Here is a 57157-nt window from a genome sequence, read left to right as displayed (position 1 = left end):
ACGTCGGCCTCCCCGTCGAACTCGCCGGTCACGCGGACTCCGACACCTACGACACCGAACTGCGCGCCTCCCACAAGGAGGGCATCGAGAAGGTGGGCCAGGAGGTCGGCACCCCGGTCATCGCCGTCCCCGGCGCCGACGGCGAGCAGATCGCCTTCTTCGGCCCGGTCGTCACCCCGGCCCCCAAGGGCGAGGAGGCCGCGAAGCTCTGGGACGGCACCCTGATGGTCGCTTCGATCCCCGGCTTCTACGAGATCAAGCGCACCCGCACCCAGGGCCCGATCTTCGACTGACCGCCGGTCCGGCGGCGGGCGCACCCTCCCCGCCGCCGGGCTGTGACGCCACCGTGACGCGATATGTGACCTGGCGCACAGCCCGGCCCGGGCGTCCTTTGATCTTCTGGGCGGATGCGCCCCGCCCCCGCCCTCGTCCTGTGTGCCGCCCTCGCGAGCACCGCGCTGCTCACCGGATGCGGGAAGGAGACCGCCGGGGCCTCCGCCTCGCCCGGGGCGACCTGTGCCTCCCTCGCCCCGCTCCCCGACCCCGCCGGGCGGACCTGGGACGACGTCCGGGTGGTCAGCGGCAAGTGCGGCCCCTCCGGCGCCCCGTCCACCGGGTTCGAGGTCACCAACTCGGACACCGAACCGCTCACCTTCACCGTCACGTTCACCCTGGTCAACGGGTTCGGCGAGGCCATGGACACCATCACCCGCACCGTCGAGGGGGTGAAGCCCGGCCAGACCGTGCGGCGGCCCCTGGACACCGAGGACGGACCGGGGTCGGCCCGTACGTACCGCGCCCGGATCGCCAAGGTGCGGGCCGTCCCCGCCGACGGTTCGTCCGGCGCCTGCCCGCCCTCCGGGGTCCGGGTCACCAACGACCGGGGCGATGCCGCGATGGGGCTGCGGGTCGTGGGCATCCACCTCGCCAACTGCGGCACCACCGACTACCGGCTGAACGGCTACCCCGCGCTGCGGCTCCTCGACGAGGGCCGCGACCCGGTGAGCGGGGTCGAGATCCTGCACGGCACCACCGCGATCTCCACCGGCATCGGCGGCGACGCGGAGCCCCGCCCGGTCACGCTGCGCCCGGGCGAGAGCGCGTACGCCAACCTCGCCTGGCGCAACACCACCACGGACGGCGACCCGGTCAACGCCCCCTACGTCGAGGTCACCGCGAAGCCCGGTGCCGAGCCCGTGACGGTCACCCCGGAACTGGACCTCGGCACCACCGGCCGGCTCGGCGTCAGCCCGTGGACGAAGACCCCGGCGGACGCGGGCGCCCCTCAGGAGTAGAAGTCGCGCGGCCAGCCGTGCCGGGCCAGGACCGCCAACTGCTCCGTGGTGAGCGCCTGTCCGTCGCTGAGCGCGGTGTTGCGCTCCACGTTGCGGACGCTGCGCATCCCCGGGATCACCGTGGAGACCGCCGGGTGGCTCAGGACGAACCGCAGCGCGTACTCCGCGATGGCGTCCGGCTCGATGCCCAGGTCCGCCACGATCGCCGCGACGCGCCGCTCGACCTGGGCCGGGCGGTCGTCGCGGAAGTAGCGGTTGCGGAAGTCGCCTTCGGGGAACGTCGAGTCCGCGGTGATCCGGCCGGTGAGGCCGCCCTCGTCGAGCGCGACCCGGACGATCACGCCGACACCGTGCTCCGCGCAGGCCGGCAGCAGTTCCGCGGCCGGCGACTGGTCGAACACGTTGTAGATGACCTGGACGGTGTCCACCACCCCGCTGCGCACGAGCGCGACCGCGCTCTGCGGGGAGTGGTCGTTGACGGACACCCCGAACAGGCGGATCTTGCCCTCCTGCTTCAGCGCCGCGACCGTCTCCAGCCAGTCCCCGCGCCCCAGCCACTCGTCGTTCCAGACATGGAACTGGAGCACGTCGAAGTGGTCCAGGCCGGACGCGGCGAGGCTGGTCTCCAGACTGGCGCGGATGTGGTCGCCGGGGAACGCGTCCGCCGGGTCGGTGCCGTCCGCCGCAGGCCACACCTGGTTCTTCGGCGGCACCTTGGTCGCGACCAGCACCTCGTCACCGGTCCGTTCGCGGACCACCTGTCCGACGATGCGCTCGCTCTCGCCGTAGCCGCGCGCGGTGTCGATGAGGTTCACCCCGAGGTCGACGGCCCGGTGCAGGGCGCGCACGGACTCGTCCCGCGTCGCCCCCACCCAGCTGGACTCCCCGATGCCCCAGGCCCCGTAGCCGATCTCGGACACCGAAAGTCCGCTGCGTCCCAGCTCGCGGTAGCGCACAGTCATCCTCCACGTCATCGTCCCGTTCCGGGCAAATCAGCACGACGATAGGGGAGTCGCACGGCGCCGGCAGCTGGTTTTACGGGTGCTCAGCCGCTCGCCGGGCCGTGGACGGAGACCGGGTCGCCGACCCGCACCACGCCCTCGCGGACCACCGCGTTCTTCGCGCCGAAGCTGAGCTTGTTGCCGAACTCCGGCTCCCTGCGGTACGTGGCCAGGGTGCGCACCGGCTCCGGTCCGGCCCGGCGCCCGGTCCGCTGGTCGACGAGCGGGACGTTGCACCGGATCGCCTTCACCGAGTGGGCGAGTTCGGCGGTGCCCACGGTCATCCGCGCCACCCGGTCCTCGAAGTGCGGCTCGTCGTCGCCGGTCAGCACGATGTTGGCCCGGAAGCGGTCCATGGGCACGGGCGCGGCGTCGCCCCGGGCCGCGATGCGGGCGTTGAGACCGGCCAGCGAGGCGGTCGAGGTGACCAGGACCGCGTGCGCGTCGCCGAAGTTGACCTTGCCGGGGGTCTCGCCCCAGCCGTCGCGGTCGAAGCCGGGACGCACCCGTACCAGCCGGGACGCGGCCCCCAGCGCCTCGGAGAACCACTCCGCGGCCTCGTCCCCCTGGTCGACGGCCTCCCCGAGCTCCCGGCCGAACATGCTGACCTCGCGGCGCGGCCCGTCCGGGGCGACGTCGAACCGCAGCGTTCCGGTGCCCTCGGCGGACAGGGCGAGGGCCGTTCCGGAGTCCAGGACCCGGACGCCGACCGCCGCCAGCGCGGGGTGGGTGCGCTGGCTGCGGAAGGCGCCGTCGGCCGCGTCGACCACCATGAACGTCCGGTCGTGTTCGAGGCCCGTGGCGGTGACCCGCGCGGAGTCGGCCCGGGTGCCGGAGCAGCCCTTGACCGGGTAGTACACCAGCTCGTGGACGGTGATCGTCATGACGTGCTCCTCATGCCGGACATCATGGCAGCCGGAGCGGGCCGACAGAGAGGCCCCCGCCTGTCACGTCCAGACGGGGGCCTCCCCTTCATCCGCCTGCCAGGTGAAGGGTGAGAAGACGATCACGAGGCAGGACGTCCGGTGTGCACCGCTGTGCGGCGCCGGCTCAGGGGGCGAGCAGCAGCACGTCCGCGCGCTCCTTGGCGGCGGCGTAGCGCTTGGCCACGTCCTGCCAGTTGACGACGGCCCACATCGCCTCGATGAAGTCGACCTTCTGGTTCTTGTACTGGAGGTAGAAGGCGTGCTCCCAGGCGTCGAAGACCAGGACCGGGGTGGAGCCCTGGCCCACGTTGCCCTGGTGGTCGTAGACCTGCTCCACGATCAGCTTGCCGCTGACCGGCTCGTACGCGAGCACGCCCCAGCCGGAGCCCTGCGTGGTGGCCGCGGCCTTCGTCAGCTGGGACTTGAAGCCGGCGAAGGAGCCGAAGGACTCGGTGATCGCGTCCGCGAGGTCGCCGACACCGTCCGCGGCCAGCGGCTCCCCGCCGCCGTCACCGGTCATGTTGTGCCAGTAGATCGAGTGCAGGATGTGGCCGGACAGGTGGAAGGCGAGGTTCTTCTGGAGGCCGTTGATCGCTCCCCACGCCTCCTTGTCCCGCGCCTCCGCCAGCTGCTCCAGGGTGTCGTTGGCGCCCTTCACGTACGCGGCGTGGTGCTTGTCGTGGTGGAGCTCGATGATCTGCGGGTTGATGACCGGTTCGAGCGCGGCGTAGTCGTACGGGAGTTCCGGGAGCGTGTACGTGGCCATTGGTTTCGAACCCTCCAACTGCTGACAAGTTGTTATTGCAACCTCTATGCAAGAGCAGGCTAACAGCAGAAACGCGAAACACCGGGTCAGTCCTTCGGCTTAGGACCCGGTGTCTCGTGGGGGCTTTGCAGGGGTTCGGCTCAGGCTCCGGCGACGCGCCGCCGCTGGCGTACGGCCCCGATCGCGGCCAGGGCCACCGTCAGCGCCCCCGACGCCAGGAGCTGGTCGCGGGTGGAGGGCTGGCGGAGCATCAGGACGAAGATGCCGGCCATGGCGAGCAGCGCCACCACCGTCAGTCCCGGGAACAGCCACATCCGCACCACCAGCTTCTGCGGCGCCTCGCGCTCCAGGCGGGCGCGCAGGACCAGCTGGGAGACGGCGATGAAGATCCAGACGACCAGGATCACCGCACCGGTCATGTTCAGCAGCCAGGGGAAGACGTCGTCCGGACGCCAGTAGCTCAGCAGCACGCACAGGAAGCCGAAGGCGGACGAGACCAGGACCGCCGCGCGCGGCACCCCGCCGGAGACCCGGCCCAGCCGCTTCGGGCCCTGACCGCGCGCCACCAGCGAGCAGGCCATGCGCGAGGCACCGTAGATGTTGGCGTTCATCGCGGAGAGCAGGGCGACCAGGATGACGACGTTCATGATCTGCGCGGCCTGCCCGACGCCGAGGTGGTCCAGCGCCGCGTAGAACGGCCCCACCTCGACCACCTTCGGGTCGTCCCAGGGCACCAGCGTGACGACGACCGCCATCGAGCCCACGTAGAACAGCGCGATCCGCCACATCGCCGTCCGCACGGCCTGCGCGACGCCCCGCACCGGGTCCTCGGACTCCGCGGCCGCGATGGTGACCGTCTCCAGGCCGCCGTACGCGAACACGGACGCGAGCAGTCCGACGACCAGGCCGTCCGGGCCGTTCGGCAGGAAGCCGCCCTCGCCGCTGAGGTTGGCGGTACCCGGCGCGTCCGTGCCCGGCAGCACGCCCAGCACCGCCAGCACGCCCAGCACCAGGAACAGCGTGATCGCGGTGACCTTGAGCGCGGCGAACCAGAACTCGAACTCGCCGAACTTGGTCACCGAGGCCAGGTTCGTGCCCAGGAACACCACCATGAACAGCGCCACCCAGGCCCACTCCGGGGTCCCCGGCAGCCAGCCCGTCACGATCTTGGCCGCGCCGATCCCCTCCAGGCCGACGGCCGTGCACAGCAGCACCCAGAACGCCCAGCCCGCCGTGAACCCGGCCCACGGCCCGATCGCCCGCTCCGCGTGCACCGAGAACGAGCCGGACGCCGGATCGGCCGCCGACATCTCGCCGAGCATCCGCATCACGAGCATCACCAGCAGCCCCGACACCGCGTACGCGATGACGATCGACGGGCCGGCGGCGGCGATGCCGGCGCCGGAGCCGACGAAGAGCCCGGCGCCGATGACACCGCCCAGGGCGATCATCGAGAGATGGCGCTGTTTCAGCCCGTGCGACAGGGGCGAGTCGGGGCCGGGGTCCGGCGCGGTGGCCGGGGAGCCGGTGGGGGAGGGCGCGGAGGTCCGGGACATGGACGGGCTCTGTTCGGTCGGTGAGACGGGGACGTCCTCCCAGTCTGGGCACGTGACCCGCTCACCGGTAACCACCGTCCGCTGTACGGTCACCGGGTCCACACCGGGCGCGCACGCGACGGCGCACGGTGGGCCGCCGTCACGTACCGCGCTTTTAGAGGGAGTTCACAGTCCCGCCTCCGCGGGCCTGCCCGGCCCTCCCCGGGTGCATCCCCGCTCACCTCCGTGACCAGCATCACGCTCCGCGATGATTGCGCCACCCTCCTTGTGTGAATCCCACCAACGCCCCGATCGCCGCTTTGTGGGCCGCTGATGGTGATCGGGCACGGTCCCGTCCGATAGCGTCACGGTCAGTCCGTCTCCACCCTCACCCCCGCGGAGTCCCCGATGAGCACTGCTGCCGCCCCCGCCCGCACCGGAGCGGTCCTCGCCGACCTGCTGCCCGCCGCCCGGCACCGCTACGCCGTGGACACCGCCCTGGTGCTCGGCGGCGCCGCGCTCACCGGCATAGCCGCCCAGATCGCCGTTCCGGTCCCGGGCTCCCCGGTCCCGGTCACCGGCCAGACCTTCGCGGCCCTCCTCGTCGGCACCGCGCTCGGCGCCCGCCGCGGCTTCCTCTCCCTCGCCGTGTACGCCCTCGTCGGCATGGCGGGCATGCCGTGGTTCTCGGCCGGCAGCTCCGGCGCGGGCGGCGCCTCCTTCGGCTACGTGCTCGGCATGCTCCTGGCCGCCACCGTCGTCGGCGGCCTGGCCCGGCGCGGCGGCGACCGCTCGGTGCCGCGCACGGCCGGGACGATGGTCCTCGGCTCGGCGATCATCTACGCGGTCGGCGTGCCGTACCTGGCGCTGTCCACCGGCATGTCGGCGAGCGCCGCGATCGCCGCGGGCCTGACGCCGTTCCTGCTCGGCGACGCCCTGAAGGCCGCGCTGGCCATGGGCGCGCTGCCCGCCTCCTGGAAGCTCCTCGGCCGCCGGGGCTGACCCCGCGCGTCCACCCGTGGAGGCCCGCCGACCGCACCGCGGAACGGCGGGCCTCCGCGCGTCTGCCCGGCACCGGGCACACCGCACCCCGTCGTCGGCGCCCGGCCGCCGCACGTGCCACACTCCTCCCATGCGCGTGTACCTCGGATCCGACCATGCCGGTTACGAACTCAAGAACCACCTCGTCGAGTGGCTCAAGGCCCAGGGCCACGAGGCCGTCGACTGCGGCCCCCACATCTACGACGCCCAGGACGACTACCCGCCGTTCTGCCTCCGCGCCGCCGAGAAGACGGCCGCCGACCCGGGCAGCCTCGGCATCGTGATCGGCGGCTCCGGCAACGGCGAGCAGATCGCCGCCAACAAGGTGAAGGGCGTCCGCGCCGCACTGGCCTGGAGCGAGCAGACCGCCGCGCTCGGCCGCGAGCACAACGACGCCAACGTGATCGCCGTCGGCGGCCGGATGCACACGGTCGAGGAGTCCACGAAGTTCGTGGAGATCTTCCTCTCCACCCCGTACTCCGGCGAGGAGCGGCACACCCGCCGCATCGACATGCTCACGGCGTACGAGAACACCGGCGAGCTCCCCCCGATCCCCGCCCACCACCCGCAGCAGGGCTGACCAGCGGGGCCTGTGTCGAGTTCCCCGCCTGCCTCACGACGCCTGGCACGGCACCTCGCCGCACGGCCGCTTCACCCGAGTACGTCCAGTACGAGGGCGAAACGGCCGCACGGCGATGCACCGCACCAGACGCCGCAAGGCCGCCCTCCGGGCGACGGCGGGGAACTCGACACAGACCCCTGTGCCGCCGGTCCGTCCGGCGGCACAGCCATGTCCGGCCCCGCACCACCCAGGAGACCCGCCACCGTGCCCGAGGGACACACGATCCACCGCCTCGCCGCGGACCACCGCGAGCGCTTCGCCGGCCGGCCGGTGCGGACGAGCAGCCCGCAGGGCAAGTTCTCCGACAGCGCCGCCCTGCTCGACGGCCACGTCCTGGAGACGGCCGACGCCCACGGCAAGCACCTCTTCCTCTCCTTCGGCGACACCGGCTGGGTCCACATCCACCTCGGCCTCTTCGGCAAGCTGAACTTCGGTACGGTGCCGGCCCCGCCGCCCACCGACACGGTCCGGCTGCGCCTGCTCAACGAGGCGCACCACGCGGACCTGCGCGGCCCCACCGCCTGCGCGCTGATCACGGACGCCGAGAAGCGCGCGATACACGACCGCCTCGGCCCCGACCCGCTGCGTGACGGCGAGGACGGCGAACGCGCCTGGCAGCGGATCTCCCGCAGCCGGATCACCGTCGCCGCCCTGCTGATGGACCAGAAGGTCATCGCGGGCGTCGGCAACGTCTACCGGGCGGAGGTGCTGTTCCGGCACGGCATCGACCCGTACCGGGCGGGCAAGGACCTCACCCGGAACGAGTGGGACGCGATCTGGGCGGACCTGCGCGCGCTGATGCGCGAGGGCGTACGGAACAACCGCATCGACACCGTCCGCCCCGAGCACCTGCCCGAGGCGATGGGCCGCCCGCCCCGCGTGGACGACCACGGCGGCGAGGTCTACGTCTACCGGCGCGCCCGCCAGGGCTGCCACATCTGCGGCACCGAGATCCGCACCGCCGACCTGGCCGCCCGCAACCTCTTCTGGTGCCCCGGCTGCCAGTCCGCGTGACCCGCACGCAGTACCCGCGAGTACGGCACCGGTCGGGCCGATTTCGAACACATTGTCACGGGGTCCCCCTGCACCGGAGGCCGCCGGGTGGATAAGGTCCCCGCAATGGCCCGACGCGCAGGAGCAGAGACGTACCCGGCCCGATGGCGGAAATCGGCGCACCGGGTCTACACCACGCTGCGCCGGTCCGGGGTCGACTACTTCCGCGGTGACGGCTCCGACTGGATCGCCCTGGCCGGTCTGTTCCTGGTCATCCCGGTCATCACCTGCCTCACGCTGATGGACCCGGTCTGGTGCGCGCCCACCATGCTCGTCCTGCCGATCGTCGCGGCCGGCCTGCTGCTGCGCCCCGCCAGCCTCCTCGGCCTGTACGCGGGGGTCGCCGTCGCCCTCATCGTGGAGTCGGTCTGGCTCGGCCCCTACGAGGACGGCCCGGCCAGGGTCACCCCCGGCACCGTGCTCACCGTCGCCGCCTGCGGGTTCTTCGGGCTGGTCCTCGCCCAGTTCCGGGCCCGGGTCGGGGTGCCCTGGCGGCGCGGCGGCACCATGCTCTTCGACCTGCGCGAACGCATCCGCGTCCAGAGTTCGCTGCCCCGCCTCCCGCAGGGCTGGCACCGCGAGATGGCGCTGCGCCCGGCCGGCGGGCAGTCCTTCTCCGGCGACTTCGTCGTCGCGGCCCGCACCCACGGCGGTCGCACCCTGGAAGCCGTCCTGACCGACGTCTCCGGCAAGGGCATGGACGCCGGCTCCCGCGCCCTGCTGCTGTCCGGCGCCTTCGGCGGGCTCCTCGGCTCGCTGCCCCCGCACGGCTTCCTGCCCGCCGCCAACGGCTACCTGCTGCGCCAGGACTGGGACGAGGGCTTCGCCACCTCGATCCACCTGGTCCTCGACCTGGAGACCGGCGACTACGAACTCCTGTCGGCGGGCCACCCGCCGGCCCTCCAGCTCCACGCCGGCAGCGGCCAGTGGGAGGAGAAGGCGGCGGAGGGCCCGCTGCTCGGGGTGTACGACGGCGCCGAGTTCGACCCGGTCAAGGGCCATCTCGCCCCCGGTGACGTGCTGATGCTGTTCACCGACGGACTGGTGGAGGCGTCCGACCGGGACATCGCGGAGGGCATCGACCGGCTCACCGGCGAGGCCGACCGCTACGTCAGCACCGGCTTCGAGGGCGCGGCCTGGCACCTGATCGAGGCGTGCGCCAAGGACGTCAACGACGACCGGGCGCTGCTGCTCCTGTCACGGAAGTCCTGAACTCACGGAAGTCCTGAACTCACGGAAGTCCTGAACTCGCGGAGTCCGGAACTCACGGAAGTCCCGAACCGGCGCCGACCGGTGCAGGGAGCGCCGGTTCCGGTTTGCCCGGCAGGATGCGGGCCAGCCAGTGCGAGCGCCCGGCGGCCAGCGGGGCCAGCACGGCGAGGACGAGCACATAGCCCGCGATGAACGGGGAGAGCCGCTCGTCGAGACCGGCGCCCGCCGCCATCGTGGCGAGGATCAGGGCGAACTCGCCGCGCGCCACCAGGGTGGTCGAGATGTTCGCGGTGGCCTGCGGGCCGAAGCGGTACACCCGGGCGGCGGCGATCCCGGCGCACACGTTCATCGCGAGGGTGACCGCGACGGCGGCCAGCACCGGCCAGAGCACCGTGGGCAGGTCGCCCGGGTCGATGGAGAGCCCGAACGCGAAGAAGAAGATCGCGCCGAACGCGTCGCGCAGCGGGTGCACCAGCTTGAGGATGCGCTCGCCCGACGACGTGCTGCCGAGCATCAGCCCGACCATGAAGGCGCCGATCGCGTCCGCGACGCCGAACCACTCCGAGATCCCGGCCACCAGGACGGCGGCGCCGAGGAATGAGATGACCAGGAGCTCGTCGTCCCTGGTCCCGATCAGCTTGCCGACGACCCGGGTGCCGAACCGGGCGGCCAGGGCGAGCAGCAGCAGGAAGCCGAACGCCTTGCCGCCGTCGGTCACCGCCGCGGCGAGGCTGTCGGCGCCGGACAGGATGGGCTGGAGGGCCGCGAGGTAGAGGGCGAGGAAGACGTCCTCCACGACGATGATGCCGAGGATGGGCCGGGTCTCCGGATTGCCGATCCGCCCGAGGTCCACCAGCACCTTGGTGACGATGGCCGACGAGGAGATCCCGAGCACCCCGGCGAGGACCAGCGCCTCGGAGGTGCCCCAGCCGAGCGCGAAGCCGAAGCCGAGCCCGGCGCCGACGTTCAGGGCGAGATAGGTGCCCCCGGCGACCGCCATCTTGCGGCCGCCCGCTTTGAGGTCGTCCAGGTGGAATTCCAGGCCCAGGTAGAAGAGGAGCAGCACCAGGCCGAGCGCGGAGAGCATCTCCAGGTCGTGCGGGTCGGCGACGAGGACGATGCCGGGGGTGTGCGGGCCGAGCAGGATTCCGGCCAGGATGAACAGGGGGATCGTGGGCAGTCCGATGCGGCGGCCGGCGCGGGCGAGGACCGCGGCGGCGAGGAAGGCGCCGCCCATGGCGATGAGCGTGTCTGCGTGTCCGATGAGCCTGGCCTTTCGAAGAGTCAAGAGATCGTCAAGGAATGGTCAGAAGTTAGTTTACCGAACGGTTGACGTTGCAACTGTCGGACCGGCCTGCGGAGGTGCGCCTAGAGTCCTCGCCATGACTGCGTCACACGCTCAGCTGACCCTCGCCGAGGTCGAGGCCCTGGCCCGCGAGGCCCACGCCGCCCAGCGGGACAAGGCCGGCCGCCCCTACACGGAACACCTCGCTGCCGTCGCCGAGGGCGTACGGAGCCGAGGCGGCAGCGAGGAGCAGATCGCCGCGGCCTGGCTGCACGACGCGGTGGAGGACGACGCGCTGTCGGCCGAGTGGCTGGCCGGGGCCGCGCTGCCGCAGGCGGTCAAGGACATGGTGCTCGCCGTCACCAAGCGGGCGGGCGAGGAGCCGGAGGCGTACACCCGGCGCATCCTGGCCACCCCCGGCGCCCTGCTGGTCAAGGAGGCGGACCTCGCCCACAACGCCGATCCGGACCGTCTGGCGGTGCTGGAGCCGGCCACCCGTACCCGGCTGACCGCGAAGTATGCGCGGGTCCGGGAGCTGCTGGGGCTCACCGCACCCAACGGGCCCTCGGACCGTCGGGATTGAGCCAACACCGCCCCGTGACACGACGAAGCCCGGCCACCTGGGCCGGGCTTCGTGGCGTGCGGAGGCGTCAGATCCTGGCGGCGTCCCGGCGGAACGCCCAGTCCATGTCCGGCTCGGTCACGCAGCGCAGGACGCGCCGCACCGGCGGCGTGCACAGCAGCGTGACGGCGGTGGAGGCGACCACGGTCACGATCACCAGGCCCGCCGGACCGACCAGCCACGCGTGGTCGTCGAAGATCCCCGCGTAGTCGGCGCCCTTCACCAGGAAGCCGTGCAGCAGGTAACCGCAGATCGTGCCGGCGCCGAGCACCGTGAACCACATGTGGCGGCGCGGGACCAGCGCGAGGAACCCGGCCGTCAGCAGCGTCGCGCAGCCGAACATCGCCAGGGTCATCACCGCGCCCGACCACCACGGCGCCCCCATGTCCTGGGCGCTGGAGTCCCGCAGGAACCAGCCCAGCTGCATCCGGGGCGCCGCCCAGTAGGCGAAGACCAGCGCACCGGCGAAGAGCGGGAGCGCCAACAGCCGGGCCTCGCGGCGGCGGACCAGCGCGAAGTGCTCGGGCTTCAGCTGGAGGCCGAGCACGAAGAAGGGCAGGAACTGCAGGACGCGCGGCAGGTCGAGGTCGTCGCCGATGCTGGGCGCGAGCGAGGCGAGCACGGCGATCACCAGTGAAACGGCCAGCGGATGGCGGAGGTTGCGCCAGATGGGTGTGGTGAGCCGCCAGATGAACAGGGCGGCCAGGAACCAGGTCAGGTACCAGGGCTCCAGCAGGCTGACGGCCGCGTCCGGCTGGTCGTTCGCGTACCGGCGGAACAGCGAGTACGCCGTCTCGAACACCACGTAGGGCACCGCGACACCGGTGACGAGCCGCTTCACCTTCGCCGGGCTCAGGTCGAACGACCGCGAGAAGTAACCCGAGATGAGGATGAAGGCGGGCATGTGGAACGTGTAGACCACCATGTACAGCGCCCGGGCGGTCCGGCTCCCGTCCATGACCGGGACCCAGGAGTGCGCCACCGCGACGAGCACGATGGCGAGGTACTTGGCGTTGTCGAAGAAGGCGTCACGCTGCTTGGCCCCGCTCCGGGCAGGCCGGTCCGCTGCCGGCGCGGGGGCCTCCCGGGTCGCCGCCGGCGCAGGGTGTCTGGGCTCCGCCTCCTCGGTCGCCGGGGGGAGCGTGGCCCTCTGCATTGCGTTCGGAGCGTGGAACATCTCAGGCACCCTAGACGTCTCGATTGCCATCCGTAAAACCGCCGTTGAATAGCGCGTCTTCCCTGCATATCAAATGGCAAACCAGCAAGATGTGACCGTTATGGCCCGTTTAATCCCCGCCAAATGGGGCAATCTGTGCGGCAGTTGACCGAAGCGAATTACCTCGCGTTCGGCGTCGAATTCCCCTGTGAATGAAGTGTGTGGATACCGAAACGATCACCGCCGCATATTCCCGGAGATCATCCGGACGCGCGCCGGCGGCACTCCGGCCCGGCGCACAGGGGGGCGCGAGGGGCGCAAGATGGCGCGATATCGACAGGTCGATACGTCACCCGGCAACACCCCGGCGGGAGTTGGTGGCACGATGGAGGCGACGGAGGGTGCACGGCCGCACATCTCCGGGCCGGCAAGGCGGACCGACCGAGGGTGTGAGCAGTCGTGGCCATTTCGTTGTCTGTGGTGCTTCTGTTGGGAATCGTCCTGGTCGTCATGATCCGGAGCGGTTCCATCAAGACCGGCCCCGCGATAGTCGCGGCGCTCTTCGGCTTCTTCCTGGCGCCGACGGGCATGGGGCCGTCGATCAACCGGTTCATGAACTCGATCATCGACTCGGTGGGCCAGATCAACTTCTGAGCCGCCCGGCCGCCGCAACGCGAAGGGCCCGGTCCAGCGGACCGGGCCCTTCGGCGATTGGAGCGGGCGACGGGAATCGAACCCGCGTAGCTAGTTTGGAAGACTAGGGCTCTACCATTGAGCTACGCCCGCATGCACGGCACCGCAGGTCACACGGACCGCGGCACGACAAGCATCGTAGCGGGTCGCGGGCGCTGCCCGCACACCCCTCGACGGCCCCAGCCGAAACTCGACGCCCCCCGCCGAAAGCGGCCGGCGCGGTGCCTTACTGCATGTACCCTACGTGTCGCACCGACGGGGTGTGGCGCAGCTTGGTAGCGCGTCCGCTTTGGGAGCGGAAGGTCGTCGGTTCGAATCCGGCCACCCCGACCACTGGCAAGATCGCGCGGACAAGATCGCGTTGCGGGAGTTCTCCCCCTTGCCGTTACTATGCAAAATGCGTGCCCGTGTGTCTGATGTACCGGGCTCGGTCCGCGAAGCCGCCCCCCGTGCGGCGGAGCAGAACCCCAAGAAGTCAGCCACCAAGGAGACCGAACCGTGAAGAGCGCCGTGGAGACCCTGAACCCGACCCGGGTTCGGCTCAGCATCGAGGTGCCCTTCGAGGAGCTCAAGGACAGCCTCGACGCGGCGTACAAGAAGATCAACCAGCAGGTCACGGTGAAGGGGTTCCGCAAGGGCAAGATCCCCAGCCGGGTCATCGACCAGCGGTTCGGCCGTGGTGCTGTGCTGGAGGAGGCCGTCAACGACGCGCTCCCGAAGTTCTACACCGAGGCCGTCAACGAGGGTGAGCTGAACGTCCTCGGCCAGCCCGAGGTCGACATCACGGAGCTGAAGGACGGCGAGCTGCTGGCCTTCACCGCCGAGGTCGACGTGCGCCCCGAGATCGAGATCCCGGACTACTCCGGCATCGAGGTCACCGTCGACGCCATCGAGGTCACCGACGAGGACATCGAGAAGGCCGTCGAGCAGCTGCGCGGCCGCTTCGCCTCGACCAACCCGGTCGAGCGCGCCGCCGCCGAGGGCGACGTCGTCACGATCGACCTGGAGGCCAAGGTCGACGGCGAGGTCCTGGAGGACGGCGTGGCCGAGGGTGTCTCGTACACCATCGGTTCCGGCGAGCTCCTCGAAGGCATCGACGAGGCCGTGACCGGCCTGGAGGCCGGTGGCGAGGCCACCTTCACCTCGCAGCTGAAGGGCGGCTCCGCCGAGGGCAAGGACGCCGAGGTCACCGTCAAGGTCACCGCCGTCGCCGCCCGTGAGCTCCCCGAGCTGGACGACGACTTCGCCCAGATGGCCAGCGAGTTCGACACGCTGGAGGAGCTGAAGGCCGACAGCCGCAAGCGCCTGGAGGAGACCAAGCAGTACGACCAGGCCACCCAGGCCCAGGAGCGCGTCCTGGAGGAGCTGCTGAAGCTCGCCGAGGTCCCGATCCCGGAGAAGCTGCTCGCGGACGAGGTCCAGACCCGCAAGCACAACCTGGAGCACCACCAGCTCGGCCAGATGGGTCTCACCCTCGACAAGTACCTGGAGATCCAGGGCAAGACCGCCGAGGAGTTCGAGGCCGAGACCTCCGAGCAGGCCGTCAAGGGCATCAAGACCCAGTTCATCCTGGACGAGCTCGTCAACAAGGAGAAGCTGAACGTCAACCAGGAGGAGCTCACCGAGCACCTCATGCGGCGCGCCGCCTCCTCCGGCATGAGCCCGGACCAGTTCGCCCAGGCCGTCGTCGAGGGCGGCCAGGTGCCGATGCTCGTCGGCGAGGTCGCCCGCGGCAAGGCGCTCGCCGTCGTGGTCGAGGCCGCCAAGGTGGTCGACACCAACGGCGAGGTCGTCGAGCTGGAGGACGACGAGGACGCGGCGGAGGAGACCACCGAGTCCGCGGCCGCCGAGGCCGCCGCCGACTCCGAGGAGAAGACCGAGGCCTGAGCCTCGCGCTGACCCCGTACGACGGGCTCCGGACGCCACCGCGTCCGGAGCCCGTCGTCGTACCGGCGGACGTGACGCCACAACCCTTGTGCCAGCTGCGGACCTTGCGCTCCCAGCGAACAGTCGCGGAAGCGGGATGGCGTTGTTCCACCTGCGCGTTAGGGTCCATGAAGAGGAAGGGTCGGGTAGTCCCGGCCCACCCGGTACGAAGACGCTGAGACGGCCGGAGCCGTCAGAGACGAGCAGGTGGATACGTGACGAATCTGATGCCCTACGCCGCCGGAGAGCCGTCCCTCGGTGGTGGCCTCGGTGACCAGGTCTACAGCCGGCTGCTCGGCGAGCGCATCATCTTCCTCGGCCAGCAGGTGGACGATGACATCGCCAACAAGATCACCGCGCAGCTGCTCCTCCTCGCGGCCGAGCCCGAGAAGGACATCTACCTCTACATCAACAGCCCCGGCGGTTCGGTGACGGCCGGCATGGCGGTCTACGACACCATGCAGTACATCCCGAACGACGTCGTGACCATCGGCATGGGCATGGCGGCCTCGATGGGCCAGTTCCTGCTCACCGGCGGCACCGCCGGCAAGCGCTTCGCGCTCCCGAACACCGACATCCTCATGCACCAGGGATCGGCCGGCATCGGCGGTACGGCCTCGGACATCAAGATCCAGGCGCAGTACCTGCTGCGCACCAAGCAGCGCATGGCGGAGATCACCGCCCGCCACTCCGGCCAGACCGTGGAGACGATCATCCGCGACGGCGACCGCGACCGCTGGTACACCGCGGAGGAGGCCAAGGAGTACGGCCTCATTGACGAGATCATCTCGATCGCGTCGGGCGTTCCGGGCGGCGGCGGCACCGGCGCCTGATCCGGACCCCCGGACAGCGCCGTACCGCACCGCGCATCTCTCGTACGCCGAGACACCCAGCCACAGAACGCCACCAGGATGGTGAACACCCACATGAACAACTTCCCCGGCGCCTCCGCGAGCGGCCTCTACACGGGCCCGCAGGTGGACAACCGCTACATCGTCCCGCGCTTCGTGGAGCGCACCTCGCAGGGCGTGCGCGAGTACGACCCGTACGCGAAGCTCTTCGAGGAGCGCGTGATCTTCCTCGGCGTGCAGATCGACGACGCGTCCGCGAACGACGTCATGGCGCAGCTGCTGTGCCTGGAGTCGATGGACCCGGACCGGGACATCTCCATCTACATCAACAGCCCCGGCGGCTCGTTCACCGCGCTCACCGCGATCTACGACACGATGCAGTTCGTGAAGCCGGACATCCAGACGGTCTGCATGGGCCAGGCGGCCTCCGCCGCCGCGGTCCTGCTCGCCGCCGGCACCCCGGGCAAGCGCATGGCGCTGCCCAACGCCCGCGTGCTGATCCACCAGCCGTCCTCGCAGACCGGCCGCGAGCAGCTCTCCGACCTGGAGATCGCGGCCAACGAGATCCTGCGCATGCGGACCCAGCTGGAGGAGCTGCTGGCCAAGCACTCCACCACGCCGATCGAGAAGATCCGCGACGACATCGAGCGCGACAAGATCCTCACCGCCGAGGACTCCCTGGCCTACGGCCTTGTCGACCAGATCGTGTCGACCCGCAAGAGCGCGGCCGGCGCGCTCGCCTGACACGCCCTGTCCCCTTGGCACGGTTGAGGCATCCGGCTCCGGCCGTGTGAACCGTGCCAAGGGGGGCCCGCATGGGGGGCCGGGCAAGGTACCGTCGGATAGAGGCACAGGAGCCGCTGAACCAGGCGTCTCCCAGGCGAAGGGGAAGCACCTCGTGGCACGCATCGGTGATGGCGGCGACCTGCTCAAGTGCTCGTTCTGCGGAAAGAGCCAGAAGCAGGTGAAGAAGCTCATCGCGGGTCCCGGTGTGTACATCTGCGACGAGTGCATCGATCTCTGCAACGAGATCATCGAGGAGGAGCTCGCCGAGACGAGCGAGGTCCGCTGGGAAGAGCTTCCCAAGCCCCGCGAGATCTACGAGTTCCTTGAGGGGTACGTCGTCGGGCAGGAGCCCGCGAAGAAGGCCCTCTCGGTCGCTGTGTACAACCACTACAAGCGGGTCCAGGCCGGCGAGAACGGCGGCGGGGCGGGCCGCGACGACGCGATCGAGCTCGCCAAGTCCAACATCCTGCTGCTGGGCCCCACGGGTTCCGGCAAGACGCTGCTCGCGCAGACGCTGGCCCGCATGCTCAACGTCCCGTTCGCCATCGCGGACGCGACGGCGCTGACGGAGGCCGGCTATGTCGGCGAGGACGTCGAGAACATCCTGCTGAAGCTGATCCAGGCCGCCGACTACGACGTCAAGAAGGCCGAGACCGGGATCATCTACATCGACGAGATCGACAAGGTCGCCCGCAAGAGCGAGAACCCGTCGATCACCCGTGACGTCTCCGGCGAGGGCGTCCAGCAGGCCCTGCTGAAGATCCTGGAGGGCACCACCGCCTCCGTGCCGCCGCAGGGCGGCCGCAAGCACCCGCACCAGGAGTTCATCCAGATCGACACGACGAACGTGCTGTTCATCGTGGGCGGCGCCTTCTCCGGCCTGGAGAAGATCATCGAGTCCCGGGCCGGCGCCAAGGGCATCGGCTTCGGCGCCACGATCCGCTCCAAGCGGGAGATCCAGGCCAGCGACCAGTTCCAGGAGGTCATGCCGGAGGACCTGGTGAAGTTCGGGATGATCCCCGAGTTCATCGGCCGCCTCCCCGTCCTGACCTCGGTCCACAACCTGGACCGCGAAGCCCTGCTCCAGATTCTCATCGAGCCGCGCAACGCCCTGGTCAAGCAGTACCAGCGCCTGTTCGAACTCGACGGCGTGGAGCTGGACTTCGAGCGCGAGGCGCTGGAGGCCATCGCCGACCAGGCGATCCTGCGCCAGACCGGCGCCCGCGGCCTGCGCGCGATCATGGAGGAGGTCCTCCAGTCGGTGATGTACGAGGTCCCGTCCCGCAAGGACGTCGCCCGCGTGGTCATCACCGCCGACGTGGTCCGCAACAACGTCAACCCGACCCTGGTCCCGCGCGAGCCGCGCACGATCGGCAAGGGCGACGAGGGCCGCCACGAGAAGTCCGCGTAACGCGGTTGCAGAAAGCAGCGAGGGCCGCGGATCCGATGGATCCGGGCCCTCGCCCATGTGGTGGGACTGGAAATCGGCCATGGACAGGGTGACTACCCGACATCAATCTCCGATTGATGGTCCACTGCTGATGGCGTGGTTAGGCTGATGGACGTCTTGATCCACTAGGGAGGGAATGGTCATGAAACGCAGTCTTGCTGCGCTGTTCGTGGGTGCAACGGTTGTGGTTGCGCCCGTCGTCACTGCAACTACCGCTCAGGCCAGTCAGTCAAGCTGCGCGAACTACGTGGGCAGCAAGGGGTATCAAGTCGGGCCCCTGGTAAAGGCTGCTTGTGGCTACCCGGCGACCGACTTCGGTGTCGGCAAGGTGGCGAACCCCTTCTGCATAACCAAACTGACTGCGATCAAGGTCAAGCCTGGGGTGGCCGAAGCGGCGTGCAGCCGCGCCTGACTTGTTGGCGGCTACCTGCCGTCGGTCTCAATCAAAGGTGATGACACCAGTGCAAGGGGCGCCCGGCAGGGCGCCCCTTCGCTGTCGCGGGTCAGATCTTGGTGCGGGAGTTGTTGTAGAGCTTGGCCGCGAGCGCCGCCACCTCGTCCTGGGACATGGACTTGTTGGTCATGGCCGCGCCGACGTCGAAGCCGACGACCGCGCCGACGGTGCTGTAGTCGGCCCAGATGCAGACGGGCATGATCATTTCCTTGGGGCCCTTCGCCACGGTCCCGTCGGCATCGTCGTTGACCATCTTGAAGTCCTGGCACTTCATCAGCGCACCCTTGAAACCGGCCGGCGTCACGCTCTTCGGCTCACCGACGAGAGAGGGCTTGTTCTTCCCGCTCTCGTCCTCGGCCATGCCCTTCTTCGCCTGAGCGAACATGGCGTCGAGGGCCTTGGCGGGGTCGGTCACATCGCCCCAGTTGCCGTAGACCATGAGCATCTTGGCTGTGAGCGGGTTCTTTTCGAGATCACCGCTCGCGTACTGGGCTTCGGCCTTGTGGGGATCCTTGATACCCGCGGCTTCGGCCTCGGCCTTGTCCTTGCTCGTCATCTCGTCCGTGGACGACTTCGTGGTGTCCTTCTTGTAGTCGTCCACAGAGTCGGCGAGCGTCAGCTTGTAGCCCTTGGTGGAGTCCGCGACATCGCTGTTGCCGCCGCCCGAGGTCAGGAAATAGACCCCGCCGCCGATGACCGCCAAGGCCACGACGACCGCGCCCACGATCAGGCCCGTCTTCTTCTTCTGCGGGGCCGGCGGCGGGAAGCCCGGCTGCTGCCCGTAGGCCGGCTGGCCGCCGTACGGCGGAGTGGGCGGCTGCTGTCCGTACGGGCCCGGCTGCTGCGCCTGCGGGTAGCCGTAACCCGGCTGGGGCGGCTGCTGCTGGGGCGGGACGCCCTGGGGGGCCTGCTGCGGGTAGCCGTAGCCGGGCTGGCCCTGCGGCGGCTGGCCGCCGTACGGGCCCGGCTGCTGGCCGTACGGTCCGGGCTGGCCCTGCGGCGGCTGGCCACCGTACGGCCCCGGCTGGTTGTAGCTCATCTGCGGTGTCCCCTGTTCGTGATACTTACGCGTTGCGAACATCCTGACGGAAGGCTCGCGCGCGCGGACCACCGGGAGGCACACCGTTACGGAACAAACCGGTTTCGGGGCACTCCTGTGACGGCTCGGAGGGCCTGTGTTGAGTTCCCCGTCGTCCGCCCGGAGGGCGGGCGTCGGGGCGCAGACGGGGAACTCAACACAGGCCCTAAACTGTCCGCGTGACCGAGAACCCAGCGCAGCAGCCAGCCAGCAACCCCGAACTGCCGACCCAGTACACGCCGGCCGAGGTAGAGGGGAAGCTGTACGAGCGCTGGGTAGAACGCGGGTACTTCGAGGCGGACGCGAAGAGCGACAAGCCGCCGTTCACGATCGTCATCCCGCCGCCGAACGTCACGGGCTCCCTGCACCTGGGCCACGCCTTCGAGCACACGCTGATCGACGCCCTCGTCCGCCGCAAGCGCATGCAGGGCTTCGAGGCGCTGTACCAGCCGGGCATGGACCACGCCGGCATCGCCACCCAGAACGTCGTCGAGCGCGAACTCGGCAAGGAGGGCAAGTCCCGCCACGACCTGGGCCGTGAGGCGTTCGTGGAGCGTGTCTGGCAGTGGAAGAACGAGTCCGGCGGCCAGATCTCCGGCCAGATGCGCCGCCTCGGCGAGGGCGTCGACTGGACCCGCGAGCGGTTCACGATGGACGAGGGCCTGTCCAAGGCCGTCCAGACCATCTTCAAGCGGATGTACGACGACGAGCTCATCTACCGCCGTGAGCGCATCGTCAACTGGTGCCCCCGGTGCCTCACCGCGATCTCGGACATCGAGGTCGAGTACCAGGAGGACGACGGCGAGCTCGTCTCCATGACGTACGGGGAGGGCGACGAGACCATCGTCGTCGCCACCACCCGCGCCGAGACGATGCTCGGTGACACCGCCGTCGCCGTCCACCCCGACGACGAGCGGTACAAGCACCTGGTCGGCAAGCAGATCAAGCTGCCGCTGACCGACCGCACCATCCCCGTCGTCGCCGACCACCACGTCGACCCGTCGTTCGGCACCGGTGCCGTCAAGGTCACCCCCGCCCACGACCCGAACGACTTCGAGATCGGGCAGCGCCACGACCTGCCGTTCCTCACCGTCCTGGACGAGCGCGCGGTCATCACCGTCCCCGGGCCCTTCGAGGGCCTGGACCGGCTGGAGGCCCGCTCCGCGATCGTCGCCGCCCTGCGCGCCGAGGGCCGGATCGTCGCCGAGAAGCGGCCGTACGTCCACTCCGTCGGCCACTGCTCGCGCTGCAAGACCACCGTCGAGCCCCGGCTTTCCATGCAGTGGTGGGTCAAGGTCGCCCCGCTCGCCAAGGCGGCCGGTGACGCCGTCCGCGACGGCAAGGTCCAGATCCACCCCCAGGAGATGGAGAAGCGCTACTTCGACTGGGTCGACAACCTCCACGACTGGTGCATCTCGCGCCAGCTCTGGTGGGGCCACCGCATCCCCGTCTGGCACGGCCCCGACGGCGAGATGGTCTGCGTCGGCCCCGACGAGGAACCGCCCACCGGCGAGGGCTGGACCCAGGACAGCGACGTCCTGGACACCTGGTTCTCCTCCGGCCTGTGGCCGTTCTCCACGCTCGGCTGGCCCGAACAGACCGAGAGTCTCGCGAAGTTCTACCCGAACTCCGTCCTGGTCACCGGTTACGACATCCTCTTCTTCTGGGTCGCCCGGATGATGATGTTCGGCCTGTACATCAACAAGGACGTCCCGCCGTTCGAGCAGATCGTCCTGCACGGCATGGTCCGCGACGAGCACGGCAAGAAGATGTCGAAGTCCTTCGGCAACGTCGTGAACCCGCTGGACTGGATGGACAAGTACGGCTCCGACGCGCTGCGCTTCACGCTCGCGCGCGGCGCCAACCCGGGCACCGACGTCCCGATCGGCGAGGACTGGGTCCAGGGTTCCGCGAAGTTCTCCAACAAGATCTGGAACGCGACCCGGTTCGCCCTGATGAACGGGGCGACGATCGAGGGCGAGCTGCCGTCCGCCGACGAGATGTCGGTGACCGACCGCTGGATTCTCTCCCGTCTGAACAAGACGGTCGCCGAAGTCGACGCGTACTACGACGACTACCAGTTCTCCAAGCTGAGCGAGGCGCTGCGGCACTTCGCCTGGGACGAGGTCTTCGACTGGTACGTCGAGCTGTCCAAGACCACGTTCTTCGGCGGTGGCCGCCCGGCGGAGGTCTCCGGCCGGGTCCTGGGCGAGGTCCTCGACGTGATGCTGCGCCTGCTGCACCCCGTCGTCCCCTTCGTCACCGAGACCCTGTGGACCGCGCTCACCGGCCGCGAGTCCGTCGTCGTCGCGGACTGGCCGAAGGACTCGGGTTTCCGCGACGACGCCGCCGAGCGGGAGATCGAGCTCGTCCAGCAGGTCGTCACCGAGGTCCGCCGCTTCCGCTCGGACCAGGGCCTCCAGCCCGGCCAGAAGGTCCCGGCCGAGCTGATCCTGACCGGCACCCCGCTCGCCCCGCACGAGACGGCCATGCGGCAGCTGCTGAGGCTGCAGCCGGCCGGGGACGGCTTCCAGGCCACCGCCTCGCTGCCCGTCGCCGGGGCGACCGTCGCCCTGGACCTGTCGGGCACGATCGACGTGGACGCCGAGCGCAAGCGGCTGACGAAGGACCTGGAGGCCGCGAAGAAGGAGGTCGCCCAGGCCGACGCCAAGCTCAGCAACGAGGCGTTCCTCAGCAAGGCCCCTGATCACGTCGTCGAGAAGATTCGCGGGCGCCTGGGCAAGGCTCAGGCGGACATCGAACGGATCCAGGGACAGCTGGACGGCTTGCCGCAAGGCTGAGCTTCGCCCTCCCCGCTCGCGCGGGGGTGAGCCGGACCTTGAGGCTGCCCGCAGGGACAAGGCACGGGCGTTCCCGCGCGAGCGGGAGAGACGGGCCCCGAACCACGAGGTTCGGGGCCGACCCGTATCCGCCCCCGGGCGGCTGCGCGCGATGTCCGATGCCATCCGTAGACTGGGGCCCGTGAGTGAGCCCCGCCCCGACCGGCCCGACGCGTCCGACCCCGACGACACCTTCGCGGAGATCGTGGACGAAGCGACCCAGCGCGACCCCGACCTGGCGGTGATCGAGGCCGGGAGCCGGACGTTGCGCGCCGCCTCCGGGCCGCCCCGTGCCGAGGAGCTGCCCGCCCGGCCCGCCGACCCCGAGGTCGACAAGGCGCTGCGCGCGGTGGAGCAGGAGCTCGCCGGCCGCTGGGGCGAGACCAAGCTGGAGCCGTCCGTCACGCGCATCGCCGCCCTGATGGACGTGCTCGGCGAGCCGCAGCGCGCGTACCCCTCGATCCACATCACCGGCACCAACGGCAAGACGAGCACCGCCCGCATGATCGAGGCCCTGCTCGGCGCCTTCGACCTGCGCACCGGCCGCTACACCTCGCCGCACGTCCAGTCGATCACCGAGCGGATCAGCCTGGACGGCGCCCCGGTGGCCCCGGAGCGGTTCATCTCCACGTACGAGGACATCAAGCCGTACGTCGAGATGGTCGACGCCCAGCAGCCCTACCGGCTGTCCTTCTTCGAGGTGCTGACCGGCATGGCGTACGCGGCCTTCGCCGACGCGCCGGTGGACGTCGCCGTCGTCGAGGTCGGCATGGGCGGCACCTGGGACGCGACCAACGTCATCGACGCCTCGGTCGCCGTCGTCACCCCCATCTCGCTCGACCACACCGACCGCCTGGGCTCCACGCCCGGCGAGATCGCGACCGAGAAGTCCGGGATCATCAAGCAGGGCGCCACGGTCATCCTGGCCCAGCAGCCCGTCGACGCCGCCCAGGTCATGCTGAAGAAGGCCGTCGGGGTCGACGCCACCGTGGCCCGCGAGGGCATGGAGTTCGGCGTGGTCTCCCGCGAGATCGCGGTCGGCGGCCAGCTGCTGACCCTGCGCGGCCTCGGCGGGGAGTACACAGACGTCTTCCTCCCGCTGTACGGCGCCCACCAGGCGCACAACGCGGTGGTGGCGCTCTGCGCGGTCGAGGCGTTCTTCGGCGTCGGCGCCGAGCAGCCCGGCGCGCTGGACGCCGGCATTGTGCGCGCGGCGTTCGCCTCGGTGGTCTCGCCCGGCCGCCTCGAAGTCGTCCGCTCCAGCCCGACCGTCGTCCTGGACGCCGCGCACAACCCGGCGGGCGCCCGCGCCACCGCCGAGGGCCTGTCCGAGGCGTTCGGCTTCTCCCGGCTGATCGGGGTGGTCGGTGCCAGCGGCGACAAGGACGTGCGGGGTCTCCTGGATGCCTTCGAGCCGATCTTCGCCGAGGTCGTCGTCACCCAGAACTCCACCGAGCGCGCCATGGACGCCGACGCCCTCGCGGCCGTCGCCGTCGAGGTCTTCGGCCACGACCGGGTGCAGGTCGAACCCCGGCTCGACGACGCGCTGGAGGCGGCGATCACGCTCGCCGAGGAAGAGGACGAGTACGCGGGCGCCGGCGTCCTGGTGACCGGTTCCGTGATCACGGTCGGCGAGGCCCGGCTGCTCCTGGGAAGGCGCTGACCATGCGCATGCTCTGTGCGTCCACGCTGATCGGCGAGTTCTTCGTGATCGGGTTCGCCGGACTCGTCGCGATGAAGTCCGACGACCTGTCGAACGCCACGGTCTGGACGGTGTGCGGCATCGGGATGCTCCTCTCCGTGCTGCTCTGCGGCATGCTCACCCGGCCGGGGGGCGTCCAGCTCGGCTGGGCCCTCCAGGTCGCGCTGGTCGCGAGCGGCTTCGTGATCCCGGTGATGTTCATCCTGGGCGTCGCCTTCGGCGCGCTGTGGTGGGCCTCGGTGCACTACGGCCGCCGGATCGACGAGGTGAAGGCCCGCTGGGCGGCCCAGGCCGAGGCGGAGACCCCCGCCGCCGGCTGACCGCCCCCACCACGGCAAACCCGGCGGCGGGCCCGTCGCCGGGCCCCTGTAATGTCGCCTCACCGCACCCGTATGCCTGCAAGGAGCCGCACATGACCCAGCGCACCCTCGTTCTTCTCAAGCCCGACGCCGTCCGTCGCGGTCTGGTCGGCGAGATCGTCGGCCGCATCGAGCGCAAGGCCGGCTGGAAGATCACGGCGCTGGAACTGCGTACCCTGGACCGCGCCACGCTGGAACAGCACTACGCCGAGCACGTGGGCCGCCCGTTCTACGAGCCGCTGGTCGAGTTCATGCAGTCGGGTCCGATCGTCGCCCTGGTGGCCGAGGGCGAGCGGGTCATCGAGGGCGTCCGCGCCCTGGCCGGCCCCACCGACCCGATCGCCGCCGCGCCCGGCTCGATCCGCGGTGACTTCGGCACGATCACCCGGGAGAACCTCATCCACGCCTCGGACTCCGAGGAGTCCGCGGAGCGGGAAATGAAGCTTTTCTTCCCCGGACTTTCCTGAACCCGGATCAGCCGAACAGCGCTCGCGACCTGGGGCGACCGAATTAATTCGGTCGCCCTTCGGCATAGGGTGTCCGATCGCGGGAACGCATCCCCCCGACGTAACGTCACCATGAGTGGAACGGCCACCCGTTCTGCCCAGCAGGGCGGCGTACCCTCGCGCTGTGCCGGCACATCCGGCACTACGATGGAACCTTCCACGCCCGCAGCGCCCATCCTGCCTACCAAATCAAGCCATCACGGCTTTCACTTGGGAGGCCCGACGCATCCTCATGGGGAACAAGGGGAACTCAATGTCGTTCATCGGCCGTGACATGGCTATCGACCTCGGGACTGCCAACACGCTGGTGTACGTCAGGGGGCGCGGCATCGTTCTGAACGAGCCGTCCGTCGTGGCCATCAACACCAACACCGGCGGAATTCTGGCGGTCGGCGCCGAGGCCAAGAAGATGATCGGCCGTACGCCCGGCAACATCGTCGCCGTACGGCCCCTGAAGGACGGCGTGATCGCCGACTTCGAGATCACGGAGCGGATGCTCCGCTACTTCATCCTGAAGATCCACAAGCGCCGCTACCTGGCCCGCCCCCGGGTCGTGGTCTGCGTGCCCTCCGGCATCACCGGGGTCGAGCGACGCGCCGTGATCGAGGCGTCGACGCAGGCCGGCGCCCGCCAGGTGCACATCATCGAGGAACCCATGGCGGCGGCCATCGGCTCGGGCCTCCCGGTCCACGAGGCCACCGGCAACATGGTGGTCGACATCGGCGGCGGCACCACCGAGGTCGCGGTGATCTCGCTCGGCGGGATCGTCACCGCCCAGTCCATCCGGGTCGCCGGTGACGAGCTGGACAACGCGATCATCCAGCACATCAAGAAGGAGTACTCACTCCTCCTCGGGGAACGCACCGCCGAACAGATCAAGATCACCATCGGCTCGGCGTACGACCTGGAGAAGGACGAGCACACCGAGATCCGCGGCCGCGACCTGGTCTCGGGCCTCCCCAAGACCGTCGTCATCTCGGCCGGTGAGGTCCGCAAGGCCATCGAGGAGCCGGTCAACGCGATCGTCGACGCGGTCAAGACGACGCTCGACAAGTGCCCGCCGGAGCTGTCCGGCGACGTCATGGACCGCGGCATCGTCCTCACCGGCGGCGGCGCGCTGCTGCGCGGCCTGGACGAGCGGCTGCGCAACGAGACGGGCATGCCGATCCACATCGCCGAGGACCCGCTGGACTCGGTGGCGCTCGGCTCCGGTAAGTGCGTCGAGGAGTTCGAGGCGCTCCAGCAGGTCCTGGACGCCCAGCCCCGACGGTAGTCATCCCACGACCCCCGCGCGGACGCTGCCGCTCCGCGCGGGGGACCGCCGACATACAGGCACGATCATTCCTACGAGGAAGGCACGGCCGCCGCACTGTGAGGGACACACGAGAGAGCCGGCTGCTCCTGGTGCTGCTGATCGCCATCGCGTTCGCGTTGATCACGGTGGACATCCGCGGCGGTGAGGCGTCACCGGTGGACGGCGCCCGGCAGGCCGCCGCCACGGTCTTCGGGCCCGTGGAGAACGGCGTGGCGTCGGCGGTCGACCCGGTGGGCAACGCCATAGGGGCGGTCCGCGCCTCCGGCAGCCGCCACGACAAGATCGCCGCGCTGGAGAAGCAGAACGCCGAGCTGAAGGCGAAGCTCGGCAGCGACGACCGCAACCGCAGCCGGGTCCGCCAGCTGGACGAGATGCTGAAGAAGTCGGCGACCGGCCAGTACGGCATCAAGGCCGCCGAGGTCATCGCCATAGGAGCGGCCCAGGGCTTCTCCTGGACGGTCACCATCGACGCGGGCTCCAAGGACGGCCTCAAGCGCGACATGACCGTCCTCAACGGGGACGGGCTGGTCGGCCGTGTCACCACCGTCGGCCCGGACACCGCGACGGTGCTCCTCGCCAACGACCCGGACTTCACCGTCGGCACCCGGATGGAGTCCACCGACGAGCTGGGCTTCGCCACCGGCCAGGGCTCGCGCCCGCTGGCCGTGCAGTTCCTGAACGGCAAGGCCCGGGTCAAGAAGGGCGACCGGCTCGTCACGTTCGGGTCCAGCAAGGACAAGCCGTTCGTGCCCGGCGTCCCGGTCGGCGAGGTCGTCCGCGTCGACCCCTCGGGCGGCGATCTCACCCGGACCGTCTACGTACGCCCGTACGTCTCCTTCACCAAGCTGGACATCGTCGGCATCGTCGTCCAGGCCCCGCGCGAGGACCCCCGCGACATGGTCCTGCCGAAGAAGCCGAAGGCGCCCGCCAAGCCGAAGCCCACCCCGACCGTCACCGTCACCATCTCGCCCAACGGCGACATCGTCGACACCGAGGGGAACGTGGTCGGCAACATCCACGAGAGCCCCAGCCCGGACCCCAGCGGGAACGCCACTCCGAACGCCGACAACGCGGCCAACGAACAGAGGTAGAGCTGATCCCCATGCACGTCAACCGGACCCTGCTCTCCATCGTTCTGGTCGTCTTCGCCCTCGTCGTCCAGGTCTCCGTGCTGGCCCGGCTCCAGCTCCCCGGCGCCGTGCCCGACCTGCTGCTCATGGTCGTCCTCGGCCTGGCCTTCGTGTACGGGCACGTCGCGGGCGCCCTCATCGGCTTCGGCGCCGGCCTCCTCGCGGACCTGGCGCCCCCGGCCGACCACGCCGCCGGGCGCTACGCCCTGGTCCTCTGCGTCATCGGCTACCTCGCGGGCCTGGCCCGGCCGGAGAACGGACAGCTGAAGTCCGCGTTCCTGCCGATGGCCGTGGTCGTCGCCGCGGCGATCGGATCGACCCTGCTGTACGCGGGTGTCGGCGCGCTGGTCGGCGACACGGCGGCCCGTCATGTGGGCCTCGGCAGCCTGCTGTTCACCGCCGCGGTGTACGACCTCCTCCTGGCGCCGTTCACCGTGCCGCTGATCATGGCGCTCGCCAGACGCACCGTGAACGACCCCGTCGCCGAGTCCTCCTCGGGGGGCGGCGACGTGGCGGCCGGCTGGCTGGCGGCGGGGACCGGGCTGCGGATCGGCAGCCAGCGCGGCGGACTGCGCGTGAAGGCGGCCCGCAACCGGGCGGCACGCGCCGGACGGATCAAGGGAGTCAAGCGACTGTGAGGCAGCATTCCGCCGGGCCCCGCCCCCGGACCACCACCGGGGGCGCCCCGTGAGCAACATCCCCGAGACGGGCCGCACCCAGCGCGTCCAGATCCGGTTGATCGTCATCCAGGTCCTCGTCTTCTCGCTGCTCCTCACCCTCGGCGGCCGCCTCTGGTACCTCCAGATCCGCAACGGCCAGGAGTACTCGGACGAGGCGAAGAACAACCACGTCCAGCAGGTCGTCCAGCCCGCCGCCCGCGGCTCCATCCTCGACGCGCGCGGTGTGCCGCTCGCCGACAACGAGACCCGCCTCGTGGTCTCCGCCAGCCGCACCGAGCTGATGAAGATGGACGACGACGGCAAGGCCGTGCTGACCCGGCTCGCCGGCGTACTCGACATGAAGCCGAAGGACGTCTTCGACAAGGTCCGGCTCTGCGACGCCAAGACCCCGCAGCCCTGCTGGAACGGCTCGCCCTACCAGCCGATCCCGGTCACCGACGAGGCCACCACCCAGCAGGCCCTGACGATCCGCGAACGCGCCGAGGACTTCCCCGGCATCACCGCGGAGCCCACCGCGGTCCGCCGCTACCCGGCGCCCGGCAAGGCCAACACCGCCCAGGTCCTCGGCTACCTCTCGCCCGTCACCGACGAGGAGATCACCAAGGCCCAGGACAGCGACTCGCCCTACCTGCGCTCCGACATGGTCGGCCGCTCCGGCCTGGAGCGCACCTACGACAAGGAGCTGCGCGGCAAGGCGGGCGTCACCCGCTACGAGGTCGACAACCTGGGCCGGGTCATCGGCCAGGCCAAGAACGACAAGGCGGAGGCCGGCGCCAGCGTCGTCACCTCGATCGACGCCCGCGTCCAGGCCGTCGCCGAGTACGAACTCAACGACGCGATGAAGAAGGCGCGCCAGGAGTTCGACCACAACACCGGCGAGAACTACAAGGCGGACTCCGGCGCCGTCGTCGTCATGGAGGCCAAGACCGGCCGCGTCGTCGCCATGGCGTCCCTGCCCAACTACGACCCGAACGCCTGGGTCGGCGGCATCTCCGCCAAGGACTACGCCGCGCTGACCGGCAAGAAGTCCAACTTCCCGCTGCTGAACCGGGCCATCCAGGGCCAGGCCGCCCCCGGCTCGATCTTCAAGGTCGTCTCCTCGACCGCCGCGGTCAACGCCGGCTACCCCTTCGACGGCCACTACCCCTGCCCCAGCTCGTACTCCATCGGCGGGCAGACCTTCACCAACTACGAGTCCCAGGGCTACGGCGACATCACCATCGGCCGCGCCCTGGAGGTCTCCTGCGACACCGTGTACTACGGCCTCGCGCACAAGGAGTGGGCGAAGGACGGCGGCAACAACCCCAAGAAGCACCCCAAGGACTGGTTCTACAAGACCGCCCACCAGTTCGGCCTCGGCAAGACGACCGGCATCGACCTCCCCAACGAGGTCAGCGGCCGCGTCCCGGACCGCGAGTGGAAGAAGAACTTCGCCAAGGCCAACCACGACGCCTGGTGCAAGCAGGGCAAGAAGGACGGCACGTACGTCGAGAAGATCGCCTACGAGAACTGCCTCGAAGGCGACAAGATGCGCGCCGGTGACTCCGTCAACTACTCCATCGGCCAGGGCGACACCCTCGTCACCCCGATCCAGATGGCCACCATCTACGCGGCCATCTCCAACGGCGGCACGCTCTACGACCCCACCGTCGGCAAGGCCATCGTCAGCGGCGACGGCAAGACCGTCCAGATGATCGAGCCCGAGTCGCACGGCAAGCTGCCCTTCTCCAAGAAGACGCGCGACCAGATAGACGAAGCCCTCGCGGGTGTCGCGACCCGCGGTTCGGCCGCCTGGCGATTCGGCGGCTGGCCGCAGGACAAGATCCCGATGCACGCCAAGACGGGTACCGCCGAGGTCTACGGCAAGCAGACGACCTCCTGGTTCGCCACGTACACCAAGGACTACTCGATCGTCATGACGATCTCCCAGGGCGGTACGGGTTCCGGCGCGTCCGGGCCCGCCGTCCGCAACATCTACAACGCCCTGTACGGGCTCGACGCCACCGGCAAGCAGGACCTCAAGAAGGCCCTCCTGCCGACGCCGCAGAAGGGGCTGCCGAAGATCCAGGCGGACGGCACCATCGACGCCCCGACGGTCAAGCCGTACCACCCCGCCTCGGAGAAGCCCGCCGGCGAGCAGACGCTCGCCGCGGTGCTGGGGAGGCGCGACTGATGGCCGGATTCTCCGTCCCGCGCTACGGCCCCGAGCGGTCCGGCTGGGGCCGTCTCATGGCCCGCGACTCCGTGGTGCGCCGGCTCGACTGGCCGCTCCTCGGCTCGGCGGTCGCGCTCTCCTTCATCGGCTCGCTGCTGGTCTGGTCGGCGACCCGGGGACGCGACTCGCTGACCCATGGCGACCCGTACTACTTCCTCTTCCGGCACGCGCTCAACACCGGCATCGGCATGGCGCTGATGATCGGCACGATCTGGCTCGGCCACCGCACCCTGCGCGGCGCCGTGCCGATCCTCTACGGGCTGTCCGTCGTCCTCGTCCTGGCGGTCCTCACCCCGCTGGGCGCCACCGTCAACGGCGCCCACGCCTGGATTCTGCTGCCCGGCGGCTTCTCCATCCAGCCCTCCGAGTTCACCAAGATCACCATCATCCTGGGCATGGCGATGCTGCTCGCCGCCCGCGTCGACGCCGGCGACCAGGTGCACCCCGACCACCGGACCGTCGCCAAGGCCCTCGGCCTGGCGGCGCTCCCCATGGTGATCGTCATGGGGATGCCGGACCTCGGCTCCGTGATGGTCATGGTCGTCATCGTGCTCGGTGTGCTGCTGGCCTCCGGCGCGTCCAACCGCTGGGTCTTCGGGCTCCTCGGCGCGGGCGTGGCCGGGGCGGTCGCCATCTGGCAGCTGGGACTGCTGGACGACTACCAGATCGCCCGCTTCGCCGCGTTCGCCAACCCGGCGCTCGACCCGGCCGGCGTCGGCTACAACACCAACCAGGCCCGCATCGCGATCGGCTCCGGCGGCCTGCACGGCACCGGCCTCTTCCAGGGCACCCAGACCACCGGGCAGTTCGTCCCCGAGCAGCAGACCGACTTCGTCTTCACGGTCGCCGGCGAGGAGCTGGGCTTCCTCGGCGCCGGGCTCATCCTCGTCCTGCTCGGCGTCGTCCTGTGGCGCGCCTGCCGCATCGCCCGCGAGACCACCGAGCTGTACGGCACGGTCGTCGCCGCCGGGATCATCGCCTGGTTCGCCTTCCAGTCCTTCGAGAACATCGGCATGACGCTCGGGATCATGCCGGTCGCCGGACTCCCGCTGCCGTTCGTCTCCTACGGCGGCTCCTCGATGTTCGCCGTCTGGGTGGCCATCGGCCTGCTCCAGTCGATCCGGGTGCAGCGGCCGATAACAGCCTGAGCGGTTTCCCGGCAGCGCGTTAGATTCGTCGTATGGCGGACTCCAAGCGCGAGATCGAGCGGAAGTACGAAGCCACCGACGCCACCCGGCTGCCCGACCTGGGCCGGGTGGCCGGCGTCGGGTCCGTCGCGCACGAGGGCGCCATGGAGCTGGACGCCGTCTACTACGACACCGAGGACCTGCGCCTCGCCGCCGGCAACGTCACCCTGCGCCGCCGCACCGGAGGCTCCGACGCCGGCTGGCACCTGAAACTCCCCGTCGCCGAGGGCGTCCGCGACGAGATCCGGGCCCCGCTCTCCGACCACGTGCCGGCCCGCCTCACCGCCCTGATCCGCTCCCGGACCCTGGGCGCCCCCGTCGTCCCCGTGGTCCGGCTGGTCTCCGTCCGCGACGTCCACGTCCTCACCGGCGACGACGGCACCCCGCTGGCCGAGCTCAGTGTGGACGAGGTCCTCGCGGAGCGGCTGAACGGCGGGGACCGCACCGCGGCCTGGACCGAGATCGAGGCCGAGCTCGCCGACGGCGGCGACCCCGCCTTCCTCGACACCGTCGGCCGCGCGCTGGCGGAGGCCGGCATCCGGCCCTCCGCCGCCCACTCCAAGCTCGCCCGCGCACTGGCGGAGACGGGACGGGCCCCGGAGCAGGGCGGCCCGGCCGAACCGCGCACCGCCGGCGACCACGTCCTCGCCTACGTACGCCGCCAGGCCGAGGCGATCGTGGCGCTCGACCCGGCCGTGCGGCGGGGGCTGCCCGACTCCGTGCACCGGATGCGCGTCGCCACCCGACGGCTGCGCAGCGCCCTGCGCACCCACCGCCGCGTCCTGGACCGCGAGGCCACCCGCCCCCTGGGCACCGAGCTGAAGTGGCTCGCGGGGGAGCTGGGGATCGACCGGGACCGAGAGGTGCTGGACGCCCGGCTGCGCGCCCGGCTCGGCGAGCTGCCCGCCACGCTGGTCGTCGGACCGGCCCGGGCGCGGCTGCGCCTCCGGTCGGCGGCGGAGCACGAGGACGCGCGCCGGCGCACGACCGCCGCCCTGGACTCCGCGCGCCACCTGGACCTGCTGCGCGCCTTGGACGCGCTGCTCGCCGTTCCTCCGCTGCTGCCCGGGGCCGCCGCGGCGCCGGCCGACGAGCTGTCCCGCGCGGTCCGCAAGGACCACAAGCGCCTCGCCGGACGGGTGGCGCACGCCCTGGAGCTGCCGCCGGGGCCGGACCGGGACGCCGCGCTGCACAGCGCCCGCAAGGCCGCGAAACGCGCGCGGTACGCGGCGGAGGCCGCCCGCCCCGCACTCGGCAGGCCCGCGAAGAAGGCGGCCAAGCGGCTCAAGGCCGTACAGAGCCTCCTCGGCGACCACCAGGACGGCGTCGTCGCCCGCGAGACCCTGCGCGCCCTTGCCGTACAGGCGCACGCGGCGGGGGAGCCGTCGTTCACCTGGGGACTGGTGTACGGGCGGGAGGAGGCGGCCGCCGCCGCGACCGAGCGCGAGCTGCCCGGGGTCTGGCGGCGGGCGCACCGGGCCCGCCTCCGGCGGGCGCCGGGAGGCTGAGCAGCGAGGTACGCTGGATGGTCACCCCTGCCGGCTCTCGAAAGTTCGCGATGTCTGTCGATTCGGTCTTCCCACAGCTCGAAGCTCTGCTCCCGCATGTGCAGAAGCCCATCCAGTACGTCGGCGGTGAGCTGAACTCCACCGTCAAGCCGTGGGACGAGTGCGACGTCCGCTGGGCGCTGATGTACCCGGACGCGTACGAGGTCGGGCTGCCCAACCAGGGCGTCATGATCCTGTACGAGGTACTCAACGAGCGCCAGGGCGTCCTCGCCGAGCGCACCTACAGCGTCTGGCCGGACCTCGAAGCGCTGATGCGCGAGCACGAGGTGCCGCAGTTCACCGTGGACAGCCACCGCCCGGTCAAGGCGTTCGACGTCTTCGGGCTCAGCTTCTCCACCGAGCTGGGCTACACCAACATGCTGACCGCCCTGGACCTGGCCGGCATCCCGCTGGCCGCCGCGGACCGGGGCGTCGACGACCCGATCGTGCTCGCGGGCGGCCACGCCGCGTTCAACCCGGAGCCGATCGCGGAGTTCATCGACTGCGCGGTCATCGGCGACGGCGAGCAGGCGGTCCTGGAGATCACCGAGATCATCCGCGCCTGGAAGGCCGAGGGCCGGCCCGGGGGCCGCGAGGAGGTCCTGTTCCGCCTCGCACGGACCGGCGGCGTGTACGTCCCCGGCTTCTACGACGTGGAGTACCTGCCGGACGGCCGCATCGGCCGCGTCGTGCCGAACAGGTCGGGCGTGCCGTGGCGGGTGTCCAAGCACACCGTGATGGACCTGGACGAGTGGCCGTACCCGAAGCAGCCCCTGGTCCCGCTCGCCGAGACCGTCCACGAGCGGATGTCCGTGGAGATCTTCCGCGGCTGCACCCGCGGCTGCCGTTTCTGCCAGGCCGGCATGATCACGCGCCCCGTGCGGGAGCGAAGCATCACCGGCATCGGCGAGATGGTGGAGAAGGGTCTCAAGGCGACCGGCTTCGAGGAGGTCGGCCTGCTCTCGCTGTCCTCCGCCGACCACACCGAGATCGGTGAGATCGCCAAGGGCCTCGCCGACCGCTACACCGACGACAAGATCGGCCTCTCGCTGCCCTCCACCCGCGTCGACGCGTTCAACGTGGACCTGGCCAACGAGCTGACCCGCAACGGGCGCCGCTCCGGTCTCACCTTCGCCCCCGAGGGCGGCTCCGAGCGCATGCGCAAGGTCATCAACAAGATGGTCTCGGAGGAGGACCTGATCCGCACGGTCGCCACCGCGTACGGCAACGGCTGGCGCCAGGTGAAGCTGTACTTCATGTGCGGGCTGCCCACCGAGACCGACGAGGACGTCCTCCAGATCGGCGACATGGCGGTCAACGTGATCGCCAAGGGCCGCGAGGTCTCCGGCCAGAACGACATCCGCTGCACGGTCTCCATCGGCGGCTTCGTGCCCAAGCCGCACACCCCGTTCCAGTGGGCGCCCCAGCTCAGCGCCGAGGAGACCGACGCCCGGCTCGCCAAGCTGCGGGACAAGATCCGCGGCGACAAGAAGTACGGCCGCTCGATCGGCTTCCGCTACCACGACGGCAAGCCCGGCATCGTGGAGGGCCTGCTCTCGCGCGGCGACCGCAGGGTCGGCTCCGTCATCCGCGCGGTGTACGAGGCCGGCGGCCGGTTCGACGGCTGGCGCGAGTACTTCAGCTACGACCTGTGGATGAAGAGCGCCGGGGCGACGCTGCCGGAGTTCGGAGTGGACGTCGACTGGTACACCACCCGCGAGCGGACCTACGAGGAGGTCCTGCCCTGGGACCACCTGGACTCGGGCCTCGACAAGGACTGGCTCTGGGAGGACTGGCAGGACTCGCTGGACGAGACCGAGGTCGAGGACTGCCGCTGGACCCCGTGCTTCGACTGCGGGGTGTGCCCGCAGTTCGACACATGGCCACAACTGAGCGAGAGCGGTAAGAAGATGCTTCCGCTCACGGTGGTAAAGCCCTCGTGACCAGCGCAGATGCTGTCCGGCGGATGGCTGAGTCGCTCGCGGGCATGACCGATGCGGAGCGGGCCGAGATCCTTCGAGGGCTCGGGGCGAGAGAGCGTGAGCAGGCTTCGCGCACGCTGCGGCGAACGCCGCTCCCCGCCCCTCGGCAAGACGGCGGGCGCATCGTCTCGGCCGTGGAGTGGGTGTAGGTAGGTAGAGGGCGTCCGGCCCGACACAGAGCCGGACGCCTTTTGCGTGCCTTCCCTGGGACGCAACCGCCCCTGGCCCGGCTGGGGTGAACACGCCCCCTTGACCAGCACAGTCCGGCAGGGTGAGGGTCGTGCAACCAGGCGCAACGCGCTCGACAGGGAGGGACCTTATGGCCTTACGGTTCGTTGGTAAAGATCCTGAGTCCGGAGATCACGGATCACCTGCTGTGTGGGTGGACCAGGAGTCGAAGGATCTTGTGATCCAGGGGTGGACAGCAGATGAGCAGACCACGGGCGAGAGCTCGCGGGACGTTCTGATCCCCGGGCATGAGTCGGTGATCAGGGTTCCGAAGCGGATGGTCCCGCTTCTCAGGGAGGCGCTTCGTGTCGCAGAGTCTGACTGACTTCTCTGACCTCATCCGGTCAGTGCAGGAGTCAGCCGTGCATCTTGAGATGCGCGACGGGTACGGCGTGGACAACGAGATCGAAGGCTTCGCGGCGTGGCAGGAGGGGCACCGGCTGGACCCGGATGACCGGAGTTCCTGGTGGCGTCCGTGGCTGGACCTGGTGCAGGAGGTCACGGCTAAGGGTGTCGTCATCCGACGTGCCCGCATCGTGTCGGAGCCGGTCAGCGATTACATCGCGTTCGAGCACTCCGGCACCTTCACCAACGTGGCGGCCGGAGAGCAGATCCGTTGGCTGCCCCGCCGCAGTGCTTCGGATCTGGCCCTGCCGGGCAACGACTTCTGGTTGTTCGACGGCAGGCTTGTTCAGTTCAACGTCTTCGACGGCGTCGGCAGGTGGGTCCACACCGACCAGACGGAGGACGCGGCCGTAGCCAAGCTGTGCGCGTCGGCGTTCGAGGCGGTGTGGGAGCGGGGTATCCCGCACGAGAAGTACACCGTCTGATTCCTGGCCGGTCAGCTCATGCCTACCTCTCCGCTTTCCAGTGCCCAAGCCGCGCGTCAGGCGGTTGCCTCCCGCCTGCAAGGGCTGATGAAAGACGCGGGGTTGTCTGGTCATGAGCTGGCCGTTCGGTGCGGCTGGCACCGGGCGAAGTCTTCCCGCATCGCGCGGGGGATCACGCCTCCCTCGGATGCGGACATCCGGGCGTGGTGCTCGGCCTGCGGAGCGGACGGCCAGGCGGCTGACCTCATCGCCGCGTCGCGGAACGCCGAGTCCATGTACGTCGAGTGGCGGCAGATCCACAAGGACGGCATGCGCCGTGTCCATGAGCAGACTGTCCCGCTCTACCAGCGCACCCGCTCGTTCCGCGTCTACGCCTCGAACGTCATGCCGGGCATGCTCCAGACCGCCGGGTACGCGACAGGGCTTCTGAGAGCCATCACGGCCTTTCAGGGCACACCGGATGACGTGGCTGACGCGGTGGCTGCCAGGCTCGACAGGTCGCGGGTGATCCGTGAGGGTGACCACCGCTTCGCGCTGCTCCTCGAAGAAACAGTTCTCCACTACCGGGTCTGCGATGACGAAGCCATGCGGGACCAGCTTGAGCATCTGCTCACTGTCATGCGTCGGCCGAACGTGGCGCTCGGCATCATCCCGAAGCAGGCACGCCGAACGGTGTGGCCGCTCGAAGCCTTCTACTCCTTCGACGATCAGCAAGTGGCTGTGGAGACGCTGACGGCTGAGATCAACCTGACCACTCCCGGCGAGATCCACACTTACCTACGCGCTTTCGTTGAGCTGTCACGGGTGGCCGTGCGGGGCGAGCCGGCGAAGGGCCTGATCCGTGACGCGCTCTCCACGCTCGGGTGATCCCGTGCAACAGCGTGCAACAAGGTAGAGCCGCATGCCCGTAGGTCCCTAGCGTCGTCTGCACACCGAGGCAGGCGGAGGCGGCGACATGGTCAGGGTGAGCGAGGAGGCCCCGGAGCGGGGCGTGCTGGAGTACGTGACCTATGCCCCTGCGGGGCACGACTGTGCTGCGTGTCTGCGTCCTTTGCAGCCCATGGAAGCTGCCCGTCGCATCGTCCTCGACCGGGCGTCCGGGCCACCTCTGGCCACGTACCGCCACGCGAACGACTGCCCGAAGGCGGTGGCTGCCTGATGGAGATGCGGACCTGGAGACAGTCGCGCACCACGGCGACGGAAGCGGCCGAGTCCTTGCGCGCAGCCTTCGCCGTACTGGGCATCCCCGAGAGCGCGTGGAGCAGCGTGCGACCCGTGGTGACCAACACCGGAGGCGCGTACGTCCACCTCGGCATGATCCGCGCTGACGCGGTCGAGCAGATCGCGGCGGCACTCCGCGTGCCGACAGAGCACTGATGCCGGGCTTAGCGAAGTGGACGCTGCGCCACGTAGGCCGGTACGCGGGTCCGCTCTACCTAGCCATGGTCCTCGGTGGTTCCGCCCTGGTTGTGGCCGGAGTCATCGCCATGCGGTAGCTGCCGTGAGGCTGATGCCTTCCCAGACTCCCCGCCGGATTCCCGGCGGGTGTTCCCGAGTAGAGAGGTAAGTCCGATGGTGGAAGAGAACGCCGGATCGGTGGCCCCCGAGGGGGGTGGCCTGCTCATCGCGAAGCGCAAGATCGTGGCCGCGCGGACGCGGACCGAGCAGGAGTCGGACAACACCAGTGGCCGTTCCGACGGCAACGACTAGCGGGGTAGCCCACGATGCTTGATGCAGCTTCGTGGGCGGGGCGTCTGGGTGGGGATGCGTTCCTCGCCCAGACGTACCACCGCTCCTACGCGCACTTCCCTGGCACCGCCGATACGGCGGGCCTGTTCTCCTTCGACGACTTGAATCGGATCATCGCTTCGCAGCGTCTTGAGCCGCCCCGGCTGCGCCTGTCGCTCGACGGCGAGATGGTCCCCCTTCACCGCTACGCGATCCCGACCACGAACCGTCGCGCGGTGAGCTGGTCCCGTATCCAGCCGGCCGAGTTCCACGCCCAGCTCAAGGACGGGGCGTCGCTGGTCCTCGACTCGGTAGAGAAGATCCACCCGGCCGTGGGTGCGGCTGCCGAAGGTCTCGAACGGTTCCTCGGCACGTCCGTACAGGCCAACGCATACGCGTCCTGGACCGATCGGGAGGGCTTCGGGCTGCACTGGGACGACCACGACGTGGTGGTGGTGCAGGTTCACGGCTCTAAGCGGTGGCGCTTGTACGGCTCCACCCGAGAGGCTCCGACCTTCCGGGACGTGGAGTCTCCCGAGACACCCGAGGGTGACCCGGTAGCCGACATCGTTCTGTCCCCTGGTGACGTGCTCTACCTGCCGCGCGGCTGGTGGCACGCGGTCACCGCAGACCAAGGGACAGAGTCGTTACACCTGACGTTCGGCATGGTTCCGCACACGGGCGCGGATCTCATGCTCTGGGTCGTGGATCAGCTCCGGTCGTCCCTCGCACTGCGTAAGGACGTCCCGCGGTTTTTGCCCCCGGTAGATCAGTCGGACTTCATCGGTGCCCTGCGTGATGAGGTGCTGGACATGATGGCTGACCCCCGCTTGGTGGAGCGGTGGGCGGAGTCCATCGACACGACCGACCTCGGCCACGCGATCCCCTCCCTGCCTTACGTGGACGGGCTGCCCGCACAGCCGGGGATCACGGTCAAGATGACCACCTCCCGGGGCCGCCTGACATCGAACGGCGCACACGGCACCGTGACGCTTTCGGCGGCCGGTACAGCCTTCGACTTCGCCGAGTCGGCCGAACCTGCCCTGAGGACGCTGCTGACGGGTGCGCCCGTCACGCTCGGGGACATCGCCGATCGTGCGGGACTGGAGGTCAAGGACATGGCCGAGCTTGTCTCGGCCCTCATAGAGGGGCACGTCGTCGCGGTCGTGGGGTCAGAGCGGTGACGGCCGTGCTGTCCCTGGGGACGTACCGCGTGCGTGCCGTGGGTCAGGCGGCACGTACCGCCCTGGCTGCGGGTAGCCCATGGGTGGACACGGCACCCAACTACGCCCACGGCTACGCACACGAGGCGCTGCGCCCGGTACTCCGGACGTACCCGACCGTGCGGGTATCCACGAAGACGGGGTTCTTCACGGGCAAGCAAGGGCACGCCGCTCAGGCGGAGAGGGTACTCAGCCAGGAAGAGGCCGCCTGTGGGCACAGCCTCGCTCCGCACTTCGTTCGATGGCAGACGGAGCGTTCGTTGGCCGTGCTCGGCCGGGCGGACATCGTGTTCGTGCACAACCCTGAGCACCACGGGCACGGCCTCGACCGTTCCGCTCTACACGGGCGTGTACGGGAAGCGTTCGCCGTGCTGGAGGAATACTCCCAGGCTGGCCGGATCGGCGGTTACGGGGTAGCTACGTGGTCGGGTCTGACCTCCGAAGCGTTCACGGTCCCCGAGCTGCTCGGCCTGGCCCGAGAGGCAGCGGGCTCGGTAGAGCACCACCTCACGGGCTTGCAGATGCCGGTCAGCCTGATCATGGACGACCTGATCAGACGAGCGCTCAACGGGGTTGGACCGCTGATGGGCGCGAAAGACGCGGGGCTCATCACGTTCGGGTCTGCTCCCTTGCACGGCGGCGAACTGCTCAGTGCCATGACACCGGAACTGGTGGACTTCATCCGCCCCGGCCTGTCGCCCGCAGCCGCTGCCCTGCTGGCTGCCGGATCGTGCCCCGGCCTCGATGTGGTCCTGACTTCGGCGAGCACCCGCGAGCACTGGGACGATGCGGCGAAAGCTCTGGCTGCCTCTCTGACGGCCGGAGAACTCAGGAAGGTGACCGATGAACTCTCCTCCGAGTGAGGACGTACAGACCCTGATGGAAGCCGCCCACGACCGGGCGGCGAAGGCTCTGGCCCTGACGTGCACTGGCCCGTTGGCGTGGGGGTTCCAAGGGGTCACCCTCGGCCGGAGAGCGGGGGACCGGTGGCTACGGGTGAGCCGCACTGCTCTGAGGAACGCGGGCCGGATGCAGGGGGAGGGCATCGTCGGCGCATCCCTGCTGGTGTCTGACGCTGTCCCGCGTCCACGCCTGCACGCGGTGCACGACTGGACTGACAGCGAGTGGGCGTTCGAGGCGGAAGCCTTCGACTACGTGGCACAACCCGTTGTGTCCCCGGGCCGGGCGGACCTGGACCGCGACCCCGGCTTGCCTGACGCATGGTGGGACGACCTGTGCCAGGCACTCGGCACGCTGAGCGAAGCGGACGGAGTGAGGGTCACCGTCCGGGACGAGTGGATGGAACGCGCCTTCCCGCTGTTCCTCGGTATCCCTGCCCCGGCCAAGGTGGAGCGGATGACAGGGCACGGTGACCTGCACTGGGGCAACCTCACGGTCGTGCCCATGAACCTGCTGGACTGGGAGCGGTGGGGGCGGGTGCCCCTCGGCTTCGACGCGGGTCTACTCCACGCGAACAGCCTGCTGGTGCCGGGCGTAGCGGACCGCATCCGGAAAAGGTTCGCTTCGATCCTGGACAGTCCAGCCGGCCGAATCGGAGAACTCGCGGCCCTGGCTGAGATGCTGCAAGCCGTCGCCCGTGGCTGGTACCCGGACCTTGCTCCCTGTCTGCTCGCTCACGCGGAGATCCTGACGGGCGTTCGCCCGCCGGTACCGGCTCACTCCGAAGTCACGGCCTGACGGGGAGGGGCCTTTGGTGCGGAAGTCTCTGCCCCTGCGCGGCACGCCGCACACAGGGGCAGAGGTCCGTCTCAGGCGCTCTCGCCGATGTGCCGGTACAGAGTGGCGCGGGAGATCCCCAGCGCCTTAGCGATGGCGCTCACGCTCTCGCCCTTGGCGTACCGGGCACGGGCCACGGCTAGCTTGTCGTCGTCCACCACGGTCGGGCGTCCTCCGTGGTTGCCCTTGCGGGCCGCAGCGTCCAAGCCTTCCAACGTCTTCTCCCGGATGCCTTCCCGCTCGACCTCCGCACTGACGGCGAGAACTGCGAACACGATCGCGCCCGCCCCGTTCGGGTCGTACACACCCTGGAGGGGACCGGACAGGAGTTCCAGTTGGATGCCGTCCGCCTGAAGGGCGGAGGACAGGGACATCAGCTCTGCCGCACTGCGAGCGAGACGCTTCATCTCGACCACGGTCAGGATGACCGGCTGGTTAGGTGCTGCCTGCTTGAACTCGCGTGCCAGCGTGAGCGCCTTCTCCAGCTCCGGGCGTTCCTTCACACGGGTACTGATCTTCTCCGAGAACACGCGGGTGCACTGCGCCCCGGCAAGCGCGTCCAACTGGGACTGGAGTTCCTGACCCACGGTCGAGCAACGAGCGTAGCCAAGCCGGATCGCTGCGCCCGGCGTCCCTTCGGGTGCCTGTGCCACGGTTGCGCCCTGCGCCCATGCCTTACCGGGGTTGCGGTCGGCCGGAGTCTTCACGGTCAGCTCAGCCTTGAGCGCGGGCACCAGAGCGAAGCGGCCTGTGTGGTAGTTCGCTGCCACCTTGCCCGCGCCGGTACGGCAGGGGCTTCCTGCGGGTGCCTGGCACTTCGGGCAGTCGTGGCGCTCGACCTGTTCGGCCGGGGTGATCGTCTTCGTCATGACAGGACCGTCTCATAAACGTGTCTCGAAAGTCAGTGATGAGACGGATCTTTTGAGACGGGTTATGAGACGGCGAGACGGAAGCGAAACGGACACCGACGGGACGGTGGCAGACCGTCTCACTATCGATGGTTATTGAGACGCATGGCCTTGGTCACTCTTAGCGACGCCGGTCGATCGCCACTCACCGCCCGGGGTGCGCTCGATACCGAAGTGCCGAAGCACTGTTTCGAGCTGCTCTTCACCAAGCCTCGGCGCGCGAGCAAGCCAGTAAGCGATCCACTCATCCCTTGTCACGGTCTGGACAACGCCGACCGGACCGCTCGGGTTACGCCCGTCGAAGCAGGCTGGCGAGGGGGCGGGGGGTGACCCCCGAAAGGGGCAAGCTCGCACCGCCTAGTCTTAGCAGCTCAGATCGTGCCACGGTTTCAGACCTTCCCAGGTGGGCTCTCGGGTCCGGCCGGCTGCGGGGTAGCGCCTGGTCACAGGCTTGCGCCTGCCGCCTGGGCGACGGCGGAAGAGTGCAAGGAATAAGGGCTGACTGGCGCCCCAGGTGGCTGCGACAGGTGGCCGCGTAGCGGCCAAAGGAGTAGGCCCCTACTGCTTGCGGGCAAGCTCTCTGGGGGCGTGGCAGCGCCCCGCTGGGCTTGCTTCCCGGGCTTCTTCCTTCGGCCCTTGCGGGCCGCTCTGTCGTAGTGGCTGCGGACTGTGGCGGCGTAGCCGCCGCCTGCCGCTTATCCCTTCGCCGCTGCCCTGCCTTGTGGGCGCTGCCGCGCCCTGCTTCCGTTCGCCGTAGAGCCAAGGGGCTACGCCTTGTCGGCCCCGGAGGGGGCCGCACTGCACTGGAGCCAAATAGATAAGAGAGGGCGTGAACGTTCGTGCAGGTCAGGTGCTGTATGAGCACACGCCAGGCGTGCTCTGACTACACGCGTGGTGTGCGGTCACCTGTCCTGGTGGACGCGGCAGGGTACCGGCGCACCCTTGGCCTTCTGGAACAGGTGAGGCGGAAGCACCAGGCAGGCCGCGCCGGAACGGGGCGAGATGAGGTGGAGATCCTTGGCGCGTGCTACCGCGTTGCGGGTGCTCTGGTCGGATAGCCGCTTGCCGTCCTTGCCGAGCAGTGCGGCCAGGCGGCCCGGCTCGAACGCGGCGTGTCCGTGGCGGTCGGCCCATCCGATGGCGGCGAAGTGGACCCGGTACGCGAGCGGGTGCCCATGGTCCTGCGCCATGCGCCGGTACTCATGCTGAGAGACCCCGCCCCACGGGCGGTCATGACCGAAGCTGATAGTCACTGGTCGCGGCTCCCGTCGTTGGGGCCGCAGGTGTGGGCGTGTCCATCGATGAGGGGCGACGCACACGCCTCACAGGTCCAGACGATTTCGCTCGTGATGTTCAAGGGTTCGCGACTCCTGTCGATGGAGCGCAGCACGTAGCCACGGCTCGGCGGTTGGAAGTCGCGCAGTTCCGTCCTGCGCTTCGGGAGTCCCTCGACGTCCCTGCGAGCCCCTCGGGATCGCGGCCTCTCGCGGAGTGGCCAGCTCTACCACCGCTGAACGGTGGGAGCTACGGTCCCCGCTCCGTCAAGGAGCGGGGAGGTATTCCTACGTGGCGGGTTGCTCGGCTGTCAAGCCGAGCCCCTCCCTGTCCCTGCTGTCAGAGCTTCGCTGCGAAGTCGTCGCTCTTGATGACGAGCCGTTCGCGTACGTCACGGGGAATCTTCAGACGCAGATGTACGGAGGGCGCACGCACGCCCTTGACCTTGGTGCGTGTGACCTCGCACGTGATGCCCACGCGGCGGAGGTCCTCAGCCATGACTTCCATCCCTCCGGACTCCCATGCTTCACGGAACGTCTTCCCGTTGTGGATGAGAGTCCATCGGTCCTGTGTGGTCTCGGGATCGATCGCACTCAGTTCGTCCGTGAGCTTGTCGAGCGTCTTCTCTGCCTGCTCCTGAGTGAACCGCGTCTTCGTGTAGCGGCCTCCCGGTTCAAGTCCCTTCATGTAGTAGGCGATGGCCTCTTCGAGCCGCTTCACCTCTGCCCGAGCCTCAGCACCCTGGGCGTACTCGCGTACTTGCACGGGGAAGTCGCCGAGCACCCGCAGCACGTCCCCTACAAGTACGTCGTACACACCCTGCGGGTCCGGGGCACCGAGCCCCCCGCTCCTGCACTTTTGGCACCGGAGGTACCGGTACTGGCCGAAATTGTTGGACGTGACGTGCACCGTCATGTTGGACGTGCAGTCGGCGCAGACCAGGACACCGAGGAACTGCGTAGCGCCGTGCGTCTGACGCTGGGGCTGGTTCTTGCCGCGCCGGTCGATGGCTTCTTGGAGTTCGTTGTATTCGTCCTCGGTGAAGATCGGTTCGGCCACCCTGATCGGCTTGCCATCGTGTCCGAGGATCAGCTTGGAGCGGCGCACACCCTTGTTCTTGTTCTCCTCCACTCGGTATCCCATGAGCGCCGGGTTGCGGAGGCGACGGAGGAGAGTCGTCGTGGTGAGCCCTTCGGACATGAGACCGGAGCGGACGAGGCAGAGAGACATGCGCCGGGCCGACACTCCCCGTAGTGCCATGCGGCGGGCCCAGCGCAGCGCCTTGTGTGCGTTCGGCTCGATGGCAAGGCTTGGCCTTCCGTTCGCCTTCGTCGTCACGTAGCCGTAGGCAGGCTTACCGACGAACCATGCGTCTTGAGTCCGCGTGTAGTCCCAGAGCGAAGCGACGCGGGTCGACGTGTTCGCCGCCTCGATCTCGGCGATACCCCCGATGAGCGTGACCATCATCCGACCGACAGTGGATTCAAGGTCGATCGAGTCGTTCTTCGAGGCCAGGTTCTTTCCGTACCGCTGGCACCACTCGATCATGGTGGAGAGATCCGACATGCGGCGGATGAATCTGTCGAGCTTCCAGAAGAGCAGAGCATCGAACTCGGGTGATCGGTTGTTCAGCCACTCGCCGAGCTCCTTGCGCTTCCACGGTGGAACCTTCGTCGCCGAGACGTTGAGATCGGAAGCGACGCCGACGACGCGGTACCCCTTGTCCCTGGCCAGTAGGCGAAGGTCGAGTTCCTGCCGCACCGGCGAGGTGGTGTCCTCCGTAAGTACGGACAGGCGGATGGAGAGCAGAGCGCGCGGGGCGTCCGCAGGAAGCAGAGCCTCCGCCTTCTTCAGCTCCTTGAGTAGTGCCAGGTCCGCAGCAGTCCACTCGGCTTCGATGTCGTACGTCTTCATGGCTCGGAGAGTAGCGATGGATTTAGTCGCGTGTCCATCTGCCCGCAGATGGACACCAGCATCCAGATCGGCCCCACCGGCAAGAAGCTTCTGCCGCTCACGGTCGTGAAGTGAGCCGCGAAGTGGCCGCGGGCGTGTGACAGCTCGGTGACGAAGGCCCGGTCCGGGGAAACCCCCGGCCGGGCCTTCGCGTCATTGGGTGCATGGAACAGGGAAAGCACCGGGCACCGACGGAGTACGGCGCCCACCAGGCGCCCGCGCACTACGAGGGCGGAGACGGCTGCCTCACCACGCTCATCCGGATTCCGGTCCGGATCGTGGTGCTCCTGGTCGTCCTGCCGGTACGGATGGTGTGGGACGTCCTCGTCGTCACCGCCCGGGCCGCCGAACGGGTGCTGTTCCGCCCGCTCGGCCGGGCCCTGGCCTGGCTCTTCGACGTGCTGGTGGTGGTCCCGGCGCGGTGGCTGTGGCGGTACGTCTGCGTTCCGCTGGGGCACGCCCTGCTCTGGCTGGCCCGCGCGGTGTTCGTATGGCCGTGGGTCGCGCTCTGGCGCCACGTCGTGGTGCCCGTGGTGCGGTACGGGATCGTGGTGCCGCTCCAATGGGTGTACGCGCATCTGCTCACCCCGCTCGGACACGGGCTGCGGTGGCTGTACCGCGAGGTGCTGGTCCCGGCGGCGCGGTGGCTGGGCTCCGCCCTGAAGTGGCTGCTCACCATGGTGTTCGTGATGCCGGTGGTGCTGCTGTGGCGGTACCTCCTGGTGCCCGTCGGGCTTGTCGCGGCCTGGCTGGTCCGGTACCTCGTGGTGGTCCCGCTCGTCTGGGTGTACCGGCGGGTGCTCACCCCGCTGGGCCACGGCATCGCCTGGGTGGTGGATCTGGTGATCCGGGGGATCGAGGCGTTCTTCCGGGGCCTCGGCGTCGCGCTGCGGTGGCTCGTCGTCGTGCTTCTCGTCACGCCCGTCGTCTGGGTGTACCGGCGCGTCCTGACCCCGGTCGGCCGGGAGGTCGCCGCCGCGCTCGGCATCGCCTGGCGGGTCGCCGGACACATCTCCCGGGCGGTCGGCCGGGCGCTCGCCTGGCTCGCCCGGAACCTGATCGCCGCGCCGGTGCGCTGGGCGTACCGCACGGTGTGCGTCCCGGTCGGCCACTTCGTGCGCGACGCCTTCCTGGCACCCGTCGGGCGGGCCCTGCGCGCGGTGGGCCGAACGACCGGCCGGACGCTGCGCGCGGCCCGGGAAACCGTCCGCCGGGCCAGGCGCGATGCCTGGCGCGCCCTGGTCGGCGCGCCCGCCGAACCCGAGCCCGGGGAACCCGGAAGCCCCCGTGCGCGTACTCTGGGTAGTGCAACGACCGTGCCCGGCGCGGCGCCAGGACCAGAGTTCTCCCCGCTCCCGGAGAAATCCGCACAGCAGGGGTGAGCCGGACCGGACCGCCGGGGCACCCGCATTTCGAGGGCGGCGCGCGACCGCGCCCGCCCCGCACCGAGGAGAAGAACCACTGGGCAAGCGACAGCCCGAAGGCCCGCCGCCCGCACCGGCGGTGCAGCGCATCCGACTGCGCTACACCAAGCGCGGCCGCCTCCGGTTCACCAGCCACCGCGACTTCCAGCGTGCCTTCGAGCGGGCGCTGCGCCGCTCCCAGGTGCCCATGGCCTACTCGGCGGGCTTCACCCCGCACCCCAAGGTGTCGTACGCCAACGCCGCCCCCACCGGTACGGGCAGCGAGGCCGAGTTCCTGGAGATCGCCCTCACCGAGCCCCGTGACCCGGGTGTCCTGCGTGAGCTGCTCAACGACTCCATGCCGGACGGCCTGGACATCACGGACGCCGTCGAGGCCCGCACCTCGGGTCTCGCCGACCGGCTGACCGCCTCCGTCTGGGAGATCCGCCTGGACGGGGTGACCCCGGAGGAGGCGGAGAAGGCCGTGTCCGCCTTCGTCGCGGCGGAGACCGTCGAGGTCGAGCGCCGTACGAAGAACGGGATGCGGGCCTTCGACGCCCGTGCCGCCGTGGTCGACCTCCAGACCCTTGATCGTCCGGCTGATAGGCCGGGTGACAGGGCCTGTGCGATACTGCGCCTGGTTGTTCGGCACGTGACACCTGCCGTACGGCCTGACGACGTCCTGTCCGGTCTCCGCGTAGTGGCCGACCTGGCGCCGCCGGTCCCCGCAGCGGTGACCAGGCTGGCGCAGGGGCTCTTCGACGAGGAGTCCGGCACGGTGACCGACCCGCTCGCGCCCGACCGCGAGGCAGCCCCGGCCGCATCAACCACGGCCACCGGGACCGCCGTCGCGACGGCGCCCGAAGGTGCAGGTTCCGCGTAAGGCGGTCGTCGTAGCGCAGCCCTCGCGCTCGGGAGCCACCTGGGCCGGGCCGCGCGCTGACCCATAAGACTTTCGCCAGGCCGTCCGCACACCGCGTACGGAACCGGCGAGCCAAGATTCAGCTCCCGTGCGGCGCCCGCGCCCCGGACGGCGGTGCCGCGGCCACCCGCGGACCGAGCCGGACCGGAATCAGGTGCGGCGCCCGGGAGCGCGACGGGAGAAACGCCCGCATGCCCCAGCCGAACGAACCCGGCACCGCCGGGAACGCAGAAGACAACAACACCCCCGGGGACAAGCTGCCCCCGCGCCGCAGGCGCCGCGCCGCCTCCCGCCCCGCCGGCCCGCCGTCGGCCGGGACGCAGGCCACCGCGGACGCGTCGGCCATACCGGCCGTTGACGCCGCAGAGTCCCCGAGCAGCGCCGATCCGGCCGCCGAGGCCGCCCCGGCCCGCCCCCGCCGCCGCGCGGTCCGCAAGGCCACGTCCCCGGCCGGCGCGCCGAAGCCCGCCGAGCAGGCCGAGACCGCGGCACCCGAAGCCGCGGCGCCCGTGACCGCCGAGCCCCTGACCGCCGAGCCCGAGGCCGCGGCGCCCGCCGCCGAGCCCGTGGCGGAGCCCGCCGCCGAACCGGTCGCCGAGGCCCCCCGCCGCCGCGCCGTGCGCAAGGCCACGTCCCCCGCCGGTGCGCCGAAGGCCGCCGAGCAGGCCGAGACCGTTGAGGAGGCCCCCGTCGTGGAGAGCCCCGAGCCCGCCGAGAGCGCCGCTCCGGCGCGCCCGCGCCGCCGTGCCGTCCGCAAGGCGACCTCGCCCGCCGGTGCGCCGAAGGCCGCCGAGCCGGTCGAGATCGTCGAGGAGGCCCCCGTCGCGGAGAGCCCCGAGCCCGCCGCCGAACCGGTGGCCGAGGCCCCCCGCCGCCGCCGTGCGGTGCGCAAGGCCACCTCGCCCGCCGGTGCGCCGAAGGCCGCCGAGAGCGTGACGGAGACCGACGAGGCTCCGGAGCCCGTCGCCGAGCCGGTCGCCGAAGCCGTGGCCGAGCAGCCCGCCGAGGCCCCGCGCGGCCGTACCCGCCGCCGGGCCTCCGCCCCGGCCGGTGCCCCGCAGGCCGCCGCGCCCGTGGAGCCGGCGGCCGAGGTCACCGACGAGGCGGCAGAGGCGGAGGAGGCCGAGGAGGCCGAAGAGGTCACCGAGGCGCCCGCCGAGCCGGTCGCCACCGAGCCCGTCGCCCCCGAGGCACCCGCCGAGGCCCCCCGTGGCCGCCGCCGCGCCACTCGCAAGGCGACCTCCCCGGCCGGTGCGCCGAAGACCGCCGCCGCCGAGCAGCCCGCCGAGGCCCAGACCGGCGAGAGCCTGCCCGAGGCCGCCGTGGAGGAGCTGGCCGCCGAGCCCGTCGAGGTCGAGGAGGCCGCCCCGCGCGGCCGTCAGCGCCGCCGGGCCACCGCCGCCGCCGGCCGCCCCGAGTTCACCGCCGAGCCGGAGGAGCCCGCGCGCCGCGGCCGCAGGGCCGCCCGCCCGGCCGTCGCCGTCTTCCAGGCGCCGGTCTTCGCCGAGCCGATGTTCCAGACCCCGGAGACCGCGGCAGCCGCGGCAGCCGCCGCCTCGCACGAGGAGCCCGAGGACGAGGTCGCCCCGCTCCGTGAGGAGCAGGCCGCGCCCGCCGAGACCGCGTCCCAGGGCGGCTCGCGCCGCCGGCGCCGCCGTCGCGGTGAGGCCGCCGAGGCCGACGCCACCGAACCGGTGACGGCCGCCCCGGCGCAGGAGCGGGCCGAGGACGAGCAGGAGCCGGAGGCCGCCGACGCCGAGCAGGACGGCGAGGACACCGACGAGTACGGCGACCGCCCGTCGCGCCGCCGTCGCCGGGGCGGCCGTCGCCGCCGCCGGGGCGAGGCCGCCGAGGACGAGGGCGCCGAGCCGCAGACGGACGACGAGGCCGCCGACCGGGCCGAGGACGAGCCCGAGGCCGCCCAGGAGACCGGGGATGAGGCCGACGAGGAGGACGACGAGCGCGAGTCCGCCGCCTCCGGCACGAGCAGCAGCCGCCGTCGCCGGCGCCGCCGTCGTCGCAGCGGTGACGCGGTGTCCGAGGCGGAGAACGGCTCGGACGACCCGGAGCGCACCGTCGTCAAGGTCCGCGAGCCCCGCAAGAAGGAGGACCGGGAGCCCGGCACCGGCTTCGACGAGGTCCAGTCCATCAAGGGCTCGACCCGCATGGAGGCCAAGAAGCAGCGCCGCCGCGAGGGCCGCGAGCAGGGCCGCCGCCGGGTGCCGATCATCACCGAGGCCGAGTTCCTGGCGCGCCGCGAGGCCGTCGAGCGCGTCATGGTCGTCCGCCAGAGCGGCGAGCGCACCCAGATCGGCGTCCTCGAGGACAACGTGCTCGTGGAGCACTACGTCAACAAGGAGCAGGCCACCAGCTACGTCGGCAACGTCTACCTGGGCAAGGTGCAGAACGTGCTGCCGTCCATGGAGGCCGCCTTCGTGGACATCGGCAAGGGCCGCAACGCCGTCCTGTACGCCGGTGAGGTCAACTTCGAGGCGCTCGGCATGGCCCACGGGCCCCGCCGCATCGAGACCGCGCTCAAGTCCGGCCAGTCGGTCCTGGTCCAGGTCACCAAGGACCCGATCGGCCACAAGGGCGCCCGCCTGACCAGCCAGGTCTCGCTGCCCGGCCGCTACCTGGTCTACGTGCCCGAGGGCTCGATGACCGGGATCAGCCGCAAGCTGCCCGACACCGAGCGCGCCCGGCTCAAAACCATCCTCAAGAAGATCGTCCCCGAGGACGCGGGCGTCATCGTGCGCACCGCCGCCGAGGGCGCGAGCGAGGACGAGCTGCGCCGTGACGTCGAACGCCTCCAGCAGCAGTGGGAGGACATCCGGAAGAAGGCGAAGGGGACCGGCAGCTCCAACGCGCCGACGCTCCTGTACGGCGAGCCGGACATGACCGTCCGGGTCGTCCGGGACATCTTCAACGAGGACTTCTCCAAGGTCATCGTCAGCGGCGACGACGCGTGGGAGACCATCCACGGCTACGTCTCGCACGTGGCGCCCGACCTGACGGACCGGCTGTCGCGGTGGACCTCCGAGGTCGACATCTTCGCGACGTACCGGATCGACGAGCAGCTGATGAAGGCGCTGGACCGCAAGGTCTACCTGCCGAGCGGCGGCTCGCTGGTGATCGACAAGACCGAGGCGATGGTCGTGGTCGACGTCAACACCGGCAAGTTCACCGGCCAGGGCGGCAACCTGGAGGAGACGGTCACCAAGAACAACCTGGAGGCGGCCGAGGAGATCGTGCGCCAGCTGCGGCTGCGCGACCTCGGCGGCATCGTGGTGGTCGACTTCATCGACATGGTGCTGGAGTCCAACCGGGACCTGGTGCTGCGGCGCCTGCTGGAGTGCCTGGGCCGCGACCGTACGAAGCACCAGGTCGCCGAGGTCACCTCGCTGGGCCTGGTCCAGATGACCCGCAAGCGGGTCGGCCAGGGGCTGCTGGAGTCCTTCTCCGAGACCTGCGTCCACTGCAACGGCCGCGGTGTCATCGTCCACATGGAGCAGCCCACGTCCGTGGGCGGCGGTGGGGGCGGCAAGCGCTCGAAGAAGCGCCGCGGCGGCGGTCAGGACCACGACCACGGCCACGAGCACGTCCAGGAGCACACCGAGGCCGAGACCGAGGCCGAGGTGGCCGCGGAGGCAGCCGCGCCGGTGGCCCTGCCCGAGCCCGAGTTCGTCCCGGACGAGGAGCTGTACAGCAGCGCCGCCGAGGCCGAGGCCGCCGTCGCACGCGGCCGTGGCCGCCGCCGGGCCACCCGCAAGGCGTCCGCCCCGGCCGGCGCCCCGAAGACCTCCGCCGCCCCGGTGGAGGAGACCGTGGCCGAGCCGGCCGCCGAGCCGGAGCCCGTCGCGGCCCCGGAGCCGGTGGCCGAGACGCCCGAGGTGCCCGAGGCCCCGCAGGGCCGGACGCGCCGCCGGGCCACCCGGAAGGCGACCGCTCCGGCGGGCTCGCCGGCCCCGGCCGAGGCGGCCGTGACCGAGGCGGCCCCGGCGGAACCGGCCGAGCTCGCGTCGCCCGCCGCCGAGGAGCCGGCCCCCGGCCCCGACCCGGTGGCCGCCGAGGACCCGGTGGTCGAGGCGTCCCACGCCGAGGCCCCGGCCGAGGAGCCGGCCGCGCCGCCGCGGGTCCGGCGCCGCGCCACCCGTAAGGTCAGCGCGCCCGCCGGTCCCCCCGCGGGGGCCGAGGACGCTGCGGTCGTCGTCGTGGAGACTCCGGAGGCCCCCGAGGCCACGGAGACCCCCGAGGCGGAGCCCGACGCGGCTCCGGCCAAGAAGGCGGCCCGCAAGACCGCCAAGAAGGCCACGGCGAAGAAGGCGGCGGTCAAGAAGACCGCGGCCAAGAAGACGGCCGCGAAGAAGACGACGGCCAAGAAGGCGGCGGCGAAGAAGACGGTGGCGGCGGAGCAGCAGACCGCTCAGGCCGTCACGGCCACGGCCGACGAGGACTGATCCGTCCCGCGTGACACGGTCCGGCCGGTCCCATCCCGGGGCCGGCCGGACCGTGTCACGGCGCCGGGCCCTCCCGCCCCCGACACGAAAGCCCCACATGCGCAAGATCCAGAAGGCCGTCATACCGGCCGCCGGGCTCGGCACCCGGTTCCTGCCGGCGACGAAGGCGACTCCCAAGGAGATGCTGCCGGTCGTGGACAAGCCGGCGATCCAGTACGTCGTGGAGGAGGCCGCCGCCGCCGGCCTGAGCGACGTACTCATGATCACCGGGCGCAACAAGCGCGCGCTGGAGGACCACTTCGACCGGAACTACGAGCTGGAGTCGGCGCTGACCCGCAAGGGCGACGCCGAGCGGCTGGTCCGGGTCCAGGAGTCGAGCGACCTCGCGACGATGCACTACGTCCGCCAGGGCGACCCGCGCGGCCTCGGCCACGCCGTCCTGTGCGCGGCGCCCCATGTGGGCGACGAGCCCTTCGCGGTGCTCCTCGGCGACGACCTGATCGACCCGCGCGACCCGCTGCTGACCCGGATGACCGAGATCCGGGAGCGCGAGGGCGGCAGCGTCGTCGCGCTGATGGAGGTGGCGCCCGAACAGAGCCACCTCTACGGGTGCGCGGCGGTGGAGCCCACCCCCGAGGACGGCATCGTCCGGGTCACCGGCCTGGTCGAGAAGCCGGAGCCGGGCGACGCCCCCAGCAACCTCGCGGTCATCGGCCGCTATGTCCTGGCTCCCGCCGTCTTCGCCGTGCTGCGCGAGACCGAGCCGGGCCGGGGCGGCGAGATCCAGCTGACCGACGCGCTCCAGCAGCTCGCCGCCGACGAGAAGCTCGGCGGCCCGGTGCACGGCGTGGTCTTCCGGGGCCGGCGCTACGACACCGGCGACCGGGGCGACTACCTGCGGGCCATCGTCCGCCTCGCCTGCGAGCGCGAGGACCTGGGCCCGGACTTCCGCAGCTGGCTGCGCACCTACGTGGCCTCGGAGCTCTGACCCGCCCGCCCGGCCCGTACTCCTGATCCCAGACACCCGTAACACCGCACCGCACCGAGGAGAACCCCATGATCGGCATGATTCTGGCCGCCGGCGCCGGCCGTCGTCTGCGTCCCTACACCGACACGCTGCCCAAGGCGCTCGTGCCCGTCGGCCCCGAGGGCGACGAGGAGAGCCTGACCGTCGTGGACCTGACGCTCGGCAACTTCGCCGAGGTCGGTCTCACCGAGGTCGCGATCATCGTGGGCTACCGCAAGGAGGCCCTGTACGAGCGCAAGGCGGCGCTGGAGGCCAAGTACGGCGTCAGCATCACGCTGATCGACAACGACAAGGCCGAGGAGTGGAACAACGCCTACTCCCTGTGGTGCGGCCGGGACGCCCTCAAGGACGGCGTCATCCTCGCCAACGGCGACACCGTGCACCCGGTCTCCGTCGAGAAGACGCTGCTGGCCGCCCGCGGTGACGGCAAGAAGATCATCCTCGCCCTCGACACGGTGAAGTCCCTCGCCGACGAGGAGATGAAGGTCGTCGTCGAGGACGGCAAGGGCGTGCGCCGGATCACCAAGCTGATGGACCCGGCCGAGGCCACCGGTGAGTACATCGGCGTCACGCTCATCGAGGGCGAGGCGGCCGAGGAGCTGGCCGACGCGCTGAAGACCACCTTCGAGCGCGACCCGGACCTCTACTACGAGGACGGTTACCAGGAGCTCGTCAACCGCGGCTTCAAGGTCGACGTGGAGCCGATCGGCGACGTCAAGTGGGTCGAGATCGACAACCACGACGACCTCGCCAAGGGCAGGAAGATCGCGTGCCAGTACTGACCCGGCTGATACCCGCGCCGGTCGTCGTGGACATCCGGGCCGGAGCCCTCGCGGATCTGGCGGGCGTCCTCGCCGATCAGCGGATCTCCGGCTCGGGCAAGCTCGCGGTGGCGATCAGCGGGGGCTCCGGCCGGGCTCTGCGCGAACGGCTCACGGACAGCCTGCCGGGCGCCTCCTGGTTCGAGGTGGGCGGCGGCACGCTGAACGACGCCGTGAAGCTCGCCGAGGCCATGAAGTCCGGGCGGTACGACGCCGTGGTCGGCCTCGGCGGCGGCAAGATCATCGACTGCGCCAAGTTCGCCGCGGCGCGCGTCGGGCTGCCCCTGGTCGCCGTGGCGACGAACCTGTCCCACGACGGGCTCTGCTCCCCGGTCGCCACGCTCGACAACGACGCGGGCCGGGGCTCGTACGGGGTGCCGAACCCGATCGCCGTGGTCATCGACCTCGACGTCATCCGTGAGGCCCCCGTCCGTTTCGTCCGGTCCGGGATCGGGGACGCCCTGTCCAACATCTCGGCCGTGGCCGACTGGGAGCTGGCCCACCGGGTCAACGGCGAGGACATCGACGGCCTGGCCGCCGCGATGGCCCGGCAGGCCGGCGAGGCCGTGCTGCGCCACCCGGGCGGCCTGGGCGACGACGCGTTCCTCCAGGTGCTGGCGGAGGGCCTGGTGCTCACCGGGATCTCGATGTCGGTGGCCGGTGACAGCCGCCCGGCCTCCGGCGCCTGCCACGAGATCAACCACGCCTTCGACCTGCTCTTCCCGCAGCGGGCCGCCAGCCACGGCGAGCAGTGCGGGCTCGGCGCGGCGTTCGCCATGCATCTGCGGGGCGCCGTCCAGGAGTCCGTACGCATGACGCGGGTGCTGCGGCGCTACGGGCTGCCGGTCACCGCCGAGGACATGGGCTTCGACGCGGACGAGTTCGTCCGGGTGGTCGCGTTCGCGCCGAAGACCCGGCCGGGCCGGTACACGATCCTGGAACACCTGAACCTGTCGGAGGACGGGATCAGGGACGCGTACGCCGAGTACGTCAGGAGCGTCGCGGCCTGAGGCGCCGGGCCCGGTTTGACCGGCTGTGCGGGGCCCCGTAACCTTGACCGTCGGCGTTTGTTCGCCACACCTCTGAGCACCGACCTCCCGCTCGTACGGGAGAGGCCGCTCGTCCACTCCGGATCGTCACGGGTTCCCGGACCCGTGTGAGCGGCTGGCATCAGAGGTTTCCGCTTCGAGTGAGAGTGAGATCCGCGTGTACGCCATCGTGCGCAGCGGTGGTCGCCAGCACAAGGTTGCTGTCGGCGACATCGTTGAGGTTGACAAGATTTCCACTGCCAAGGTTGGCGACACGGTAGAGCTCTCTACCCTGCTCGTTGTCGACGGCGACGCCGTGACCAGCGACCCGTGGGTGCTCGACGGCATCAAGGTCCAGGCCGAGGTCGTGGACCACCACAAGGGCGCGAAGATCGACATCCTTCGCTACAAGAACAAGACCGGCTACCGCCGTCGCCAGGGTCACCGCCAGCAGTACACGGCGATCAAGGTCACCGGTATTCCCGCGGCTGCGAAGTAAGGGACTGAGAACACATGGCACACAAGAAGGGCGCATCGTCCACCCGGAACGGGCGCGATTCCAATGCTCAGCGGCTCGGCGTGAAGCGCTTCGGCGGCCAGGCCGTCAACGCCGGTGAGATCCTGGTCCGCCAGCGCGGCACCCACTTCCACCCGGGCACGGGCGTCGGCCGTGGCGGCGACGACACGCTGTTCGCCCTCGCCGCCGGTGCGGTCGAGTTCGGCACGCACCGTGGCCGCAAGGTCGTGAACATCGTTCCGATCGCCGGCTGAATTCCCGGCGCTCGTAGAGCGGTATGACGTGGAGGCGGACCTCACTTCCCGAGAGGGGAAGTGGGTCCGCCTTTCGCGTGTTGCCCTTACGGGGGCGAGCGAAGTCTTTCCGCAGGTATGCAACTGGAGGTTCCACCCATGACCACCTTCGTGGACCGCGTCGAACTGCATGTCGCCGCGGGTAACGGAGGCCACGGCTGTGCCTCCGTTCACCGTGAGAAGTTCAAGCCGCTCGGCGGCCCGGACGGCGGCAACGGGGGCCGCGGCGGCGATGTGACCCTGGTCGTCGACCAGTCCGTCACCACGCTCCTCGACTACCACCACCACCCCCACCGCAAGGCCACCAACGGCCAGCCCGGCGGCGGCGACCACCGCACCGGCAAGGAGGGCCAGGACCTGGTCCTGCCCGTCCCGGACGGCACCGTCGTCCTCGACCGCCAGGGCAACGTGCTCGCCGACCTCGTCGGCCAGGGCACCGCCTTCGTCGCCGGCCAGGGCGGCCGCGGCGGCCTCGGCAACGCCGCGCTGGCCTCCGCCCGGCGCAAGGCCCCCGGCTTCGCGCTGCTCGGCGAGCCCGGCGAGTCCCGCGACATCGTCCTGGAGCTCAAGACCGTCGCCGATGTGGCCCTCGTGGGCTACCCGAGCGCCGGCAAGTCCTCGCTGATCTCCGTCCTCTCGGCCGCGAAGCCGAAGATCGCGGACTACCCGTTCACCACCCTCGTCCCGAACCTGGGCGTGGTGACCGCCGGCGAGACCGTCTACACCATCGCCGACGTCCCCGGCCTGATCCCGGGCGCCAGCCAGGGCAAGGGCCTCGGCCTGGAGTTCCTGCGCCACGTCGAGCGCTGCTCGGTGCTCGTCCACGTCCTGGACACGGCGACGCTGGAGTCGGACCGTGACCCGGTCTCCGACCTCGACATGATCGAGGAGGAGCTGAAGCTGTACGGGGGTCTTGAGGACCGGCCCCGCATCGTCGTCCTGAACAAGATCGACATCCCGGACGGCCAGGACCTCGCGGACATGATCCGCCCCGACCTGGAGGCGCGCGGCTACCGCGTCTTCGAGGCGTCCGCCGTGGCCAGGACCGGGCTCAAGGAGCTGTCGTTCGCCCTCGCCGGCATCATCGCCGAGGCGCGCGCCGCCAAGCCGGTCGAGGAGGCCACCCGCATCGTCATCCGGCCCAAGGCCGTGGACGACGCCGGCTTCACCGTCACCCTGGAGGAGGACGGCATCTACCGGGTGCGCGGCGAGAAGCCGGAGCGCTGGGTGCGCCAGACCGACTTCAACAACGACGAGGCCGTCGGCTACCTCGCGGACCGGCTCGCCCGGCTCGGCGTCGAGGACCAGCTGCGCAAGGCCGGGGCCCGGGCGGGCGACGGCGTGGCGATCGGCGCCGAGGACAACGCGGTCGTCTTCGACTGGGAGCCGACGGTGACCGCCGGTGCCGAGATGCTGGGCCGCCGCGGCGAGGACCACCGCCTGGAGGAGCCGCGTCCGGCCGCTCAGCGCCGCCGCGACCGCGAGGCCGAGCGCGACGAGGTCGCCGAGGAGTACCGGGACTTCGACCCGTTCTCGTAAAGCACCCGCAGGACAACGACCGCGGGCCCGGTCCCTTCCGGATGACGGAAGGG

The 57157-nt window shown here is 70.4% G+C and carries 50 protein-coding genes and 2 tRNA genes (1 of these 52 cut by a window edge); 41 read left to right on the top strand and 11 right to left on the bottom strand.

Annotated features, from left to right (window positions below):
- Positions 1-293: the end of a DsbA family protein gene (locus tag ACFUJY_RS14890; RefSeq protein WP_383298720.1), read on the top strand. Its footprint begins 358 nt before the window's first position; 293 of the gene's 651 nt are visible here — the last part of the coding sequence; its start codon lies beyond the left edge, outside the window; the stop codon is at positions 291-293.
- Between the two features lie 114 nt (positions 294-407).
- Complete coding sequence (locus ACFUJY_RS14885; RefSeq protein ID WP_383298718.1) at positions 408-1295, top strand: DUF4232 domain-containing protein; 888 nt, start codon at positions 408-410, stop codon at positions 1293-1295.
- Here ACFUJY_RS14885 and ACFUJY_RS14880 read toward each other — a convergent pair.
- The 4 genes from ACFUJY_RS14880 to ACFUJY_RS14865 all read right to left on the bottom strand — a co-directional run bounded on the left by ACFUJY_RS14880 (position 1286) and on the right by ACFUJY_RS14865 (position 5544).
- Complete coding sequence (locus ACFUJY_RS14880) at positions 1286-2251, bottom strand: aldo/keto reductase (protein WP_383299388.1); 966 nt, start codon at positions 2249-2251, stop codon at positions 1286-1288. The two genes, ACFUJY_RS14885 and ACFUJY_RS14880, sit on opposite strands and share 10 nt — an antisense overlap.
- Before the next feature lie 89 nt (positions 2252-2340).
- The gene (locus tag ACFUJY_RS14875) at positions 2341-3180 is read right to left on the bottom strand and encodes an MOSC domain-containing protein (RefSeq protein WP_383298716.1); all 840 of its coding nucleotides are present in this window, start codon (positions 3178-3180) and stop codon (positions 2341-2343) included.
- A 166-nt stretch (positions 3181-3346) separates the two neighbouring features.
- Positions 3347-3988: a superoxide dismutase gene (locus tag ACFUJY_RS14870; RefSeq protein WP_164403872.1), complete on the bottom strand. Its 642-nt coding sequence runs from the start codon at positions 3986-3988 to the stop codon at positions 3347-3349.
- A 140-nt stretch (positions 3989-4128) separates the two neighbouring features.
- Positions 4129-5544, bottom strand: a complete 1416-nt coding sequence (locus tag ACFUJY_RS14865) for an amino acid permease (RefSeq protein ID WP_383298714.1) — start codon at positions 5542-5544, stop codon at positions 4129-4131.
- A 387-nt stretch (positions 5545-5931) separates the two neighbouring features.
- Here ACFUJY_RS14865 and ACFUJY_RS14860 point away from each other — a divergent pair, with 387 nt between their 5' ends.
- The 4 genes from ACFUJY_RS14860 (at position 5932) to ACFUJY_RS14845 (ending at position 9451) form a co-directional block, all read left to right on the top strand.
- On the top strand, positions 5932-6525 hold the full coding sequence (locus ACFUJY_RS14860) for a biotin transporter BioY (RefSeq protein WP_383298712.1): 594 nt from the start codon (positions 5932-5934) through the stop codon (positions 6523-6525).
- Positions 6526-6655: 130 nt separating this feature from the next.
- Positions 6656-7144, top strand: coding sequence for a ribose-5-phosphate isomerase (locus ACFUJY_RS14855; protein ID WP_383298710.1), 489 nt, complete (start codon positions 6656-6658; stop codon positions 7142-7144).
- A gap of 246 nt (positions 7145-7390) precedes the next feature.
- Positions 7391-8200 (top strand): Fpg/Nei family DNA glycosylase, encoded by an 810-nt coding sequence (locus tag ACFUJY_RS14850; protein ID WP_383298709.1) that lies wholly within the window; start codon positions 7391-7393, stop codon positions 8198-8200.
- 105 nt (positions 8201-8305) lie between these two features.
- Positions 8306-9451, top strand: coding sequence for a PP2C family protein-serine/threonine phosphatase (locus ACFUJY_RS14845; protein ID WP_383298708.1), 1146 nt, complete (start codon positions 8306-8308; stop codon positions 9449-9451).
- A gap of 52 nt (positions 9452-9503) precedes the next feature.
- Here ACFUJY_RS14845 and ACFUJY_RS14840 read toward each other — a convergent pair whose 3' ends face one another.
- Entirely contained in the window at positions 9504-10688 is a 1185-nt protein-coding gene (locus tag ACFUJY_RS14840) for a cation:proton antiporter (protein WP_383299386.1), read from the bottom strand.
- A gap of 145 nt (positions 10689-10833) precedes the next feature.
- On the opposite strand from ACFUJY_RS14840, the gene ACFUJY_RS14835 reads away from it, so the two are divergent.
- The gene (locus tag ACFUJY_RS14835) at positions 10834-11319 is read left to right on the top strand and encodes an HD domain-containing protein (RefSeq protein ID WP_383298706.1); all 486 of its coding nucleotides are present in this window, start codon (positions 10834-10836) and stop codon (positions 11317-11319) included.
- A gap of 67 nt (positions 11320-11386) precedes the next feature.
- Here ACFUJY_RS14835 and ACFUJY_RS14830 read toward each other — a convergent pair whose 3' ends face one another.
- Positions 11387-12535, bottom strand: coding sequence for an acyltransferase family protein (locus ACFUJY_RS14830; RefSeq protein WP_383298704.1), 1149 nt, complete (start codon positions 12533-12535; stop codon positions 11387-11389).
- A gap of 438 nt (positions 12536-12973) precedes the next feature.
- Here ACFUJY_RS14830 and ACFUJY_RS14825 point away from each other — a divergent pair, with 438 nt between their 5' ends.
- Positions 12974-13168 carry a hypothetical protein gene (locus ACFUJY_RS14825; protein ID WP_383298702.1) on the top strand — a complete coding sequence of 65 codons (195 nt, stop codon included), beginning with the start codon at positions 12974-12976 and terminating at the stop codon, positions 13166-13168.
- A 58-nt stretch (positions 13169-13226) separates the two neighbouring features.
- On the opposite strand, the gene ACFUJY_RS14820 is transcribed toward ACFUJY_RS14825, so the two are convergent.
- Positions 13227-13300, bottom strand: a tRNA-Gly gene (locus tag ACFUJY_RS14820).
- Between the two features lie 163 nt (positions 13301-13463).
- On the opposite strand from ACFUJY_RS14820, the gene ACFUJY_RS14815 reads away from it, so the two are divergent.
- The 6 genes from ACFUJY_RS14815 to ACFUJY_RS14790 all read left to right on the top strand — a co-directional run bounded on the left by ACFUJY_RS14815 (position 13464) and on the right by ACFUJY_RS14790 (position 18632).
- Positions 13464-13540 (top strand) — tRNA-Pro (locus ACFUJY_RS14815).
- A gap of 165 nt (positions 13541-13705) precedes the next feature.
- Positions 13706-15094 (top strand): trigger factor, encoded by a 1389-nt coding sequence (gene tig, locus ACFUJY_RS14810; RefSeq protein ID WP_383298700.1) that lies wholly within the window; start codon positions 13706-13708, stop codon positions 15092-15094.
- A gap of 266 nt (positions 15095-15360) precedes the next feature.
- A complete protein-coding gene (locus ACFUJY_RS14805; RefSeq protein ID WP_203601903.1) occupies positions 15361-15966 on the top strand; it encodes an ATP-dependent Clp protease proteolytic subunit in 606 nt (201 codons plus the stop codon).
- A 78-nt stretch (positions 15967-16044) separates the two neighbouring features.
- A complete protein-coding gene (locus tag ACFUJY_RS14800; protein ID WP_018518168.1) occupies positions 16045-16728 on the top strand; it encodes an ATP-dependent Clp protease proteolytic subunit in 684 nt (227 codons plus the stop codon).
- Between the two features lie 154 nt (positions 16729-16882).
- Positions 16883-18181, top strand: a complete 1299-nt coding sequence (clpX, locus tag ACFUJY_RS14795) for an ATP-dependent Clp protease ATP-binding subunit ClpX (RefSeq protein ID WP_018103185.1) — start codon at positions 16883-16885, stop codon at positions 18179-18181.
- A 181-nt stretch (positions 18182-18362) separates the two neighbouring features.
- Positions 18363-18632, top strand: coding sequence for a hypothetical protein (locus tag ACFUJY_RS14790; protein WP_383298698.1), 270 nt, complete (start codon positions 18363-18365; stop codon positions 18630-18632).
- Positions 18633-18723: 91 nt separating this feature from the next.
- Here ACFUJY_RS14790 and ACFUJY_RS14785 read toward each other — a convergent pair whose 3' ends face one another.
- Entirely contained in the window at positions 18724-19713 is a 990-nt protein-coding gene (locus tag ACFUJY_RS14785; RefSeq protein ID WP_383298696.1) for a hypothetical protein, read from the bottom strand.
- Between the two features lie 218 nt (positions 19714-19931).
- Between ACFUJY_RS14785 and ACFUJY_RS14780 the strand changes: the two genes are divergently transcribed.
- The 18 genes from ACFUJY_RS14780 to ACFUJY_RS14695 all read left to right on the top strand — a co-directional run bounded on the left by ACFUJY_RS14780 (position 19932) and on the right by ACFUJY_RS14695 (position 40922).
- Positions 19932-22553 carry a valine--tRNA ligase gene (locus tag ACFUJY_RS14780; RefSeq protein WP_383298694.1) on the top strand — a complete coding sequence of 874 codons (2622 nt, stop codon included), beginning with the start codon at positions 19932-19934 and terminating at the stop codon, positions 22551-22553.
- Positions 22554-22734: 181 nt separating this feature from the next.
- Positions 22735-24255, top strand: coding sequence for a bifunctional folylpolyglutamate synthase/dihydrofolate synthase (locus ACFUJY_RS14775; protein ID WP_383298692.1), 1521 nt, complete (start codon positions 22735-22737; stop codon positions 24253-24255).
- 2 nt (positions 24256-24257) lie between these two features.
- The gene (locus tag ACFUJY_RS14770; RefSeq protein WP_073965205.1) at positions 24258-24614 is read left to right on the top strand and encodes a DUF4233 domain-containing protein; all 357 of its coding nucleotides are present in this window, start codon (positions 24258-24260) and stop codon (positions 24612-24614) included.
- 92 nt (positions 24615-24706) lie between these two features.
- Positions 24707-25120 (top strand): nucleoside-diphosphate kinase, encoded by a 414-nt coding sequence (gene ndk / locus ACFUJY_RS14765; protein WP_018103190.1) that lies wholly within the window; start codon positions 24707-24709, stop codon positions 25118-25120.
- Between the two features lie 292 nt (positions 25121-25412).
- Positions 25413-26432 carry a rod shape-determining protein gene (locus tag ACFUJY_RS14760; RefSeq protein WP_018103191.1) on the top strand — a complete coding sequence of 340 codons (1020 nt, stop codon included), beginning with the start codon at positions 25413-25415 and terminating at the stop codon, positions 26430-26432.
- Between the two features lie 98 nt (positions 26433-26530).
- Positions 26531-27565, top strand: a complete 1035-nt coding sequence (gene mreC / locus ACFUJY_RS14755) for a rod shape-determining protein MreC (RefSeq protein ID WP_383298690.1) — start codon at positions 26531-26533, stop codon at positions 27563-27565.
- An 11-nt stretch (positions 27566-27576) separates the two neighbouring features.
- Positions 27577-28242, top strand: coding sequence for a rod shape-determining protein MreD (gene mreD / locus ACFUJY_RS14750; RefSeq protein WP_383298688.1), 666 nt, complete (start codon positions 27577-27579; stop codon positions 28240-28242).
- Positions 28243-28291: 49 nt separating this feature from the next.
- On the top strand, positions 28292-30457 hold the full coding sequence (gene mrdA, locus ACFUJY_RS14745; protein WP_383298687.1) for a penicillin-binding protein 2: 2166 nt from the start codon (positions 28292-28294) through the stop codon (positions 30455-30457).
- Entirely contained in the window at positions 30457-31647 is a 1191-nt protein-coding gene (rodA, locus tag ACFUJY_RS14740; RefSeq protein ID WP_383298685.1) for a rod shape-determining protein RodA, read from the top strand. Before mrdA ends, rodA begins: the two co-directional genes overlap by 1 nt.
- 32 nt (positions 31648-31679) lie before the next feature.
- The gene (locus ACFUJY_RS14735) at positions 31680-33194 is read left to right on the top strand and encodes a CHAD domain-containing protein (protein ID WP_383298683.1); all 1515 of its coding nucleotides are present in this window, start codon (positions 31680-31682) and stop codon (positions 33192-33194) included.
- A gap of 50 nt (positions 33195-33244) precedes the next feature.
- Positions 33245-35176, top strand: a complete 1932-nt coding sequence (locus ACFUJY_RS14730; RefSeq protein WP_383298681.1) for a TIGR03960 family B12-binding radical SAM protein — start codon at positions 33245-33247, stop codon at positions 35174-35176.
- A 572-nt stretch (positions 35177-35748) separates the two neighbouring features.
- Entirely contained in the window at positions 35749-36273 is a 525-nt protein-coding gene (locus ACFUJY_RS14725; RefSeq protein WP_383298679.1) for a DUF6879 family protein, read from the top strand.
- A gap of 18 nt (positions 36274-36291) precedes the next feature.
- On the top strand, positions 36292-37140 hold the full coding sequence (locus tag ACFUJY_RS14720; protein WP_383298678.1) for a helix-turn-helix domain-containing protein: 849 nt from the start codon (positions 36292-36294) through the stop codon (positions 37138-37140).
- Positions 37141-37431: 291 nt separating this feature from the next.
- Positions 37432-37650 (top strand): hypothetical protein, encoded by a 219-nt coding sequence (locus tag ACFUJY_RS14715; protein WP_383298677.1) that lies wholly within the window; start codon positions 37432-37434, stop codon positions 37648-37650.
- 195 nt (positions 37651-37845) lie between these two features.
- The gene (locus ACFUJY_RS14710; protein WP_383298675.1) at positions 37846-37983 is read left to right on the top strand and encodes a hypothetical protein; all 138 of its coding nucleotides are present in this window, start codon (positions 37846-37848) and stop codon (positions 37981-37983) included.
- Positions 37984-37997: 14 nt separating this feature from the next.
- Positions 37998-39185, top strand: a complete 1188-nt coding sequence (locus ACFUJY_RS14705; protein WP_383298673.1) for a JmjC domain-containing protein — start codon at positions 37998-38000, stop codon at positions 39183-39185.
- Positions 39182-40087, top strand: coding sequence for an aldo/keto reductase (locus ACFUJY_RS14700; protein WP_383298672.1), 906 nt, complete (start codon positions 39182-39184; stop codon positions 40085-40087). The genes ACFUJY_RS14705 and ACFUJY_RS14700 overlap by 4 nt, the downstream gene beginning before the upstream one ends.
- Before the next feature lie 166 nt (positions 40088-40253).
- A complete protein-coding gene (locus tag ACFUJY_RS14695) occupies positions 40254-40922 on the top strand; it encodes a hypothetical protein (RefSeq protein WP_383298670.1) in 669 nt (222 codons plus the stop codon).
- A 71-nt stretch (positions 40923-40993) separates the two neighbouring features.
- On the opposite strand, the gene ACFUJY_RS14690 is transcribed toward ACFUJY_RS14695, so the two are convergent.
- The 3 genes from ACFUJY_RS14690 to ACFUJY_RS14680 all read right to left on the bottom strand — a co-directional run bounded on the left by ACFUJY_RS14690 (position 40994) and on the right by ACFUJY_RS14680 (position 45058).
- Positions 40994-41830: a recombinase family protein gene (locus ACFUJY_RS14690; protein WP_383298668.1), complete on the bottom strand. Its 837-nt coding sequence runs from the start codon at positions 41828-41830 to the stop codon at positions 40994-40996.
- A gap of 941 nt (positions 41831-42771) precedes the next feature.
- Positions 42772-43059 carry a hypothetical protein gene (locus ACFUJY_RS14685; protein WP_258036404.1) on the bottom strand — a complete coding sequence of 96 codons (288 nt, stop codon included), beginning with the start codon at positions 43057-43059 and terminating at the stop codon, positions 42772-42774.
- A gap of 424 nt (positions 43060-43483) precedes the next feature.
- Positions 43484-45058: a recombinase family protein gene (locus tag ACFUJY_RS14680; RefSeq protein ID WP_383298667.1), complete on the bottom strand. Its 1575-nt coding sequence runs from the start codon at positions 45056-45058 to the stop codon at positions 43484-43486.
- 203 nt (positions 45059-45261) lie between these two features.
- On the opposite strand from ACFUJY_RS14680, the gene ACFUJY_RS14675 reads away from it, so the two are divergent.
- The 9 genes from ACFUJY_RS14675 to obgE all read left to right on the top strand — a co-directional run bounded on the left by ACFUJY_RS14675 (position 45262) and on the right by obgE (position 57104).
- A complete protein-coding gene (locus ACFUJY_RS14675) occupies positions 45262-46479 on the top strand; it encodes a hypothetical protein (protein ID WP_383298665.1) in 1218 nt (405 codons plus the stop codon).
- Between the two features lie 121 nt (positions 46480-46600).
- On the top strand, positions 46601-47383 hold the full coding sequence (locus tag ACFUJY_RS14670; protein ID WP_383298663.1) for a TIGR03936 family radical SAM-associated protein: 783 nt from the start codon (positions 46601-46603) through the stop codon (positions 47381-47383).
- A gap of 230 nt (positions 47384-47613) precedes the next feature.
- On the top strand, positions 47614-51879 hold the full coding sequence (locus ACFUJY_RS14665; RefSeq protein ID WP_383298662.1) for an Rne/Rng family ribonuclease: 4266 nt from the start codon (positions 47614-47616) through the stop codon (positions 51877-51879).
- Between the two features lie 97 nt (positions 51880-51976).
- A complete protein-coding gene (gene galU / locus ACFUJY_RS14660) occupies positions 51977-52867 on the top strand; it encodes a UTP--glucose-1-phosphate uridylyltransferase GalU (RefSeq protein ID WP_383298660.1) in 891 nt (296 codons plus the stop codon).
- A 68-nt stretch (positions 52868-52935) separates the two neighbouring features.
- Positions 52936-53688 carry a sugar phosphate nucleotidyltransferase gene (locus ACFUJY_RS14655; RefSeq protein ID WP_383298658.1) on the top strand — a complete coding sequence of 251 codons (753 nt, stop codon included), beginning with the start codon at positions 52936-52938 and terminating at the stop codon, positions 53686-53688.
- Positions 53676-54737, top strand: a complete 1062-nt coding sequence (locus tag ACFUJY_RS14650; protein WP_383298657.1) for an iron-containing alcohol dehydrogenase family protein — start codon at positions 53676-53678, stop codon at positions 54735-54737. The genes ACFUJY_RS14655 and ACFUJY_RS14650 overlap by 13 nt, the downstream gene beginning before the upstream one ends.
- A 196-nt stretch (positions 54738-54933) precedes the next feature.
- Positions 54934-55254 (top strand): 50S ribosomal protein L21, encoded by a 321-nt coding sequence (gene rplU, locus ACFUJY_RS14645; RefSeq protein WP_014045903.1) that lies wholly within the window; start codon positions 54934-54936, stop codon positions 55252-55254.
- A gap of 14 nt (positions 55255-55268) precedes the next feature.
- Positions 55269-55526: a 50S ribosomal protein L27 gene (rpmA, locus tag ACFUJY_RS14640; RefSeq protein WP_018103204.1), complete on the top strand. Its 258-nt coding sequence runs from the start codon at positions 55269-55271 to the stop codon at positions 55524-55526.
- A gap of 138 nt (positions 55527-55664) precedes the next feature.
- Positions 55665-57104, top strand: coding sequence for a GTPase ObgE (gene obgE, locus ACFUJY_RS14635; RefSeq protein ID WP_383298655.1), 1440 nt, complete (start codon positions 55665-55667; stop codon positions 57102-57104).
- Positions 57105-57157 lie beyond the last annotated feature (53 nt).

Origin of the sequence: Streptomyces sp. NPDC057249, assembly GCF_042669245.1 — a bacterium.
Lineage (GTDB): Bacteria > Actinomycetota > Actinomycetes > Streptomycetales > Streptomycetaceae > Streptomyces.
Note: the sequence above shows the minus strand (reverse complement) of the source record. Positions and strands in the feature narration are given on the sequence as shown.

Excerpts from the sequence above, each read along its gene's own strand:
- ACFUJY_RS14675 (WP_383298665.1), top strand. The coding sequence starts at position 45,262 with ATGGAACAGGGAAAGCACCGGGCACCGACGGAGTACGGCGCCCACCAG.
- ACFUJY_RS14695 (WP_383298670.1), top strand. The coding sequence starts at position 40,254 with ATGCAGGGGGAGGGCATCGTCGGCGCATCCCTGCTGGTGTCTGACGCT.
- ACFUJY_RS14665 (WP_383298662.1), top strand. The coding sequence starts at position 47,614 with ATGCCCCAGCCGAACGAACCCGGCACCGCCGGGAACGCAGAAGACAAC.
- ndk (WP_018103190.1), top strand. The coding sequence starts at position 24,707 with ATGACCCAGCGCACCCTCGTTCTTCTCAAGCCCGACGCCGTCCGTCGC.
- ACFUJY_RS14800 (WP_018518168.1), top strand. The coding sequence starts at position 16,045 with ATGGTGAACACCCACATGAACAACTTCCCCGGCGCCTCCGCGAGCGGC.
- ACFUJY_RS14715 (WP_383298677.1), top strand. The coding sequence starts at position 37,432 with ATGGAGATGCGGACCTGGAGACAGTCGCGCACCACGGCGACGGAAGCG.
- ACFUJY_RS14790 (WP_383298698.1), top strand. The coding sequence starts at position 18,363 with ATGAAACGCAGTCTTGCTGCGCTGTTCGTGGGTGCAACGGTTGTGGTT.
- ACFUJY_RS14885 (WP_383298718.1), top strand. The coding sequence starts at position 408 with ATGCGCCCCGCCCCCGCCCTCGTCCTGTGTGCCGCCCTCGCGAGCACC.
- ACFUJY_RS14865 (WP_383298714.1), bottom strand. The coding sequence starts at position 5,544 with ATGTCCCGGACCTCCGCGCCCTCCCCCACCGGCTCCCCGGCCACCGCG.
- ACFUJY_RS14705 (WP_383298673.1), top strand. The coding sequence starts at position 37,998 with ATGCTTGATGCAGCTTCGTGGGCGGGGCGTCTGGGTGGGGATGCGTTC.
- ACFUJY_RS14760 (WP_018103191.1), top strand. The coding sequence starts at position 25,413 with ATGTCGTTCATCGGCCGTGACATGGCTATCGACCTCGGGACTGCCAAC.
- ACFUJY_RS14690 (WP_383298668.1), bottom strand. The coding sequence starts at position 41,830 with ATGACGAAGACGATCACCCCGGCCGAACAGGTCGAGCGCCACGACTGC.
- ACFUJY_RS14860 (WP_383298712.1), top strand. The coding sequence starts at position 5,932 with ATGAGCACTGCTGCCGCCCCCGCCCGCACCGGAGCGGTCCTCGCCGAC.
- ACFUJY_RS14710 (WP_383298675.1), top strand. The coding sequence starts at position 37,846 with ATGGTGGAAGAGAACGCCGGATCGGTGGCCCCCGAGGGGGGTGGCCTG.
- ACFUJY_RS14680 (WP_383298667.1), bottom strand. The coding sequence starts at position 45,058 with ATGAAGACGTACGACATCGAAGCCGAGTGGACTGCTGCGGACCTGGCA.
- rpmA (WP_018103204.1), top strand. The coding sequence starts at position 55,269 with ATGGCACACAAGAAGGGCGCATCGTCCACCCGGAACGGGCGCGATTCC.
- ACFUJY_RS14875 (WP_383298716.1), bottom strand. The coding sequence starts at position 3,180 with ATGACGATCACCGTCCACGAGCTGGTGTACTACCCGGTCAAGGGCTGC.
- ACFUJY_RS14855 (WP_383298710.1), top strand. The coding sequence starts at position 6,656 with ATGCGCGTGTACCTCGGATCCGACCATGCCGGTTACGAACTCAAGAAC.
- ACFUJY_RS14785 (WP_383298696.1), bottom strand. The coding sequence starts at position 19,713 with ATGAGCTACAACCAGCCGGGGCCGTACGGTGGCCAGCCGCCGCAGGGC.
- ACFUJY_RS14845 (WP_383298708.1), top strand. The coding sequence starts at position 8,306 with ATGGCCCGACGCGCAGGAGCAGAGACGTACCCGGCCCGATGGCGGAAA.
- ACFUJY_RS14835 (WP_383298706.1), top strand. The coding sequence starts at position 10,834 with ATGACTGCGTCACACGCTCAGCTGACCCTCGCCGAGGTCGAGGCCCTG.
- ACFUJY_RS14840 (WP_383299386.1), bottom strand. The coding sequence starts at position 10,688 with ATGGGCGGCGCCTTCCTCGCCGCCGCGGTCCTCGCCCGCGCCGGCCGC.
- ACFUJY_RS14720 (WP_383298678.1), top strand. The coding sequence starts at position 36,292 with ATGCCTACCTCTCCGCTTTCCAGTGCCCAAGCCGCGCGTCAGGCGGTT.
- ACFUJY_RS14870 (WP_164403872.1), bottom strand. The coding sequence starts at position 3,988 with ATGGCCACGTACACGCTCCCGGAACTCCCGTACGACTACGCCGCGCTC.
- rodA (WP_383298685.1), top strand. The coding sequence starts at position 30,457 with ATGGCCGGATTCTCCGTCCCGCGCTACGGCCCCGAGCGGTCCGGCTGG.
- ACFUJY_RS14805 (WP_203601903.1), top strand. The coding sequence starts at position 15,361 with ATGCCCTACGCCGCCGGAGAGCCGTCCCTCGGTGGTGGCCTCGGTGAC.
- ACFUJY_RS14685 (WP_258036404.1), bottom strand. The coding sequence starts at position 43,059 with ATGGCGCAGGACCATGGGCACCCGCTCGCGTACCGGGTCCACTTCGCC.
- ACFUJY_RS14735 (WP_383298683.1), top strand. The coding sequence starts at position 31,680 with ATGGCGGACTCCAAGCGCGAGATCGAGCGGAAGTACGAAGCCACCGAC.
- ACFUJY_RS14830 (WP_383298704.1), bottom strand. The coding sequence starts at position 12,535 with ATGTTCCACGCTCCGAACGCAATGCAGAGGGCCACGCTCCCCCCGGCG.
- ACFUJY_RS14730 (WP_383298681.1), top strand. The coding sequence starts at position 33,245 with ATGTCTGTCGATTCGGTCTTCCCACAGCTCGAAGCTCTGCTCCCGCAT.
- ACFUJY_RS14655 (WP_383298658.1), top strand. The coding sequence starts at position 52,936 with ATGATCGGCATGATTCTGGCCGCCGGCGCCGGCCGTCGTCTGCGTCCC.
- galU (WP_383298660.1), top strand. The coding sequence starts at position 51,977 with ATGCGCAAGATCCAGAAGGCCGTCATACCGGCCGCCGGGCTCGGCACC.
- ACFUJY_RS14770 (WP_073965205.1), top strand. The coding sequence starts at position 24,258 with ATGCGCATGCTCTGTGCGTCCACGCTGATCGGCGAGTTCTTCGTGATC.
- obgE (WP_383298655.1), top strand. The coding sequence starts at position 55,665 with ATGACCACCTTCGTGGACCGCGTCGAACTGCATGTCGCCGCGGGTAAC.
- mreD (WP_383298688.1), top strand. The coding sequence starts at position 27,577 with ATGCACGTCAACCGGACCCTGCTCTCCATCGTTCTGGTCGTCTTCGCC.